Source organism: Ralstonia sp. Ralssp135 (genome assembly GCF_047304345.1).
Lineage (GTDB): Bacteria > Pseudomonadota > Gammaproteobacteria > Burkholderiales > Burkholderiaceae > Ralstonia > Ralstonia chuxiongensis.
On record NZ_JBGLYZ010000039.1, the window covers coordinates 1 to 48639 of the forward strand.

The 48639-nt window shown below is 63.0% G+C and carries 44 protein-coding genes and 2 pseudogenes; 24 read left to right on the plus strand and 22 right to left on the minus strand.

Going from position 1 to position 48639, the window contains the following annotated elements; translation table 11 throughout:
- The first annotated feature begins 316 nt into the window (after positions 1-316).
- Complete coding sequence (locus ACCD03_RS21065; RefSeq protein WP_045205441.1) at positions 317-826, plus strand: DUF1697 domain-containing protein; 510 nt, start codon at positions 317-319, stop codon at positions 824-826.
- Between the two features lie 6 nt (positions 827-832).
- On the opposite strand, the gene ACCD03_RS21070 is transcribed toward ACCD03_RS21065, so the two are convergent.
- Together ACCD03_RS21070 and ACCD03_RS21075 are read right to left on the minus strand one after the other, a co-directional pair.
- Positions 833-1693 (minus strand): c-type cytochrome, encoded by an 861-nt coding sequence (locus ACCD03_RS21070; RefSeq protein WP_413412773.1) that lies wholly within the window; start codon positions 1691-1693, stop codon positions 833-835.
- A gap of 79 nt (positions 1694-1772) precedes the next feature.
- A complete protein-coding gene (locus tag ACCD03_RS21075) occupies positions 1773-3110 on the minus strand; it encodes a PLP-dependent aminotransferase family protein (RefSeq protein WP_413412774.1) in 1338 nt (445 codons plus the stop codon).
- Between the two features lie 85 nt (positions 3111-3195).
- Here ACCD03_RS21075 and ACCD03_RS21080 point away from each other — a divergent pair, with 85 nt between their 5' ends.
- Both ACCD03_RS21080 and ACCD03_RS21085 read left to right on the plus strand, forming a co-directional pair.
- Positions 3196-3798 carry a DJ-1/PfpI family protein gene (locus tag ACCD03_RS21080; protein ID WP_413412775.1) on the plus strand — a complete coding sequence of 201 codons (603 nt, stop codon included), beginning with the start codon at positions 3196-3198 and terminating at the stop codon, positions 3796-3798.
- 75 nt (positions 3799-3873) lie between these two features.
- Positions 3874-4329 carry a lysozyme inhibitor LprI family protein gene (locus tag ACCD03_RS21085; protein ID WP_413412776.1) on the plus strand — a complete coding sequence of 152 codons (456 nt, stop codon included), beginning with the start codon at positions 3874-3876 and terminating at the stop codon, positions 4327-4329.
- Positions 4330-4334: 5 nt separating this feature from the next.
- Here the strand turns inward: ACCD03_RS21085 and ACCD03_RS21090 are convergent, their stop codons facing one another.
- Both ACCD03_RS21090 and ACCD03_RS21095 read right to left on the minus strand, forming a co-directional pair.
- A complete protein-coding gene (locus tag ACCD03_RS21090) occupies positions 4335-5126 on the minus strand; it encodes a 5'-methylthioadenosine/adenosylhomocysteine nucleosidase (RefSeq protein ID WP_045205446.1) in 792 nt (263 codons plus the stop codon).
- A gap of 82 nt (positions 5127-5208) precedes the next feature.
- A complete protein-coding gene (locus ACCD03_RS21095) occupies positions 5209-5895 on the minus strand; it encodes a DJ-1/PfpI family protein (protein ID WP_045205447.1) in 687 nt (228 codons plus the stop codon).
- Positions 5896-5995: 100 nt separating this feature from the next.
- Here ACCD03_RS21095 and ACCD03_RS21100 point away from each other — a divergent pair, with 100 nt between their 5' ends.
- Together ACCD03_RS21100 and ACCD03_RS21105 are read left to right on the plus strand one after the other, a co-directional pair.
- Positions 5996-6931, plus strand: a complete 936-nt coding sequence (locus ACCD03_RS21100) for a GlxA family transcriptional regulator (RefSeq protein ID WP_413412777.1) — start codon at positions 5996-5998, stop codon at positions 6929-6931.
- 142 nt (positions 6932-7073) lie between these two features.
- A complete protein-coding gene (locus ACCD03_RS21105; protein WP_413412778.1) occupies positions 7074-7232 on the plus strand; it encodes a hypothetical protein in 159 nt (52 codons plus the stop codon).
- A gap of 69 nt (positions 7233-7301) precedes the next feature.
- On the opposite strand, the gene ACCD03_RS21110 is transcribed toward ACCD03_RS21105, so the two are convergent.
- On the minus strand, positions 7302-7787 hold the full coding sequence (locus ACCD03_RS21110) for a winged helix-turn-helix transcriptional regulator (protein ID WP_413412779.1): 486 nt from the start codon (positions 7785-7787) through the stop codon (positions 7302-7304).
- A gap of 116 nt (positions 7788-7903) precedes the next feature.
- Here ACCD03_RS21110 and ACCD03_RS21115 point away from each other — a divergent pair, with 116 nt between their 5' ends.
- Entirely contained in the window at positions 7904-8818 is a 915-nt protein-coding gene (locus ACCD03_RS21115) for an alpha/beta fold hydrolase (RefSeq protein WP_413412780.1), read from the plus strand.
- Between the two features lie 83 nt (positions 8819-8901).
- Here ACCD03_RS21115 and ACCD03_RS21120 read toward each other — a convergent pair whose 3' ends face one another.
- Both ACCD03_RS21120 and ACCD03_RS21125 read right to left on the minus strand, forming a co-directional pair.
- Positions 8902-10248, minus strand: coding sequence for a sensor histidine kinase (locus tag ACCD03_RS21120; RefSeq protein WP_413412781.1), 1347 nt, complete (start codon positions 10246-10248; stop codon positions 8902-8904).
- Positions 10245-10988, minus strand: coding sequence for a response regulator (locus ACCD03_RS21125; protein WP_045205459.1), 744 nt, complete (start codon positions 10986-10988; stop codon positions 10245-10247). Before ACCD03_RS21125 ends, ACCD03_RS21120 begins: the two co-directional genes overlap by 4 nt.
- A 207-nt stretch (positions 10989-11195) precedes the next feature.
- On the opposite strand from ACCD03_RS21125, the pseudogene ACCD03_RS21130 reads away from it, so the two are divergent.
- From ACCD03_RS21130 to ACCD03_RS21140, 3 genes and pseudogenes are all read left to right on the plus strand, one after another.
- Positions 11196-12942 (plus strand): annotated as a pseudogene (locus tag ACCD03_RS21130) (cytochrome c biogenesis protein DipZ).
- A gap of 225 nt (positions 12943-13167) precedes the next feature.
- Entirely contained in the window at positions 13168-13584 is a 417-nt protein-coding gene (locus ACCD03_RS21135; protein WP_325655171.1) for an organic hydroperoxide resistance protein, read from the plus strand.
- A gap of 74 nt (positions 13585-13658) precedes the next feature.
- A complete protein-coding gene (locus ACCD03_RS21140; protein ID WP_413412782.1) occupies positions 13659-14213 on the plus strand; it encodes a thioredoxin family protein in 555 nt (184 codons plus the stop codon).
- Positions 14214-14247: 34 nt separating this feature from the next.
- Here ACCD03_RS21140 and ACCD03_RS21145 read toward each other — a convergent pair whose 3' ends face one another.
- Positions 14248-15051 carry an enoyl-CoA hydratase gene (locus tag ACCD03_RS21145; RefSeq protein ID WP_413412783.1) on the minus strand — a complete coding sequence of 268 codons (804 nt, stop codon included), beginning with the start codon at positions 15049-15051 and terminating at the stop codon, positions 14248-14250.
- 339 nt (positions 15052-15390) lie between these two features.
- Here ACCD03_RS21145 and ACCD03_RS21150 point away from each other — a divergent pair, with 339 nt between their 5' ends.
- Complete coding sequence (locus ACCD03_RS21150; RefSeq protein WP_413412784.1) at positions 15391-16299, plus strand: MASE4 domain-containing protein; 909 nt, start codon at positions 15391-15393, stop codon at positions 16297-16299.
- A 47-nt stretch (positions 16300-16346) separates the two neighbouring features.
- Here ACCD03_RS21150 and ACCD03_RS21155 read toward each other — a convergent pair whose 3' ends face one another.
- The 3 genes from ACCD03_RS21155 to ACCD03_RS21165 all read right to left on the minus strand — a co-directional run bounded on the left by ACCD03_RS21155 (position 16347) and on the right by ACCD03_RS21165 (position 19482).
- Positions 16347-17264 carry a DMT family transporter gene (locus ACCD03_RS21155; protein ID WP_413412785.1) on the minus strand — a complete coding sequence of 306 codons (918 nt, stop codon included), beginning with the start codon at positions 17262-17264 and terminating at the stop codon, positions 16347-16349.
- Positions 17265-17406: 142 nt separating this feature from the next.
- On the minus strand, positions 17407-18168 hold the full coding sequence (locus ACCD03_RS21160) for a hypothetical protein (RefSeq protein WP_413412786.1): 762 nt from the start codon (positions 18166-18168) through the stop codon (positions 17407-17409).
- 63 nt (positions 18169-18231) lie between these two features.
- Positions 18232-19482 (minus strand): glycosyl hydrolase family 28 protein, encoded by a 1251-nt coding sequence (locus ACCD03_RS21165; RefSeq protein ID WP_413412787.1) that lies wholly within the window; start codon positions 19480-19482, stop codon positions 18232-18234.
- A gap of 360 nt (positions 19483-19842) precedes the next feature.
- On the opposite strand from ACCD03_RS21165, the gene ACCD03_RS21170 reads away from it, so the two are divergent.
- The 8 genes and pseudogenes from ACCD03_RS21170 (at position 19843) to ACCD03_RS21205 (ending at position 26307) form a co-directional block, all read left to right on the plus strand.
- Positions 19843-20406 (plus strand): hypothetical protein, encoded by a 564-nt coding sequence (locus ACCD03_RS21170; protein ID WP_413412788.1) that lies wholly within the window; start codon positions 19843-19845, stop codon positions 20404-20406.
- A 156-nt stretch (positions 20407-20562) separates the two neighbouring features.
- Positions 20563-21372, plus strand: a complete 810-nt coding sequence (locus ACCD03_RS21175) for a hypothetical protein (RefSeq protein ID WP_413412789.1) — start codon at positions 20563-20565, stop codon at positions 21370-21372.
- A 133-nt stretch (positions 21373-21505) separates the two neighbouring features.
- Positions 21506-22657 carry an ABC transporter substrate-binding protein gene (locus ACCD03_RS21180; RefSeq protein ID WP_413412790.1) on the plus strand — a complete coding sequence of 384 codons (1152 nt, stop codon included), beginning with the start codon at positions 21506-21508 and terminating at the stop codon, positions 22655-22657.
- Positions 22658-22852: 195 nt separating this feature from the next.
- The gene (locus ACCD03_RS21185) at positions 22853-23317 is read left to right on the plus strand and encodes an N-acetyltransferase family protein (protein WP_413412791.1); all 465 of its coding nucleotides are present in this window, start codon (positions 22853-22855) and stop codon (positions 23315-23317) included.
- A gap of 55 nt (positions 23318-23372) precedes the next feature.
- Positions 23373-23833, plus strand: a pseudogene (locus ACCD03_RS21190) (MEKHLA domain-containing protein).
- 136 nt (positions 23834-23969) lie between these two features.
- Positions 23970-24797 carry a hypothetical protein gene (locus ACCD03_RS21195; protein ID WP_413412792.1) on the plus strand — a complete coding sequence of 276 codons (828 nt, stop codon included), beginning with the start codon at positions 23970-23972 and terminating at the stop codon, positions 24795-24797.
- A 195-nt stretch (positions 24798-24992) separates the two neighbouring features.
- Complete coding sequence (locus tag ACCD03_RS21200) at positions 24993-25556, plus strand: hypothetical protein (RefSeq protein WP_413412793.1); 564 nt, start codon at positions 24993-24995, stop codon at positions 25554-25556.
- Positions 25557-25707: 151 nt separating this feature from the next.
- Positions 25708-26307: a hypothetical protein gene (locus tag ACCD03_RS21205; protein WP_413412794.1), complete on the plus strand. Its 600-nt coding sequence runs from the start codon at positions 25708-25710 to the stop codon at positions 26305-26307.
- A 19-nt stretch (positions 26308-26326) separates the two neighbouring features.
- Here the strand turns inward: ACCD03_RS21205 and ACCD03_RS21210 are convergent, their stop codons facing one another.
- A complete protein-coding gene (locus tag ACCD03_RS21210) occupies positions 26327-28498 on the minus strand; it encodes a PTS sugar transporter subunit IIC/EAL domain-containing protein (protein WP_413412795.1) in 2172 nt (723 codons plus the stop codon).
- A 288-nt stretch (positions 28499-28786) separates the two neighbouring features.
- Between ACCD03_RS21210 and ACCD03_RS21215 the strand changes: the two genes are divergently transcribed.
- Both ACCD03_RS21215 and ACCD03_RS21220 read left to right on the plus strand, forming a co-directional pair.
- Entirely contained in the window at positions 28787-29857 is a 1071-nt protein-coding gene (locus ACCD03_RS21215) for an FUSC family protein (protein WP_413412796.1), read from the plus strand.
- Between the two features lie 268 nt (positions 29858-30125).
- A complete protein-coding gene (locus ACCD03_RS21220) occupies positions 30126-31904 on the plus strand; it encodes a rhamnogalacturonan lyase B N-terminal domain-containing protein (protein ID WP_413412797.1) in 1779 nt (592 codons plus the stop codon).
- Between the two features lie 34 nt (positions 31905-31938).
- Here ACCD03_RS21220 and ACCD03_RS21225 read toward each other — a convergent pair whose 3' ends face one another.
- A complete protein-coding gene (locus ACCD03_RS21225; RefSeq protein WP_413412798.1) occupies positions 31939-32679 on the minus strand; it encodes a response regulator transcription factor in 741 nt (246 codons plus the stop codon).
- A gap of 192 nt (positions 32680-32871) precedes the next feature.
- Positions 32872-33918 carry a zinc-dependent alcohol dehydrogenase family protein gene (locus tag ACCD03_RS21230; protein WP_413412799.1) on the minus strand — a complete coding sequence of 349 codons (1047 nt, stop codon included), beginning with the start codon at positions 33916-33918 and terminating at the stop codon, positions 32872-32874.
- Between the two features lie 133 nt (positions 33919-34051).
- Between ACCD03_RS21230 and ACCD03_RS21235 the strand changes: the two genes are divergently transcribed.
- Positions 34052-34516, plus strand: coding sequence for an Lrp/AsnC family transcriptional regulator (locus ACCD03_RS21235; protein ID WP_024978208.1), 465 nt, complete (start codon positions 34052-34054; stop codon positions 34514-34516).
- A gap of 158 nt (positions 34517-34674) precedes the next feature.
- Here the strand turns inward: ACCD03_RS21235 and ACCD03_RS21240 are convergent, their stop codons facing one another.
- Positions 34675-36513 (minus strand): HrpF/NolX family T3SS translocon protein, encoded by a 1839-nt coding sequence (locus tag ACCD03_RS21240; RefSeq protein WP_413412800.1) that lies wholly within the window; start codon positions 36511-36513, stop codon positions 34675-34677.
- Positions 36514-37014: 501 nt separating this feature from the next.
- The gene (locus tag ACCD03_RS21245) at positions 37015-38040 is read right to left on the minus strand and encodes a response regulator transcription factor (RefSeq protein ID WP_413412801.1); all 1026 of its coding nucleotides are present in this window, start codon (positions 38038-38040) and stop codon (positions 37015-37017) included.
- 317 nt (positions 38041-38357) lie between these two features.
- Here ACCD03_RS21245 and ACCD03_RS21250 point away from each other — a divergent pair, with 317 nt between their 5' ends.
- The gene (locus ACCD03_RS21250; protein ID WP_082076130.1) at positions 38358-38822 is read left to right on the plus strand and encodes a response regulator transcription factor; all 465 of its coding nucleotides are present in this window, start codon (positions 38358-38360) and stop codon (positions 38820-38822) included.
- A 267-nt stretch (positions 38823-39089) separates the two neighbouring features.
- Here ACCD03_RS21250 and ACCD03_RS21255 read toward each other — a convergent pair whose 3' ends face one another.
- Positions 39090-41108, minus strand: a complete 2019-nt coding sequence (locus ACCD03_RS21255) for a LamG-like jellyroll fold domain-containing protein (RefSeq protein WP_413412802.1) — start codon at positions 41106-41108, stop codon at positions 39090-39092.
- 366 nt (positions 41109-41474) lie between these two features.
- Here ACCD03_RS21255 and ACCD03_RS21260 point away from each other — a divergent pair, with 366 nt between their 5' ends.
- Positions 41475-41642: a response regulator transcription factor gene (locus ACCD03_RS21260; RefSeq protein WP_413412803.1), complete on the plus strand. Its 168-nt coding sequence runs from the start codon at positions 41475-41477 to the stop codon at positions 41640-41642.
- A gap of 86 nt (positions 41643-41728) precedes the next feature.
- Here ACCD03_RS21260 and ACCD03_RS21265 read toward each other — a convergent pair whose 3' ends face one another.
- Complete coding sequence (locus tag ACCD03_RS21265) at positions 41729-42592, minus strand: class I SAM-dependent methyltransferase (protein WP_413412804.1); 864 nt, start codon at positions 42590-42592, stop codon at positions 41729-41731.
- Between the two features lie 96 nt (positions 42593-42688).
- A complete protein-coding gene (locus tag ACCD03_RS21270) occupies positions 42689-43582 on the minus strand; it encodes an NAD(P)/FAD-dependent oxidoreductase (RefSeq protein ID WP_413412805.1) in 894 nt (297 codons plus the stop codon).
- Between the two features lie 147 nt (positions 43583-43729).
- Here ACCD03_RS21270 and ACCD03_RS21275 point away from each other — a divergent pair, with 147 nt between their 5' ends.
- A complete protein-coding gene (locus ACCD03_RS21275) occupies positions 43730-44362 on the plus strand; it encodes a TetR/AcrR family transcriptional regulator (protein ID WP_413412806.1) in 633 nt (210 codons plus the stop codon).
- Between the two features lie 760 nt (positions 44363-45122).
- Here the strand turns inward: ACCD03_RS21275 and ACCD03_RS21280 are convergent.
- From ACCD03_RS21280 to ACCD03_RS21290, 3 genes are all read right to left on the minus strand, one after another.
- Positions 45123-45401 (minus strand): hypothetical protein, encoded by a 279-nt coding sequence (locus ACCD03_RS21280; RefSeq protein ID WP_253535479.1) that lies wholly within the window; start codon positions 45399-45401, stop codon positions 45123-45125.
- A gap of 401 nt (positions 45402-45802) precedes the next feature.
- Positions 45803-47878 (minus strand): CHAT domain-containing protein, encoded by a 2076-nt coding sequence (locus ACCD03_RS21285; protein ID WP_413412807.1) that lies wholly within the window; start codon positions 47876-47878, stop codon positions 45803-45805.
- A 168-nt stretch (positions 47879-48046) separates the two neighbouring features.
- Positions 48047-48639, minus strand: a 593-nt coding sequence (locus ACCD03_RS21290) for a restriction endonuclease (protein WP_413412808.1), incomplete at its 5' end; no start/stop codon positions are given.

Genomic DNA, 48639 nt, shown 5'->3' on the forward strand with positions numbered 1-48639 from the left:
GCCCGCGCCACCCAGCGCGCCGCCCAGCGCATTGCGCAAGTCGTCCGCCGCTGCGGGCAAAGCCGTCAGGCCGGCAAACGTTGCCACAATCAGGGCCGGTGCAATTTTCTTCAACATGGTGTTCTCCTTATGCGCAAATGCAGGATGCGGCACTCAAATCAGCACTGAGGGCCGATCCGGGCTCGATGAGTTCGGGGCGAAGAATACAAGTCGCGCAACAGGGCGGGTTAAACACATTCGTCAATCTCGTAACAGAATGTTGCCAGTCCAAGCATGCCCCTAAGCCATTGATAAGCCAGACCGAACGGGAGAACCCATGCCCAGCTACATCGCCTTCCTGCGCGCCGTAAACGTCGGCGGCACCGGCAAACTGCCCATGGCCGAACTGCGCGCGATGTGCGAATCGATCGGCTTGACCGGCGTACGCACCTACATTGCGAGCGGCAATGTCGTCTTTCAGAGCCGGCTGGCGGAAGCGACCGTCAAGGCAAAGCTGGAACGCTGCCTGGAGAATTACGCCGGCAAACCCGTGGGCGTGCTCGTGCGCACGGGCGCGGAGCTGGCAGCGGTGCTGGAAGGCAATCCATTCAAGACGGCTGCGCCCAACCGGACGGTCGCGATTTTCCTGGATACGCCGCCGCCCGCCGACGCATTGGCCGCCGCCACCGGCCACCGGACGGAAGAGGTGGCCCTGGGCACGCGCGAGATCTACGTGCACTACGGCGACGGTATGGCCAATTCCAAACTGAAGATCCCCGCCGCCAAAACGGGGACGGCCCGCAACATGAACACCATCGCTACGCTGGTCGACTGGGCAGCCGACTAGCGCCGGTCATTGCGCTGCCGATTTGCGCTTGGCCATGTGGTGCAAATACGCCAGCAGATCGTTGAGTTGCGCATCGGACAGCGTTTTCTCGTCGATGGCCGACATGCGGGCGTTGGGCCACCAGCGCAGCGATTGCGGATCGCGGATCAGGTGGCGCAGCTTCTCGTCGCCCAGGTATTCGACCGGGCTGTACGGCACGTTCAGGTCGGGGCCAAGGTTGGCATCGCCGGCGCGGTTGAGCGTGTGGCACGAGAAGCAGACGCGCTGGAACGTGGCGAAACCGCGCATGACAGGGCCATCTGCAGGCAGCCCAGCCGCAGGGCGGATGGCCGCAAAGCGCTCGCCGGGCAGCGCGGCAATGTCGATGCGCACGATGCTGTAAGTCCACAGGCTTTCATTCACAACCGATGCCTTGGAGGGCGGCGCCGTCCAGATCAGTCGGAACGGGCCGATGTCCTGACCCTTGAGCGTGGGCCACGGTGCGGCCGGGTCTTCCACGGCCAGCCAGGCGCGGGGCCCGTCGGCGCGGTCGCCCAGCAGCAGGCGCATCGGCAAGTGTGATACGTAGCCGTCGCTGGCGGCGGTGGTGGCGCTGGCATCCGGGCTGACAGTCTGCCCACGGAACAGCTCCGTCACTGGGATCGCCTTGAAGGTCAGGCGGCGCTTCAGGTTCTGGTCTTCCACCGTCACGCTGGTCAGGTGCGGATCGTGCAGCAATGCATCGCGCGACACCGTGCGGTGCTGCGTGCCGATGTTGACGGTCAGCGCCGCGCCGTCATCCGGGGTGTCAGCCGCATGGGCGCCGCCGCCGAACGCTGCGCATGCGCAGAGCGCCCATCCGGCCATCGTTGCAAGCCAGTTCTTCATGAGGTCTCCTGTGGGCAAATTGGGCCATTTCGTTGCGACAAGAGTGTAGGCAAGCGCACGAGGTTTGGCACGGTTTTCGTTATCGATACAACTGTGCTTCCACGCGCTGCCTGACGGTCTGCAACGCGGCATCGAGCCGGTCGAGCGCGACGGAACCCAACGCCAGCCGCAGCGCATGCGGCACCTGCTTTGACGTCGCAAACGGCTCTGCGGTGGACACGGAGATGCCATCCTCCTGCAGCGCCACGGCCACGCGGTCGGCACGCACCTCGGGCGGCAGCGCGAGCCAGACAAAATACGACGCAGGATGCGTGACCAGCGTCAGCCCAGCCAGCGCTTTGCGGGCAATCGCCTGGCGTGCTGCGGCATCGCGCCGCTTTTCGGCTTCCAGGCGATCAACCGTGCCGTCGTCTAGCCATGCGCATGCAAGGCTGGTGACGATGGCCGGCGTGTTCCAGGTCGTGGCGCGAATGGCGCGTTCCAGTTGCGGCACCCACGCAGCCGGCGCGGCAACGAAGCCGAAACGCAGGCCGGTGGCAACGCTTTTCGACAGGCCCGAGACGTAGACCGTCGATTCCGGCGCCAGCGCGGCCAGCGGCACGGGCGGATTGTCTTCGAGAAAGGCGTAGGCCGCGTCTTCCATGGCGATGAGGCCGTGGCGGCGCACGATGGCCGCCAGTTGGCGCCGCCAGCCAATGCCACTTACCCAGCCAAGCGGGTTGTGCAGCGTCGGCATGACGTAGACGGCGCGCACACTGCGCCGTGCGCAAAGCCGCTCCAGTGCATCGAGGTCCAAACCCTGCCCGGCTGCAGGCAGTGGCGCCAGCTCCAGATGCAGCATCTCGGCAACGACCTTGAAACCGGGATACGTCAGTGCGTCCACCGCAACCACATCGCCGGGCTTGAGCAACGCCATGGCGGTCACGGCCAGACCGTGCTGCGCGCCGTCGACTACGAGCACGTTGTCCGGCGCGACGGGCAAGCCGCGCTGTGCCAGGTGGCGCGCCACGCAGGCGCGTTCATGGGCGCGGCCTCCATGCGGCGCGTAGCGCAACAGCGCATCCAGATCGCCCCCGGCGGCCAGCTTGCGCAACGCGCGGCTCAGCAGCCGGGCTTGTCCGGGCAGCGACGGATAGTTGAAGTTCAAATCCACCACACCGGCGGCCACGGCCTGCTGGTCGATACCGAGGCCGCGCGGCAGCGTGTTCTCGCGCACGAAGGTGCCGCGCCCCACTTCGCCGCTCACCAGGCCTATTGCTTCAAGCTCGGCATACACGCGCGTGGCCGTGACCAGCGCAACGCCGTGGCGCTGCGCCAGTTGCCGGTGCGTGGGCAGGCGTGTGCCGGGCGGCAGACGGCCGGTGCGGATCTGCGCGGCCAGTTCGTCAACGAGCGGCTGGTAGCGAGTCTGGGTCATGTCTGGGTGTACTAAGGACAATTTTTTGATTGTATTGCCCCATGCCCCTAGCATGCGATCTATCCCAACGCGACAGCACACGATCATGCACATCGCCATCCTCACCTTCGATGGGTTCAATGAACTGGATTCGCTCATCGCCTTTGGCGTGCTTCATCGCATCAAGAAACCGGACTGGCGGGTGAGCCTGTGTTGCCCGCACACCGAAGTCACATCGATGAACGGCGTGACGATGCATGCGCAATCGATGCTGGAAGACGCACGCACCGCAGATGCCGTGCTTGTCGGCAGCGGCATCCGCACGCGCGACGTGGTGGCCGATCCGGCTTTGATGGCGCGGCTGGCGCTCGATCCGTCACGTCAGTTGATTGGAGCGCAGTGCTCGGGCACGTTGGTATTGGCCAAGCTGGGGCTGCTCGGCAACGTGCCCGCCTGCACAGACCTGACCACCAAGCCCTGGGTGCAGGATGCCGGCGTGGAAGTGCTGAACCAGCCGTTCTACGCCAACGGCAATGTGGCCACGGCGGGCGGGTGCTTTGCTTCGCCGTACCTGGCGGCATGGGTGATTGCGCGCACGGAAGGCGTGGAAGCCGCCGCAGAGGCGCTGCACTACGTCGCCCCCGTCGGCGAGAAAGAAGCCTATGTGGAAAACGCCCTGCGCAACCTGCGGCCTCACCTGCCTGGCTGATCGCGGGTGCGTTGGCCAGCCGATAGACTGGACGGCCCCTTCACGCATCGCAGACACGCGATCAGGAGTCACTTCTTGAACACGCTGACGACACTGAAGACGCTGGCCCTTCCCGTTGCCGTTGCGCTGCTGGCACACAGCACCGGGGCGTTTGCAGCCGAAAGCCTGGCCAATGGCGTCAAGCGCCGTGCACCGCAGGGCATTTCCACCAAGCTCTATGCCTGCGTCGACAAGGCACCGGACAATCCGGACGCAATCGGCGCATGTCTCTCCGCAGAAAAGACCGCGCAGGACGAGCGCCTGGACCACTCGTACAAAACGCTCTTGAGCAAATTGAATGGCAAGGCGAAAGACGCACTGGTGAGTTCAGAGCAGGCGTGGCAGGACTTTCACACCAGAACGGCAGCCCTTGAGACCGCCATCTACGGCAAGGACAAGCTCGACGATCTGCAGCGCCTGGAGAACGAAGTCTTCCGCCTGAGCGAACGGGCCAACGCGCTCGACAAGTATCTGGCCGCGAAGGGGCAATAAGCCGTTCAGGCCGCAGCGGTCGTCGACAGCCAGTTGCGCAGAATGGCCACGCTGTAGCGTGAATCCACCTGTGCGATGAACTGCGCAAAGTCCACGCTGGCCGCGTCATCGGCACGGTCGGAAATCGTGCGGATGGCGGCAAACGGCACACCCCATTCGTGGCACACCTGCGCCACGGCGGCGCCCTCCATCTCGACGGCCAAGGCGTCCGGCAATGCCGTGCGCAACACGGCGCTCTCGGCCGAAGTGCAGACAAAGCGGTCCCCGCTGACGATGAGCCCACGATGCACCTGCGGCGCCGCAATCCCGAAGGCCCGCATGACATCCGGACCCAGCAGCGCGTGCGGGTCAGCCAGCACAGCGCCTGCGCTTTCCAGCAGCCCGCTGGCGAGCGACACGTCGGCAGGAAAACGCGCCATGCCAGTCAGCGGAATTTCCCAGCGCGGAAACAGCGGCGAGGCATCGACATCGTGCTGCAGCAGTTCTTCCGACACCACGACATCGCCCACGGCCACGCCCGGTGCCAATGCGCCGGCCACGCCAGCAAACACCACGGCGCGTACGTTGAACTGCGTGATCAGCACGGCGGTGGTGGACGCCGCCGCCACCTTGCCCACGCGCGACAGCACCACAACGACCGCATGGCCGTCCAACTCTCCCGTCCAAAAATCGCGGCTGCCGATGTGGACGCACTGCGCGCCGGACAGCCACGTCAGCAGTTCATTGATCTCTTCATGCAGGGCAGCGACGATGCCGATCGGGCCGCGGGCGTTGGGCTGGGAAGACGGAGTGTTCATGCAGGATGCGGCGCCGGCTGGGGCGTAAAGACGTCGAAGGACGCCATTGTCGCCGCAATCCGGCGCCCGCTGGCGCCATCGCTCAGAGGCGCTGCGCCGCCCGCTGCACGGCGTCGTGGCGATCCGCACGCAAACGATCGAGCCGCGACGTCACCGCTTCGAGAATCTCCGGTGCCGCGCGCTCGGGGCGGCCGCAATCGAACGGCGGCGCGGGGGCGTATTCGATACCGAGCTGCACGGCCTGCGCATGTTCGACACCGGCAATGTCCGCCATGACCGTCAGCGCCATGTCGATGCCGGCCGTCACGCCACCGCCGGTGATGAGGTTGCCGTCACGCACCACGCGGGCTTCGTCCACCGTGGCACCAAACGCGGGCAGCAGATTGCGCCACGCCCAGTGGCAGCCCGCGCGCTTGCCCTGGAGCAACCCTGCCGCGCCCAACACCAGAGAACCAGTGCAGACTGAAGTGACATAGCGCGCGCCGTCGGCCAGGCGCCGGACTTCGCGCACGAACTCGGCGTCTTCCATGGCTTCAATCACGCCAAAACCGCCGGGCACGCAGATCAGGTCAGCATGCGGAATATCCGCCAGCCGCTGCACGTTCGAGATGGTGAGGCCGCCATCGGCATGGATCTCTCCGCCGCCCGCAGAGGCAACAACGCATTGCGCGCCGGGCAGCCGCCAGAACACTTCGTGCGGGCCGGTGAAATCGAGCTGGGTGACGCGGTTATACAGCGCAAAGACAACGATGAACGGGGAAGTCGTCATGGTTCGGCTCTCCTGAGAGTGATGCGGTGGTGGGTTGACGCTTCACAGGATCGCGCTCTATCGTGTTGGCAGCAATGACCAGTCTCCCACTTTTTCTGCCATGACCCACCGCATCGCTGTGCTGATCTTTCCGGACTTTCAACTGCTCGACGCTGCCGGGCCGGTGGCGGCATTTGAAGTGGCCAGCCGATATCGGGACGATCACTACGCGCTGCGCACAATTGCCGCGCAGGCCGGCCTCGTCCGCAGTTCTTCCGGTGCCCGCTGGGATGCCGACGCCCTGCCCCCCGCCAACCAGGTCGACACGCTGCTCATTGCCGGCGGCGACGGCGTGGACGCCGCCATGGCCGATGCGCGAACGCGCCGCTTTGTGCAGCGCTGCTCGGCCCGCGGCGCGCGTGTGGCCAGCGTCTGTTCGGGCAGCCTGCTGCTGGCCGCCACGGGCCTGTTGAACGGCCGGCGCGCCACCACGCACTGGAGCCGCAGCGAGCAGTTCGCACGCACGTTCCCGCAGGTGCAGCTCGAGCCCGACCACATCTACGTAAACGATGGCCCGATCTGGACCAGCGCCGGCATCAGCGCCGGCATCGACCTGGCGCTTGCGCTCATCGCCGAAGACCTGGGCGAGCGCCTGGCACGGGCCGTGGCGCGTCAGCTTGTCGTGTACTACCGGCGGCCGGGCGGGCAGTCGCAGTTTTCAGCGCTGAATGAGATGGATTCGGCACGCGGCCGCTTCAAGCCGCTGCTGGATCATGTGCGGCGCAACCTGAGCGCACCGCATCGCGTTGGCGATCTGGCCGAGCACGCCTGCATGAGCCCCCGCCATTTCGCACGCGCGTTCCAGGTTGAAACGGGCCTCACCCCTGCAAAGGCCGTGGAAAAATTGCGCGTGGAGGCTGCGCGCGCCGCGCTGGAAAGCGGTGCCGTCTCCATGCAGCGCGTGGCTACCGAATGCGGTTTTGGCGATACCGAACGCATGCGGCGCAGTTTTCAGCGCCTGCTGGGTGTGCCTCCGTCTTCATTGCGCGCACGCTAACTTCACTTAAACCCGCGCCACTGCGCCATTCGCCTTCCTCAGGCCCAAACTTTGCGTCCGAGCTCCGGCGCCGCCCAGCCTCGACAAGAAGCGGCGAGCAAAACGGACTCAGGGAACGCAACGAGCGAAGGAGGAGACGCGTATGAACACTCGGGAAATGCTGGCTATCGTGGGGGTTACGCTGGCCGTGATCACAGCCTATTCGCTTGCCCGCGATCTGACTGACGAGCCGTTGGGCCTGCTGGCGCCGCAAAGCGGTCTGGTACACGTGCAAGCGCAGGTGAATGCGCCGCATCAGTAACGCGCATGGCGCGCAAACGCCACCGCACCTCCCTCACCGAATGGCCGCCGCGCCTGAGCACCAGCGCGTTCAACCCGCTTTCGCCCACTGGCGCTTCGTCTCCTTGACGGCCGTGGGGTGGACGACTGTCGTATCTTCCGGAGCCAGCGCGTGCCCGTCCTGCGCACGGAGTTCAAGCCGCGGCACCGGCTTACCCGTTGCCTTCTCAACGAGCACAACGTGCGCCTCATCCGGCCCGAAGCAGAAGGCTTCGCCCCACTGCCGCAGCGCCACCAACAGCGGAAACAGCGCGCGCCCTTTCTCGGTCAGCACGTAGTCCTGATACGCACTGCCGTCAGCCGCCGGCACCGTTTCGAGAATGTCGTGCGCCACGAGGTTGCGCAGGCGCGCTGCCAGGATGTTCTTCGACAGCCCGAGACTGCGCTGAAACTCGCCAAAGCGGCGCAGGCCGTCAAACGCATCGCGCACGATCAGTAGCGACCACCAATCGCCAATGGCGTCCAGCGGCCTGGCGACGCCGCAAAGAGAATCCGCGTGGCTCGTACGTTTGACCATCTGTATTGCGCGTACCGTGCGCGCCCTCACATTCAATGTGGTTGCAATGTAAAACCTCGACTGCTATAACGCAACGGTTTCATATTAAAACCACCTGGATGAGGAGGTAGCACGGCATGCACCTTGACGCGTTCCTTGGGATGTACCCCTATACCGCTCGCTTTACCAATGCACCGGGCTTTCAGATGCATTACGTGGACGAAGGCCCCGCCGATGGCGAAGTCGTGCTGTGCCTGCATGGCGAGCCAACGTGGGGCTTCCTCTTCCGGCACCTGATTGCGGCGCTGCGCGGCACCCACCGCGTGGTGGCACCCGACCACATGGGCTTCGGCAAGAGCGAAACGCCGCCGTCACGCAGCTACTGGCTGCAAGACCATATCGACAACCTCGAGAGCTTGGTGCTTGCGCTGGACCTGCGCGACATCACGCTCGTCATGCACGACTTTGGTGGGCCGGTTGGCATGGGGCTCGCGTCACGGTATCCGGATCGCGTGCGGCGCATCATCAGCGTCAACGGACCGACGCCGTTCGGGCAGGCGACGTTGGGTGAACGCCTGACAGCCAATGCAGCGGTGTCGCCGTGGTTTCAGTGGATCGTGCGGGCGGAATCGGAGGGGCGCCTTGAAGCGGTACTGGGCGAACTTGGCTTCAACATCCTCAGCACGTTGAAGCTCAACGGCTTTGAAGATCACCGGCTCATCAACGATGCGTGGTTGCAAGCGTACGGCGCGCGCTTTGCCACGCCCGCTGACTGCGCGGGCGCCATCGGCTGGGCCAAAGGCTTTGCTATCGGCGCGCACCGTTTTGAAACGCCGGACAGTGCGGCGCGCCGTGCCATCGGCACCAAGCCCGCCATGGCGATCTGGGGCATGGCAGACCGCACACTGCAGGCGGAGCATTTCCTGCCGCTGTTCAGCGAGCTGTTTCCGGATGCACCGGTGCACCGGTTGCCTGGCGTTGGGCATTACAGCTTGGAAGATGCGCCCGATGCGATTGCCAATCGTATCGCGACGTTTCTCGCGCAAACGTGAGGGCATAGCATCCGCCGACTACGACGCCGCATACATGCAAAAACGCAGCGGACGCGACTGCGTAGTCTGTGCCCAAGGGCAGGCTACGCTTGCTCGCGCTGCCCTGACACAGCCGCCTGACCAAGCCTGACTTCCGCCACCAGACCACCACCTTCTCGATTGCGCAACGTAAGCCCGCCGCCTGCGGCCACCGCCAGTTGCTGCGCAATCGCCAAGCCCAGCCCCGTGCCGCCCGTCTCGCGGCTGCGCGAATTTTCCAGCCGCACAAACGGCTGCAACACGGCATCGAGTTTGTCTTCGGGAATACCGGGCCCGCGGTCGCGCACTTCGATCACCACGGCTTCGCCGTCGCGGCGCACACCGACTTCCGCCGCGCCGCCAAACTTGATGGCGTTGTCGGCGAGGTTGGTCAGCACGCGGCGCAGCGCGTGGGGGCGCGTGACGATGGCGCCGGTGGCGTGCTGCTCCAGCGTGACGGGCTTGCCGGTGTCCTGGTAGTCGTACACGAGGCTTTCGACAAACGACCCGACGTCGATGCGCGAGGGCTTTTCACCATCGCCATGCGCGCTGCGCGCATAGGCCAGCCCCTCTCGCACGAGCGTTTCGATCTCGGCCAGATCGCTCAACAGCTTGCGCTTCTCTTCAGAGTCTTCCGCCATTTCAGCGCGCAGCTTCATGCGCGTGATGGGTGTCTGCAGGTCGTGCGAAATGGCGGCCAGAATCTGCACGCGCTCTTCAACAAAGCGGGCAATGCGCTGGCGCATGGCGTTGAAGGCGTGTGCGGCGCGCGCCAGTTCGGTGGGGCCTGTCTCGTCCAGCGGCGGCGTCTGTGCGTTGGGGTTGAGTGCGTCGGCGGCGGCGGCCAATGCCACCAGCGGGCGAATCGACAATCGCACCGCAAACCAGCAGCACACGATCAGCAGCAGCAATTGCACCACCAGCACATACGGCAGCCACTGCGCGATGGGCGTCATGCGCGGGTGCACATCAATGGTGAGCGTGCTGCCGTCGCTCAGCGTGAGGTGCGCCTGCAGTTGCTTGCCGTCGCCCGGTATCGACTCGACCGTCACGGGAAAGCGGCCGCCGCTGGCCTCGCTGATGCGCGCGGCGATGTCCTTGCCGCGCTGGGTCATCTCCGGCACGCCAGGCACGCCGGGCCCGAGGATGTACTGATAGTTGCCGCGGTTCAGGCGCGACAGCCACTGCGGGCGCTCATCCGCAGGCAGACGATCGAGGATGGCGATGGCTGTGGACACATCCGTTTCCAGCGTGCCCAGCATGACTTCGCGCGCGCTCATGTAGCGCTCGGAAAACAGCACGGCAAACGACAGCGCATACGCCACCACCAGCCCCGCCAGCAGGATCGCGAACAGGCGCGAGCCCAGCGTGCGCGGCCACGCCCAGGCACGTGTGCTCGTTGCTGTGCTCATTGGCGCGCCTCCTTGATCTCCACCGGTTTGGCAAAGACATAGCCCTCGCTGCGCACGGTCTTGATGTACGCCGGATCGCGCGCATCGTCATTCAGGCGCTGGCGCAGACGGCTGACCAGCAGATCGACGGATCGCTCGAACATCTCGGCCTCGCGGCCCTGCGTGAGGTTGAGCAGTTGATCCCGGTTGAAGACGCGCATCGGATGGTCGACAAACACACGCAGCAGGCGGTATTCCGCGCCGCTCAGGGCGACGATGGTGCCTTCAGCATCGATCAGGTGGCGCGCGGTGGTATCGAGGTGCCACTCGCCAAAGGCCAGCATCTGGCCCGCTTCGGAAATCTGGAGGTTGGGCGGCAGCATGCGCGTGCGGCGCAGCACGGCCTTGATGCGGGCGAGCAGTTCGCGCGCGGCAAACGGCTTGGCCACGTAATCGTCGGCGCCCATTTCCAGGCCGATGATGCGGTCGGTCTCGTCGTCGCGCGCGGTGAGCATCAAAACGGGCGTCGCCTTGTGCTTGCCGGCGCGCAGTTCACGGCAGAGCACCAGGCCGTCGTCGCCGGGCAGCATCAGGTCGAGCACGATCAGGTCGACGGTGTTGGCTTCCAGAAACGCACGCATGTGGCGCCCGTCGGGCGAGGCCGTCACACGCAGCCCGTTCTTGGTGAGATAGGTCGAAACGAGTTCGCGGATCTCGCGGTCATCATCGACGATCAGGATGTGGTCGACGTGGGCGTCCATGGGGTGACCTCGGCACGATGGAAGGTGGAAGGAAGGCGCCATTTTGCGCCTCTCGGTGTGACGTCGCGAGCCCGTGTTGTATCGGAATGCATCTGGCGGACGCGTTTGTACAGTCCGATACAAAGTCGCCCCCGCGGCGATACATGCCAGCTACGCGCGCGGCGTCTGATGGAGGCAATCCCGATCCCTTGCCGAGGAATGTCGATCATGAGCCTGCTGATACTCGCCTACCTGGGCGGCGCGCTGACCATCCTGAGTCCGTGCATCCTGCCCGTCCTGCCGTTTGTATTGAGCCGCACCGGCCAGCCCTTTGTGCGCGGCAAGTTGCCGATGCTCGCCGGCATGGCGCTCACCTTTGCCGGCTTTGCCACGCTGCTTTCGGCCGGCGGTGCATGGGCGGTGCGCGCGAACGAGGTGGGCAGGTTTGCGGCGCTCGCGCTGCTGGCGGTGTTCGGGCTGTCGCTGCTGTGGCCCAGGCTGGCCGATCTGATGACGCGGCCGGCGGTGGCATTGGGCAACCGGCTGGCTGGGCAAGCGGCTACGGGCGGAGCATCGGCGGAACCTTCGGTGGCGGGCTCGCTGCTGCTGGGCGTGGCCACAGGGATGCTGTGGGCGCCATGCGCGGGGCCGATCCTCGGTTTGGTGCTGACCGGCGTGGCGCTCAATGGCGCCAGCGTGTCCAGCGCGTTGGCCCTGACGGCCTACGCCGCAGGCGCGGCCACATCGTTGGCGGCAGCGCTGGGGCTGGGCGGGCGTGTGTTCGCCGCCATGAAGCGCTCCATGGGCCTGGGCGAATGGGCGCGTCGCATCATGGGCGCAGGCGTGCTGGGCGGCGTAGCGCTCATCGGGCTGGGCGCAGATACCGGCCTGCTGGCGCGCCTGTCTTCCGGCGGCACCACGCAGCTTGAGCAGGCGCTGGTGAACGGGCTGGGCGGGCCTTAACCTGGTTTCCCAAGCCGACGCCGCGCCCGTGGCGAAATCCAGCGGCTTGCCCGTGGAGGGCCGCGTGGCCTCGTTCGACGGCGCGGTGCAGTGGCTCAATTCCGCACCGCTCACAGGCGACCAACTGCGCGGCAAGGTCACGCTGGTCTATTTCTGGACGTACTCGTGCATCAACTGCATCCGCACGCTGCCCTACCTGCGCGCGTGGGCCGACAAGTACAAGGACCAGGGCCTGACCGTGGTGGGCGTGCACACGCCGGAATTCGCCTTCGAAAAATCGCCCGAGAACGTCGCCCGCGCCGTCAGCGGCTTTCGCGTCAACTTTCCGGTGGCCATCGACAGCAACTACCGCATCTGGAACGCCTTCCACAACAACTACTGGCCGGCCGCGTACTTTGTCGATGCCCAGGGCAACATCCGGCACCACCAGTTTGGCGAGGGCGATTACGCCGCCTCCGAACACGTCATCCAGGCCTTGCTGGCCGAGGCAGGCAACAGGCAGGTGGCTGGCGGCGTGGTCGCGCCCGATGCCCCCGGGGCGCAGGCCGCACCCGACCTGGACAACGTCCGCTCGCCGGAAACGTACGTCGGCTACGCGCAAGCCGACCGCTTTGCATCGCCGGGCGGCGCGCAGATTGGCACGTCGCACGCATACAGCGTCAGCAAGCTCGGCCTGAACGACTGGGGCTTGTCAGGCCAATGGACGATCGATGCCGAGCAAGCCACGCTCGACCGCGCTGGCGGCAGCATCGTCTACCGATTCCACGCGCGTGACCTGCACCTCGTGCTCGGCCCCGCCGCAGATGGCCGCGCCGTGCGCTTCACCGTCAAGATCGACGGCAAGGCCCCCGGCGACAGCCACGGCGCCGATACCGATGCCCACGGCAACGGCGCCATCACGCAAACGCGCCTCTACCAGCTCGTTCGCCAGGCCGGCACGGTGGGCGAGCACACGTTCGAGATCCGCTTTCTTGATGCGGGGGCGCATGCCTATGCCTTCACCTTCGGCTGATGCCGTTGCCGGCACCGCTACTGCACGCGGCTTTTTGTACGCGTTTGTATCCAGCCGCCACAGAGATACACGCCCAGACAGAAAGGCCCTTCCGCACTACTTCAGGGATACGTCGGCCCTCTTTAATACGTCTCGTGGCCTCGGCAACAAGCGCACACCAAGCCGCTGGCGCGGGGACGCAAACCCAACCCCCAGTCTTCCCGCTTCATCAAAAAGGAGATCACCATGACCCGCATCGAAAACGTTCTGTACACCGCCAAAGTCAACGTCACCGGCGGCCGCGATGGCCAGGCCCACAGCGATGACGACCGCCTGAACCTGAAGCTGTCGCCTCCGGGCAGCAGCGGCCGCGGCACGAACCCCGAGCAACTGTTTGCCGCGGGCTGGTCGGCCTGCTTTATCGGCGCAATGGGCCGCGCGGCCAGTCAGATGAAGATCAAACTGCCGGCCGATCTGTCCTTGAATACCGAAGTGGACCTGGGCACCACCGACGACGCGTTCTTCCTGCAAGCACGCCTGAACGTCAGCCTGCCCGGCATGGACCGCGAAGTGGCGCAAGCCGTGGTGGAAGCGGCCCACCAGATCTGCCCGTATTCGAAGGCCACGCGCGGCAACATTCACGTCGAGCTGAACGTGATCTGACGCATCGCATGGCCCGCCGCACGCTGCCAGCGGCTGGCGGGCCTTCGCTATCAACTTTTCAGGAAACCCACATCATGCGCACGACCCTCCGCGCCGCCCTTGCGGCACTCGCCATCGGCGCCGTCTACTTTGTCGGGACTGGCGTGCCCGCCTTCAGCCAGACCGCCTCGACCGGCGCGGCGGCACCCGAGTTCACAGGCATCAACCAGTGGCTGAATTCACAACCGCTGTCGATGAAGGACCTGCGCGGCAAGGTCGTGCTGGTGGATTTCTGGACGTACTCGTGCATCAACTGCCTCAACACGCTGCCGCACGTGAAGCAGTGGTACGACAAATACAAGGATCAGGGCCTGGTCGTGGTGGGCGTGCACACGCCGGAATACGCGTTCGAAAAATCGACCGCCAACGTGCAGGAAGCGCTCAAGCGGCTGGACGTGCGCTACCCGGTCGCGCAGGACAACAGCTACGCAACGTGGTCGGCCTTCCACAACCAGTTCTGGCCGGCGCTGTACCTGATCGATACCGACGGACGCATCGTCTATCAGCACTTTGGCGAAGGCCGCTATGCCGAGACGGAAGCCGCCATCCAGAAGCTGCTGGCAGACCGAAAGCCGCAGAAGCCTGCGTGATGACGCTGCGTGAGAAGTCCCGCCCCGACGGCGCTTATGAACGCCAGCGGGCGGGGCGTTTTTCCAGGAAGGCATCGATGCCCTCGCCGGCGTCTTCTTCCATCATGTTGCGGGCCATGACGTCGCCCGCGTAGGCATAGGCATCGGCAAGCGGCATCTGCCGTTGTCGATAGAACATCGCCTTGCCGTAGCGGATGGCGGCGGGGCTCTTCGACACGATGTCCGCCACCTTGCGAGCCACGGCGGCATCCAGCGCCTCAGCCGGCACGGCCTCGTTAATGAGGCCCCAGTCAGCGGCCGTAGCCGCGTCGATAAAGCGGCCCGTCACGAGCATGTCAAACGCGCGCTTCGCGAGCACGTTGCGCGACAACGCCACCGCAGGCGTCGAGCAGAACAGGCCGACGTTGATGCCTGACACTGCAAACCGCGCCGTATCTGAAGCAATGGCCAGGTCACAACTGCCAACCAACTGGCAACCCGCAGCGGTCGCCACGCCATGCACGCGCGCGATGACCGGCACCGGGAGCGCCTGAATCGCCTGCATCACCACGCTGCACCGCGCAAATAGCGCCTGGTAATACGCAAGCTCAGGCGTGCCACGCATTTCCCGCAGGTCGTGGCCGGCGCAGAACGCCTTGCCCTCGGCGCCGAGCACCACGCAGCGCACCGCTGGATCTCGCGCAATGTCGTCCAAAACGCGCTGCAGCGCATCAAGCATGGCTTCTGACAGCGCGTTGAACTGCAAAGGCCGATTCAGTCGCAGCGTGACGACGCCATCGCGGTCATCGCGCAGGACGGGCGCGTCAGCGGCGGTATTGGTGGTGGGGTGAGGTTGCATGTGCACTCCTTTGCAGGCTGGTGCCCTGGGGTGGGCATCAGTCTATCTCCGCCGGGCGGCCACCGCACTCCGGCGTTGCCAGTAGGTGCCGGCTGGCCGTCAGCGGCACCAGACCTGAAAGGCCTACCCCTTCGCCGCTTTGACATTGGGCGGGCGCCTGACTATCACGCGTCTATAAGAGGTCGGGCGCCGGCCCCCACAAAATGCGCGGGGGCACACCATTGAAGAGGGCAGCCTGGCAACACAATCACATCGCACTCGCACCGGAAGTCACACCACAAGCGAACTAGGTGACACAGTCACCGCAAGGGGGCCAACGTGATGTCGGAAACGCTGGACATGCAGCGAGGCTTGTTGCTGGGCCTCTCGCCAGGACGCCGGACGTACTGGATGGCGCAGGCCGTGGCTTTGCTGTCGCTCGTGGTACTGGTGTCGGCCGTGCCGTTCGCCAAGGTGCAGTTGGCGAAACTTCCATCGTTCGTGCCGCTTTACGAGTCGGCCCTCATCCTCAATGACTTGATTACCGCGGCGCTGCTCTTCGGGCAGTTCGCCATCACGCGCTCGCGCGCGATGCTGGCGCTCGCCAGCGGCTACCTGTTCACGGCCGCCACGGCAGTGGGGCATCTGTTGTCATTTCCGGGGCTGTTTGCCTCCGGCGGCCTGCTGGAAGCCGGGCCGCAAAGCACAGCCTGGATCTACATGTTCTGGCACGCGGGCTTTCCGCTGTTTGTCATCGCTTACGCCGTGCTCAAGGGGCGCGAAGAGCGCGAGCCGGACCGCTTTCCAATCCACACGCTGACGCGAAAAACAGCGCTGGGCACCGTGGCGGCCGTGCTGGGCGCAGCGGCCGCGTGCGTGGCGCTTGCCACCGTCGGCGCACATCTCCTGCCCGCCATCATGGCGGCCAACCGCTACACGCCTACGATGGGGATCGTGGCGGGCGGCACGTGGTGCTTTTGCGTGGTCGCGCTGGTCGTGCTCTGGCGCAGCCGCCCGCACCTGACGCTCGACATCTGGTTGATGGTGGTGCTGTGCGTGTGGATCTGCGATGTCGCGCTCAGCGCCGTCTTCAATGGCGGGCGATATGACCTCGGCTTCTATGCCGGCCGCGTGTTCGGGCTGTTGGGGGCGAGCTTTGTGCTGCTGCTGTTGCTGATCGAAAACACCGTGCTGCGTTCCAGGTTGGCAGCGGCGCGCGCGGAACTCGGGCGGCTGGCGGCGAGCAATGCGGGGGATCGGGAGCGGTGACGCGGTGACGCGGTGACGCGGTGATGCGGTGATGCGGTTACGTCCCGCTACGCCCGCCGCACTTGCGTGGCCCGGCCCGGCATCGACATCGCCGCCACCCCCACCACCACGCACGCCAGCCCGATCCACGCCGAAGACGGCAACGACTCCCCCAGAAACACCACGCCGATCGCCACGCCAATCGGCACACGCAAATACGCCTGCGCGGTGGTGCCGATCGCACCCAGCGTCTGGATGAGCCGGAAGTAGATGGCAAAGGCCAGCGCCGTGGAGAACGCCGCCAGCGCCATCAACGCCATCAACGAACGTGCAGAAGGCTGAAGCGCCCAAGGGTGGTCAACAAGCAAGCTCGCGGGCGTGAGCACCAATGCCCCCACCAGCAATGAGCCGGTAGCCGGCGCCGCAGGATGCAGCCCCTTGAAAGACCTGCCGTAGATGGCCGCACCTGCATAGCAGGCCGTCGCCGCCACGATGGCCAGTTGCGGAACAAGCTGCCCGCCCAGCCCATCGAGCGCGCTCGGTCCAATCACCAGACACGTGCCGACAAACCCGGCAACCACGCCGATCAGCTTACGCAACGACACCGGCTCGTGCCGCGTGATGAGCACCGTCGCCACAAACACCATCACGGGCGACGTCGAATTCAGGATGGTCGCCAGACTCGCGCCCACCGAGCGCTCGGCCCACGCGATGAGCGTGAACGGCACAACGCTGTTGAGCAACGCCTGCACGCCGAAGCGCATCCAGACTCGCCTGTCGCGCGGCATGCGAACGTTGCGACTGCGCATCCACAGCAACAGCAGCGTCGCTGCGATCAACGTTCTGGCGGCAATGAAAGTGAGCGGTGGAATGGTCTCCACGCCCATGCGGATGAAGGTGTACGACGCACCCCACAGGGTCGACAGCGTGAGCAGCAGGGCCAGATCGGTGGCGTGGCTGGATGGGGGCGTGTCGGTGTGCGGCACGGAGTGCCCTCCTGTTTGGCGGCTGCGGCCGCAATTTCGTACCGGAGGATCGTAGCGGGGATGGGCTTTGGTTGCGCGGAAAACGGTTTGGTGTGGAGCGAAGTGTGGGCGAACGCGTGGATAGCGCATTGGCACGTCAGTCCTACCTCATCCGTTGCTCCGCATACCCCCTAACCACCCCGCGCAACACCCCCACCATGTACTCCCGGTGCCTCTCCTCCTGCGCCGGATCATTCCAATGCGGCACCGGATACCGCTCGCCCTGCAGGGTCACGCCCTGTGCATCCGCCACCCGCTGTCGCCATTCCTGCAGCACCTGATCGAGCTGTGCATCGTCGTTCTGATACCAGGCCTGCACCACGCGATCGCCTAGCACGCGTTGCCGCAGGCGGTCGCGCTGTTCGCGCCAGATGGCGATGCGATCGATATCGACGGTGGCGGCCTGTATGTTGCCGTTCAAGTGCTGGGCAGCCAGCAGCTCGTCATGCGCCTGCATGTATGCCTGATACCGCTCGGCCAGTTGTACGGCTTCTGCCAGCGCGGTGGGTGGGAGTTTGCTTTTGAGATAGGCCGCCAACTGTTCAGCGCGGTCACCGTCGGGCTTGAGCAAGAAGGTGTTGAACACATTGAGCAACGCGGTATCCACAACCAGCGTTTGCTGCTCTGTAATGGCGAGCGCAGGAGCGGTGCCCACGCGGGACGATGTTGTGCCCGGCGCGCTTGCGGGCTGGGCCGATAAGACGGCGGCGCTTGATGTGTGCGGCTCATTGGCAGCGGCGTTTTCCGATTCATGCAGCTGCGTCGAAAGCACGCCAATCGACAAACCGATGACGGCCGCAAAGGCCGCCGCCGCACACAAGTACAGGCCTTGCCCGTCGCGCAGGGTTTCAGTTCGGATTCGCATTGACGGTGCCCGCGCCATGCAGGGCCGTGCGGCGCCGCTGCATGGCGAGGTACGTGCAGCCGATTAGAACGAACAGCTCGGCACGCTGCCCGACATCGTAAAGCTCGACGTGGTCACGCCGGTGCCCGACGGCACATCATTCGACTTGTACAGGCCGACATTGGCGTACTGGTCACCGCTTTGCGCCGTGGCATCCAGGCTGACGTTGGCCAGGTACGCATTGACCGGGAAGCTCGCGTTGCGGCCGTCGATCTTCGTGTATGCGCCCGACACCGATTGCGTGGAATACGCACCGTTGACCACGATGTTCGACAGCGACGGGCTGCCACCCGTGGTGCACGCGTTGTAGTTGGTGTCCATGACGATCAGGTGCTTCACGCCGGTCATGCAGGTATTGACGTAGCTCACCTGTTTGACCGTTAGCGAGCATGGGCCCGTCTTCACGTTGATGCCGTTGTTGTTGGTGGACTGCGTGCCGCTCAGGTCATTCCCGTACACGTAGTTGTTCGTGAACAGGATGTTCGACACGGTGTTCTGGTCGATGCTGCCCACGGACAGACCATGCGTGCCGTGCAGCCGCGTGTTCGACACCGTCACGTTGGAGATGTCGCCCGAGTTGGTCTTGACGGCAATGCCGTCGTCGCCGGCCTCGATATCGGATTGCGTGACGGTGGCGTTGGTCAGGCTGTCGATGTCGATGCCGTCTGCGTTCTTGCGCGTGGCAGGCGTGCGGATGGACACACCCCAGGCGGTAAAGCCGTTGCCACCTTCCACATACAGGTTCGGGTGCGCGGCCTGCGCCAGCGTGACGTTGTAGACGATGAAGTTGCTGATGTTGCTCGCCTGCACCAGGCGCGGCGTGCCGGAGATGATGTCGCCACGGCCATCCACCTTGCCCGGGCCCATGAGCGATGCATTGGTGCCCGTGAATGACAGCAGGTTGGCGTTGCCGCTGTAGCTGTCGTTGCCGAACAGCGTCACGCCCGAATTGATGACCAGCCCCGCCCCGCTGATGGACAGGCTGCCCGTGTAGAACGCGTCATTCGAGCCGGATGCGGCCAGCACCACGCTCTTGCCGGTGCCCTTGCAGTCGGTCAGGGCCTGCTGAATGACACTGGTGTCGTCGGACGAAGACGACGGCGGCGACGCGCGCTGCGAGCTTGAATACCGCGCGTTGATCGTCTTGCAGACGCCCGGATACGCCGGCTGCGTGACGGTGCGGCTATCGCCCGTGGCCAGCGTCTGCGCCCCGGCGGAGCCAGCGGCCAGCAAGGATGCGGTCAGGATCAACCCGACCTTGGTTTGCATGTTCATCGATGTCTCACTCCTGTCTTGGTGTTCGGCACCGCAACGACAGCGTGTCGGTGCCACCTGGGCAGACCGCACCCTCGCCCAAGATATATCAGGTCATATTCATTGGTATATCAGTGAGGAAAATTGAGGATTCAACCGGAACCCGGGTCGATGGGCGTTTCGCTGCCGAAGACCTGTTCGCAAATGCGAATGCTCACCGCCGTATCGCCCGGCTGAAGGGTGACGCCACGGCGCCAGTTACCTAAGATGCCGCGCTCCCGACGGGTTGCTACAAGCGGCCAAGCCGGGGCCGACGGTCATGCGCAACACCGCGTGCATGACCGTCAACCTCTGGCCACCACTCAGTGCAACCCACTCCCGATGTCGAAGATCAGCAGCGCGAACGGTATCCCGCCGCGGCATGACAGCCCGCCTGACGGCCCGCACGCAGGGCGCCCGACCCGCGTTGCACCACCCGCCTGCGCACCCCGGGCGCCCAGTCCCGGCCTGACGCAACTGCCCAAATCCACCGCTGCACGCCAGCCCGCCGCGCCAACCCGGGTCAAAGCCTTGCGGACGCTCGAAACGCGGCAGCGCCTGCACCGCTTGCGCAAAGAACTCGCCAAGATCGACCCGCCACCCGCCAGCGCCCAAGACGCCCATGCCGACATCCTCGCGGCCATGGCACGCGCTGGCTTGAGTGGCTGGAAGTTACCGGCACTCTCCGACCCCGCCAATGCGCGCCATGCAGATGGGTCGGTGGTGGTGTCGCTGGTGTCTCACGCCATCGCCTTCAATGCGGGGGGCGCGTTCCGGATCATCGATCTGCTGCCCCCCAGCAGCGTGTACTTCGAGTTGGCCGGGCACGACGGCGCAGCGTTTGTGCTGCCGTGCGGCTGCGCCCCTCTCGCCGCCGGTCAGCCCCGGTACCCAGTGGAGGCATGAGCGCCCACCGCCGGATCTGGACTGCGCCCAAGTCGGTTACTGCTCCAACATTTCGCAATCCACCTCCGGGGCGCCATCCAGAATGCGTACGCTTGTGACGGTGCGCCATCCGAGGCCACAGGCCCCTTCATTAGCACTTGATTTGAATGGTCAGACGTGAATCCAGTTAACCGCAAAGGTCCAACGCCCGCATCTACGCCGCTCGACCGAGAGATCGCCGCCGAACGCCCCCTCGCCGCGGCCCGTCAAACTGCGGGCGCATCCACGCATGTCCAAACCACCGGCGAGGGCCCGCTGGCTTCGTTGCCTCGATATGCCAGCAGACGGCGCAGCGCAACGCCATCCGACAACGCTGTGCCGGAGGCCGATCAGTTGGCCGAAGCCTTTGCGGCCTCGTTGCATTGGCAAACCGTGGGAATCGCCTCTTTTGCGCAAGAGAGCGTCGGCCCGCTGATCGGCGCGGGCAGCCAAAAGGACGTCTACCGAATCCAGGGAGACCCGACCACCTGCCTGGCGGTGATCCGGCCCGACGCAATCGGCAGGTTTGACACGCCAACCGCCCACGCACTGCGTGAGGTGAACGCTTTGGCAGAGCTGCGGAATCGCGGCTTTCGGACCGTGCAGATACGAGACCTCGTTCGGGTGGGGGACAGAATCGGCATCAAGCAAAACTACCTGGCCGATGCGCTCGGTTCTTCAGACATCGTTGCTTCTTGTGGACGCTCGGTACCGGAGGGCAAATACCTCACGCAAAAGATGGTCGAGGATTGCAGTTCCACAATCGAAACTCTTCGCAGAACCAGCACGGTGGTCGACGATCTGCAGTTTCTGGTCGAGCCGTCGGGGGACACGCATATCAGCGATCCGCGCGGTGTTGCGTGCGGCAATCCAGAGAAAAACATCGGAACAGTGAAAGAGCTGCGCGGCATTGCATTGGCGACGTTGCTGTCATCAGACGAAGAGTGAGCCGTCCCCCCTTCAGAAGTCTCGTCTCCGTGTCAGAAAAAACCGCATCTCAGGGTTATCCGCCATTTCGGCCGGCGCTCACCTTTTCGACACTCCTGCCACACCACCAATAAAACAAGGGGCGGAGACAGGTATGGACCGGAGGCAATTCGTACGGAGTTCGGTAGCACTGGGCGGCGCAATGATGCTGTCGCCCATGGCACGCGCGGCGGAAGCCGGCGTGTTTGCAGACAAGATCGTCTTTGGGCAGACGGTCGGGTTCGACAGCGTGTGGGGCGGGCTGTACAAGAACTACACCAATGGCCTGCTGGCCGGCTTTGAGCAAGTCAACGCCCAGGGCGGCGTGGCCGGGCGCAAGCTGGTCGTCAAGCGGCTGGAAGACAACTACCTGCCAGAGAAGGCCGTGGCCAACGTCAAGACGCTCATGGAGGAAGGCGTGTTCGGGCTGGTGTGCATGGGCGGCACCGGCAACACCATCGCCGCATTGCCGCTGCTGGAGCAATACCGCCTGCCGATGGTGGGCGCCATGACCGGCGCCACCGCCGCGCGCAAAGCCAGCGCACCGCTGTTCCACACGCGCGCCAGCTACGCCGACGAAGTCACGAAGATGGTGCAGCACGCCACCACCATCGGGCTCAAGCGCGTGGCCGTGGTCTACCAGGACAACCCCTTCGGTTCCGGCAATGCCGACGCCGCCAAGGCTGCCGCAAGCAAGTTCGGCGCGCAGATCGTCGCGCTCATCCCGCACAACGCCAAGGGCGACGACATCGACATGGTGGTCGACAAGATTGCCGCGGCCAACCCGCAGACCACGCTGCTGTTTACGTCGCCCACCTCCGTGGCCGACATGCTGATGCGCTATCAGGCCAAGCACGGCCCCGTGCCGTTGCCGCAGCCGTGGATCCTGTCCGTCACCACGCCCAAGACCGTGTTCGAGAAAGCCGGCACGCTGGCCCATGGCGTGGCTGTCACGCAGGTCATGCCCGGCCCCAACGTGCGGACCCAGCCGCTGGTGCGCGCATTTCGCGAGGCCAACGACAAGTTTGGCGACCACAACAACCAGACCTACGAAGCGGTGGAGGGCTTTCTCACCGCCCGCGTCATCGTGGAGGGCCTGAAGGCCTGCGGCAGCAACCCCACGCGCGACGCCTTCATCCAGGCGCTCGAAGGCTTCGGCACGCGCGACTTTGGCGGCGTGCGCGTCCATTACGACCGCAACAACCACGCCGGGCTCGACTATGTCGACGTAACCATGATCGGCAGCAACGGCCACCTGGTCGGTTAAGCCATGCGCAACTTGTGCCCCAACGCACACCGGTGGCAACATGGCGCCATGCAACGCGCGCCCGCCACCACCCTGCAGATGATTCGCACCGCCCCGCCAACGGGACGGTAGTGCGTGGCGCCAAGCCCGCTGAACCCGCCTCCCGAGGCGGGTTTTTTGTTTCTGCCTGCCCATCACTAGAAGGACGTGAACCCGATGATCGAGATCCGCCCCGCGCAGTTTCCTGCCGACATGGCCGCCGTGCAGGCCATCTTTCGTGAATACGTGGCCAGCCCCAGCGTCAGCCTGGATTTCCAGGACTACGAAGCCGAGTTTGCTGCCCTGCCCGGCAACTACGCCGCGCCGCGCGGGCAATTGCTGCTGGCCTGGAAAGCCGATGCCGTGGTCGGCTGCGCCGCGTTTCGTGAGGTGGATGCAACCACGTGCGAGATGAAACGCGTCTACGTCCGCCCCGCCGCACGCGGCGAGCAGCTCGGCCGCCGCCTTGTCGAGCGCCTGCTGCAAGACGCCAAGGCCGCCGGCTATGCCCGCATGTGTCTGGACGTACTGGCCGAGTTCAAAGCCGCGCAGCAGCTCTACCTGTCGCTGGGCTTCACGCCCGCACCGGCGGTCACGTTCAACCCGGTGCCGGGCACGCTGTTCCTGGGTCGGACGCTGTAGCGCGCGGTTGCTAGAATCCCGAGCCGCCCTTCCCGAAGACGACCGATACAACGCGATGACGGTATCCCTAAGCCTGGACCCGCAGTTCTTCAACCTGCTGGCCGACAGCCACCAGCGGCTCGTTGGCACGCCGCTGATCGACAACGGTATCGCGCCCGCCGATGCGGCCCGGTGGCTTTATGAAGACGCGCCCTTCTGCGTGCTGGCGCACAACACCGACACCGATCCGTGCTTCATCTATGCGAACCGGGCCGCGCAGCGCTGCTTTGAATACGATTGGAATGGCATCACGGCGTTACGGTCGCGTTTTTCGGCAGAGCAACCGAACCGTGAAGAACGCGCGCAATTGCTCGAATCGGTACGCACGCGCGGTTCGCCACGGGCTATCGGGGCGTGCGCATCTCGCGCTCCGGAAGGCGATTCTGGATTGAAGGCGGCACCGTTTGGAATCTGATCGACAGCGATGGCGTGTACCACGGGCAAGCCGCGACCTTCCACCACTGGCATGACGTGTGATTTGCGGGGCTAGTGCGCGTGCGCAGGCACGCCGCTGAACTTCGCACGCACAGCTCTCGCTTCGCACAGGCGCATTTGCGCTACGCGCACCCCACGCAACACTGTCGGCTTCGTTGAATTCCCCTTGGAGACCAACATGGGGCTTTGCATTTCGAAGCCGGCCGGCACCTCGATCAACCGCGCGCGCGACACCCAGCCAGCGACGGCGCCATCAACTCAGCACACCGGTCGTGCGCAAGCGCGCAACGCCCGCCAGGCTGGTGGGCAACTGAGCCAACTGGGCAACATGAGCCGCAACCGGGCGGCCACGTCGGGCGCCGGCACGTCGTCACTGCAAACGCGGCGCACCGCGGTCCTTCCGTCGGCGCAGCATGACGGCCCATCGCAGACGCAAACGGCTGTCGCAGCCGTGCTGACCCACGTGCGCGAGACCTACTACAAGCCCAATCTGAAGTCGGGCAACAAGGTGAGGGGCGATACCGAGGCAGAACGCCTTCGGCAGCAGCGCGCGACCGATGAAGTCAACCGGATACGCAGCCAGCCCAACGCGTTGCTCGCTGTGCAGAAAGGCAAGGCGCACCAGTGCCAGGAGCTGGCGCTGTTGGCAGTGCATCATCTTTGGCAGGACCACGCGCTGCCCGCAGAGATTCTGGAGCTCGGCGGCGATGACGACGACGTTGCCCACTGCGTTGCCGTCGTTGGCCTGGCACCCCATCAGCTTCATAGCAACATGAAGCTATGGAATCCGGACACCTTGATCTGTGATCCATGGTGCAACATTGCCTGCCGGGCAAAGGACTACCCCAAGCAGTTCATCGACAAGATGAAGAAGTGGGAAAGCCAAGACAAGCTGGTCGGTTATCGGCGCATGGGCTTTGTACAGCCAACCGAACCGGCGTGGATCAGAGACGTGCTGCGGGGCGATAGGACCGTATCGAACCCGTTCGAAAGCCAATCGCCTTGACCCGACGTGTTTGGATGCCCGCCGAGCCAGCAGAACCCGCCTCTAGGGCGGGTTTTTTGTTGGCCATGATCGACATCCGCCCAGCGCAGTTTCCGGTGGTCTCCGGCTCGGGCCCGACGTTTTGGGCCCAGGAACCTCGCGTTTGGTGTTGCGGGCCCGGCGTAGAATCCGTTCGCCAAGGAACCCGCCACGACCATGCTCGCTCGCACCATCGCAACGCTCTGCGCCATCGCGCCTCTCGCGGGTTGCGTCAGCTATCAAGACCCGCGCACGCCCGAACAGCAGAAGCTCGCCCTGCAGCGGGCCGCCAATGAACTGGTTGGCAGCTACACCATCACAGACAGCCGCAACGACGATGGCCGCGGCTATACGCAAGCCATCGTCAGCAAGCAAGACGGCTCAGACCAACTCAGCCTGCAGATGATGGGCCCGACCACCGGCGCAATAACGCTGGCCGGGTCCGACTGCCGAGGGTGGTATGTCGAAAACCACCGCTACACCGCCATGCAATGCGATGCGTTGACCGGCGAGGTCAACTTCTTCTCTCTGATGCGGCAGGCCAACCCAGACCCGGTGAACTCCGGCACCATGCCACCGTCGTTCGCGACGATGGTGGTTTCACAAGGCAGCTATCTCTTCGACATTGCAGACCGCAGCGGGCGGCATCACTATTACGTGTTGACGAAGACACCACTGCAGCAGATGCCCGAAACGCCCGGCGCAATGCGGCGATGGCCGGCACCGCGCTCGACGCAATAGACACCGCCGGCTGGCTCCGTCATCTCGCCGGCTTAGCATTTACAACACAACAACGTACGTTCAGAAGGGGTAGGAGTTGTCGAAAAAGATCATCTCGCTGGTCTTGGCCTGCGCTTGCAGCATGAGCCAAGCGGCCTTCGGACAAATCTCAATGGCAGCGCCCCTGACGGACGCGCCGCAAAACGAAGCGCTCCAGACGGAAGTCATTCAAGCGGGCACACCTCAAGCGGAAGCGCCCATGCCTGAAGCCCCGCAAGCCGAAGCGCCTGCCCCCGAGCCCACCCCAAAAGCGGAGCCCGTCGTCAAGGTCGAACAAAGCTACTGGGAAGCCGAAGGCCTGAGCGCGCGGATGCGCAAGGCGCGTGCGATCACGTTGTATTTGATGGACCCCGCCGTGGCATCGCTCAAGGCCGTGGACGAAGCGCAACTGAAAGACGCCGGTTGCGAATACAGCACCGAAGACGCCGCGCTCATCGCCAACTTTGCTGATTCCATCGAGCGCACCGGCGTGCGCAGCAACTCGTTCGTACTGCAGTTCGAGCCTCGCGAGGCCGTCTACCTGGCGCTTGGCGGCGGTAGCGAGATGAAGCTGCTGTTTGAGAAGCCCTACCAGAATCAATCGGAAGTGTTGGGGCAGATCAATGGTCAACCGGTCACGGTCAGCAAGAGCCTGATGGAAGGCCTGTACCGATGGGCCGCGAAGGTTGATCGGGTCCGTCGTTGCGAAAACTTTGTAGGCAAGTACCGGTAAGCCCAGCGCGCCCCCGCCTTCAAAGCGCGTGTGCCAACGGCCGCAGGTTGGCATCCAGCACAAACTGCTGACATACGCTCGGCGCCAGCGGGCGGCTGAAGAAATACCCCTGAAAACGGTCGCACCCCAGGGCCGACAGGCGCTTGAGCTGCTGTTCGGTTTCCACACCTTCGACCACCGTCGACAGGTTCAGCGTCCGGCTCAGGCTCGCGATGCTGCGCACGATGTGTTCGTTGATGCTGCCCGCGCTCACATCTGCCAGAGAGCGGTCGATCTTCACGGTGTCCAGCGGCAGCTCGCGCAGGTAGTGCAGCGACGTATGCCCCATCCCGAAATCATCGAGCGCGACTTTCACGCCAGCCTCCCGCAACTGTTTCAGGTTGCCGATGGCGTTGATGTCCGGCAGCAGCATCGTGGTTTCGGTGATCTCCAGTTCGAGCTGCGTTGGTGACAACCCTTCGCGGTGCAGGATGTCGAGCACGTTGCGGTGGAACGCATAGTCCAGCAACTGCCGTGGCGACAGATTGACGGCGACCACGAAATCGTCCGGCAAGACATCGCGCCACGCAGCGCGCTGCTGACACGCCAGCGACAGGATGCGTAGGCCCAACTGGTCGATCTGGTCAATGTCATCGGCCAGCGCCACAACAATCGGCGGCGCCACGCGCCCCAGCACCGGGTGCTGCCAGCGCAGCAACGCCTCGGCGCCAAACACGCGCCCGGTTGTGCAATCCACCTGCGGCTGAAACTCCAGAAAGATCTGGCCGTCTTTCTTGATGGCGCCTTCCAGGTCGCTGGCCAGCGCCACCGCCATGCGGCCCTCGTCGCCGGGCAGGTCCAGACACCGCCGGCCCTTGACGCTCACCTCGGGCGACTCGGCAATCTGCAGCAGAGAAGCCAGTACGTCCTGACTGCGCCGTGCGGACAAGACATCCGCCATGCGCACAAACGGAAGGTAGATTGCCGCGCCCGCCGCCAGGGCAATGAGCTGGACCACCGCGCCTGATACCGAGCCCGTGGCCGCGTAGCCGCTGAACAGCGCCGGGGTGGTCCACGCCACGCTGTAGCCGGTCTTGGGCATCAGGTCGGCAACGGTGGCCGCATAGGCAATCAGAATCTGCACCAGCGGTGTGAGCAGGAACGGAATCGCATAGACCGGGTTCAACACCACCGGCAGCCCGAAGAGCAATGGCTCGTTCACGTTGAACAGCGCCGGCAGCATGACGACTAACGCCATCTTGCGCCCCCGCAGCGTGCGCCTGGACATGAGCAGCGCCAGGATCAGGCTGAGCGTGCCGCCCGAGCCACCCATGCGCGCGAACACCGCAAAGAAGTGGTCAGTGAACATGAACGGCGGATAGCCACCGCTGGCAACTGCCGCCGCATTGGCCTGCGCGGCGGGCTCCAGTATGTGTTGGTGGACGGCAAACAGCGCGTTCGGCCCATGGATGCCAAACAGCCAGAGCACCTGCGCCGCGGTTTCGTAGGCAAGCCCAAACAGCAGGCTGTTGGAGACCTCCGAATACGGCGCCTCCAGGTGCGTGCCAAATGCCGCCATGAGCTGCGGCCAACCCGCCCAGGCCATGGCGACCTTGAGCACCGCAAACGTCAAGATCGTCAGCATGCCGGCCGGCATGACCGACAGCACATCGCCCACCAGCAGATCGTTACTCAAGTGGTGGGACGGAATGCGCAAACGGCGGATGCCGCACAGCTTCAGAAACAGGCTGCCGCCCAGCGACGCGACCAGCAAAGCGCCAAACAGCCCTTGCCCCAGCGAGAGCGACGCCATCAAAGACGCATTCGCATCTGGCGCGATGAGCGTAAAGAAACACGACACCACCACCACCGCCGCCACGGTCGGGTTGACCACGCGATGCCCGGCGCGCTGGTTGTGCAGCTTCGCCAGCACTTCGGCAAACCCAAAGAGGGCGACCAGCGCGCCGATGCCGATCGTTCCGGCCAACACGCTGTCGCAAAAGACATCCAGCCGCGTGCCAAAGGCATTCAACAGCGCGTGGCGCATGCCGGCGGTGGGCGGGTTGCGCAAGAGCAGCGCCAGCGCGCCCACCATGATGAGCGGCAAAGAGAGCGCCAGCCCGCGCCGAACGGCAATGAAATACGGCCCGCGGTCGAAGCGCTCGGCGGCGCTCAATAACCTTAGCCAGGGCGATAGCGCCTGCGTCGTCATAAGACTGGATCTTGTTCGAGGTGGATCGGCAACATCCCGGGCAGCCCGGAGCGTTGCCTATCGGGCTATGCCTCGTAATCGACACAATCCCGCGCGCTCTGAAGCGCCGGCCTTTACGCAATACACAAAAAAGCTCACTAGCCCATGGCAAGCTTTGTGCAATACCTAGGGGAAACCCGAAGCCCTGACGCGCCACTTGCACCCGGCGCGCACCATATCAAGGCATCGGCACCAACGTAGCGCCTGTCCTATGTACGTCGCGCCCCAGAATCTGCAACGATCTTGCTTATGTCGATTTCCATTCGTGCGCCCCGCACCGTGAAACTACCTGCACCCTTTCTGTCCCTGCTCCGCCTCGTGCGAGACCCGCATCGGCGCTATCAGCATGCGCGGTACATCCATGCCACGCGCGTCGGCCTGGGCGTGCTGCTCTCCATTGCCGTCACGTCCGGCTTCGGCTGGCCGCATGGCGAGTGGGCCACCATCTCGCTGCTGATCGTCATTGCCGGCCTGCAGCACCACGGCAACATCCGCAAACGCGCGGCCGAACGCGCCTGGGGCACCCTCATCGGCGCGGTGGCGGGCCTGTTGATCATCGTTCAGCAGACGTGGCTTGGGCACCTGCCGCTCACGTATGCGCTCACGGCCATTGCCTGCGGCATCTGCGCGTATCACGCCATCGGCAAGGGCGGCTATATCGCGCTGCTGGCCGCCATCACACTGGTCATCGTGGTGGGGCATGGCGACAACAACCTGCTCGACGGCGCATGGCGCACGCTCAACGTGCTGGTAGGGATTGCCATTGCGCTGCTGTTCTCATTTGCGCTGCCGCTGTATGCCACCTACTCGTGGCGCTACCGGCTGGCCGATGCGCTGCGGGAATGCGCCCGCGCGTATGCCGGCCTCGGCCGCGCCGGCGATGCCCCTGGCGAGCGCAGCAAGCACCTCGGCAAGCTCAATACGCTGCTGGTGCAGTTGCGCTCGCTCATGCCGTCCGTGTCCAAAGAGATTGACGTGCCCGTGGAGCGGCTGGAGAACATCCAGCGCAGCCTGCGCATCTGCATCAGCACGCTGGAACTGCTCAATGCAACGCATGGGGCATTGGCTGCACCGAGTGCCGACGCCCTGCCCGGCTTGGGCGCCCGGCGCATCCGCGATACGCTGATCGGCATGTCGCGGGCATTGCGGTTCGGCACCGTGGCGCGCCTGGCACGGCCGCGCGCGGCGGACCCATCAGAGATGAAGCACGCGCCCGCCACACCCACGGTAGAAAGCGCGCTGGCCGAGGGCTTTGCCAACGAGATCGAGAACCTCCGGCGGCAATTGCTGGCGATTGCGCCGCAGTGGAATATTGGGTGAAGCCGGGGCGCTGAGTATGCCGAGGGCGGCGCACGCATTGCTCAATTATTCTCACCAACGCTGCTGGCGTGAGGTCACGTGGGTAGACTGGCGCGTAGCCATAGTTCACGAGCCTTCGTGAAAAGATGGTCGGGGAGCCCCGGGATTGACCACCTCGGGGCTTTTTTTCGCCGGTGCGGAGCACCTTTCCATCGACCGGCCCGAGGAGCGTTGTTGCACGCGGGCGATTCGCCGTGGCCACTATCCGGTCGCCGGTTAGGAGCCAGACATGTTCACACCTCACTGGACCAAACGCCTCAGCTTCAGCCTGAGACTGCTCAGCGCTGTCACCCTTGCGCTCTCACCGGTCTGCGCGCAGCTTGCGAACGCCGAACCGCTATACAACCGCGCAGTACCCTGCCGAATCGGCAATGACGCAGCCATCGAGGCGGACCACGGTGTCCCGACTGGCTCGCACCCGTCGCAGATTGGTCAATTTGGCATCAGCGCGGATGCCAACGCCTACACCGTCGATACCGGCGCCGGATTGGTATTCAAGATCCGAACGCGAGGAGCCAACGGCGGTGATCGCGGCAAGGGCGACATCGTCTCCTTGCTCTGGCACGGCGTGCAGTATCAAGACCCGCGTAAGGGCAGTCAGGTGAACTCCGGTTTTTCGGGCCTGTATGACGGGGATAATCGCGTCAATGTGGACGCGGCACGCGTGGGCAACGACGCCATCAAGATCACCGTCAGCGCCGGGGCGTTGACTCATGTGTACATGGCGCGCCGCGGGCAGCCCAACCTCTACATGGCAACGTATTTCACGGCGGAGCCCAAGCCAAACCTCGTGCGCTTTGTCGTGCGGGTGCCGCATGCACGTCTGCCCGACGGGCCGCAATGCGCGGATATCACCACCGCCGTGCGCGGTGTAGAAGCGCACGATGTTTTTGGGTTGGCCAACGGCGAAACCCGTTCCAAGCATTACTCCAACATGCGCCTGAAGGATTGGCAGTACTTTGGCGCGACCGGCCCGGGCGTGGGCATGTGGATGGTGCGCGACAACAACGAGGGCGGGTCGGGCGGCCCGTTCTATCGCAGCCTGCTAGACCAGGGCGCTGAAGATCAGGAACTGACCTATATCGTCAACTACGGTGAGAACCAGACCGAGCCCTACCGCATGGGCGTGCTCAACAGCTACGTTCTCGCTTTTACCGACGGCGAACCGCCCCGTGACGTAAGCACCCACTGGTTCAAAGACATGGACCTGCCCGGCTACGTGCCGGAAAACCAGCGCGGCTCACTCGAAGGCCATTTCACTGGCCTGATGGAAGACGCCCCGTACACCTTGGCCCTTAGTAACGCGCACGCGCAGTACTGGGGTGATGTCTCTACGAAAGACGGTCACTTTCACCTGCGCGGCATGCTGCCCGGCCAGTATCAGGCCACGCTCTACCGAAACGAGCTGCAGGTAAAACGCTTCAACGTGGACATCCAGGCCGATCGCCCAACGCCTTGCGCGTGCGGCGGCATCGATCACGATCCACAACACGATGCCGCGCTATGGCGCATTGGCACGTGGGACGGCAGCCCGCGCGAGTTCCGCAACGGCAATCAAGTCACGGTGATGCATCCATCCGATGTTCGGATGCAGCCGTGGGGCGTGCCGGAATACATCATCGGGCGATCGACACCCGCCAGCGATTTCCCCGCGTATCAGTGGAAAGCCATCAACGGCACGCTGGTTGTGCGCTTCCGGCTTGGGGCCCGCGACATAGCCGATCACCGGCTGCGCATCGGCATTACCACGGCCTTCGCCCATGCTCGCCCGAGCATCACGGTCAACCAGTGGAGCGCACCCGCGCCGCAACCTGCAGTTGAGCCGGCCACCCGTAGCCTCACGGCGGGCTCCTACCGCGGCAACAACGCCACCTTTGCCTTCGACATTCCGGCATCGGCCTTCGTGGTGGGTGAAAACGAGCTGAAGATCAACGTCGTCAGCGGTAACGCCGGAGAAGGCTTTCTCAGCCCCGGCTATGCCTTCGACGCCATCGATCTGCTGAAGTAACGGGCACCGTGACCAGCGTGCCGGCGTGCACGCGTCAGGCTGCCAGCTTCACGTTCGGGGCAATGCCCTCCGGCTGCTCGCCTGCCGGCTGGACGGTCAACTGATAGCCGCGCGAGTAGACCGTCTTGAGCTCAACGCCGGTCGCCGGGCCGAAGCCCAGCTTCTTGCGCAGCTTGTAGATGTGCTGTTCGATCGAGCGCTCTGCAACGCTGGCTTCTGTACCCCATACCGCAGAGGCGATCTGCTGGCGTGACAGAAACGCCCCAGACGACGAGAACAACAGCCAAGCCGTGGCGAATTCGCGTGCGGTCAGCCGAATCGGTACGCCGTCCAACGTCGCGGTGCGGGTCAGCCGACATAGACGGTAGGGCCCGGCCACCACCTGCGTATCGAGGGAGACCTGCGTCGACTTGCCGGCCCCGCGCAGGATGCGGCGAACACGCGCACACAGCTCCTCGGCGGTGAAGTGGCCGGAAATGATGTCGTCGATGCCGGCATCGAAAACGCCAAGCATTTCGTGGCGGCTGGCAAAGTGGCCAAACACCAACGTTGGCCGGCACATGTTGGCGTTGCGCTCGCGCCCCGTGAGCAACAGCCGGGCGGCCGTGCTGAACTGCTGCGCATCAATCATCAGCAACGTGAAGACCTCGGTATGCCCGGAGCGCATCAGCGCCAATGCGTCGTCGAATCGCACGCACGTCACGCCCTGCGCTGACAGGCAAGCCGCTACATAAGCAAAGCTCGCTGGGTTGGCGGTGAGTACGGCAAATTTCATGGCAAAGCACCCCGACGGCGCGGGGTCGATCAATACGTCCACCCCACTTGTTATGTTTCGCAACAGCATAACGTTCACAGTGTGTTCATCCATCGCTATGATTAGCGATGCGGCGCCGGGGGGCGACCGACCGCGCACAATCAGCGGCGGCACGTGGCGCGATCGACGCGCAGGGTCGGCCCGAGACTTCGTTCAGGACGCGAAATCCGTGATCACCGTCACGCCGGCGCCCTCAAACCTGTTCATGTTGGTCAATGCCTCTATCGAGGCGCTGAGGCTGATCTCCCTGCGGACCATTCGCCCAGGCTGCAGCTTGCCCGTGCGGATCATGTCGAGCATGGGGCCATAGCGATGCGCCTGCATGCCGTGGCTGCCCAGAATTTCCAACTCATGCGCGATCACCTTGCTCATGGGGACGGCGGGCGTCGTGTGATCGCCCAGCATCAGGCCGACCTGCACATGCTTGCCGCGCCGGCGCAGATTGCTGATGGAGTTGAAGCACGTGGTGGGATGGCCCAGCGCATCGAGCGACACATGCGCGCCCCCTTGCGTGATGGCCTTCACCGCCTCAACCACATCAGACTTACGCGATGCGTTGACCGTGGCAACAGCCCCCACCGAACGCGCCAGCTCCAGCGCGCTGTCTGAAATGTCGATGGCCACGACATTCGCGCCGATGGCGTTGGCAATCATGATGGCCGACAGGCCCACGCCGCCGCATCCGTGCACTGCAACCCATTGGCCGGCAGTGGTCTTGCCCTGGTCGACCACGGCACGAAACGCCGTCACAAAGCGGCAACCGAGGCTGGCCGCCGTGGTGAGGTCCAGGTCGTCGGGCAGGCGCACGAGGTTCAGGTCGGCATAGCCAATGCCGACGTATTCAGCAAACGAGCCCCAGTGCGTAAAGCCAGGCTGGAACTGTTGTTCGCACACCTGTTGATGCCCCGCATGGCATTCAGGGCAGTGCCCACAGCCGGCCACGAACGGCACCGTCACACGGTCACCCACCTTCCAGCGCGTCACATCCGCGCCCACCGCCGCAACCACGCCGGCCAGCTCGTGACCGGGCACGTGCGGAAGCTCGATATCCGCATCGTGGCCCATCCAACCGTGCCAGTCGCTGCGGCACACGCCGCTGGCCATCACCTGCACGACCACGCCATCCGTTGCCGGAGTCGGGTCAGGAACGTTCATGTGCTTCGGCACGGCGCCGAAGGCTTCGTAGACTATGGCTTTCATGATTTCAACGCAGAGCGGATGAGCGTTGCAATATAAGCCGCAGTCGCCGAAAGTATCTTTCTAATTTGAGGGCGTTTCTGGAGTCTTACGAAGCGCTCTTTCTGATTCCGACACGCCGTGGAAAGGAGATTTCATGGAAGCACTGGACACCATCGATCTGGGCCTTTTGGATCAACTCCAGCAGGACGGACGCGTCTCAAACGCCAAGCTGGCGGAGCGCTTTTCCTTGAGTGAAGCGTCATGCTGGCGGCGGCTCAAACGCCTGGATGATGCCGGCCTCATCGAGGGCTATCACGCCGCGCTCGACCGTCGCAAGCTCGGGCTCGGCGTGATGGTCTACGTGCAGATCATGTGCACCCAACACACCGAAGAGGTCACGGCGGAGTTCGAACGGCTCATCCTCGCCAGCCCCAACATCCTGGCCTGCGACAACACCACGGGCGAAGCCGACTACCTGCTCCAGGTGGTCGCCAATGATCTGGACGACTACAGCCGCTTCGTTGAAAAAGTCCTGAGAAAGCTGCCCGGTGTGTTTGGCATTCGCTCGAACATCTCGCTTCGTCAGGTGAAGTCGACCAAGCGATTGCCGATTGTTTGAGGCGGCCCAGACGGCCACACATCGCCGAACAACCGCGCGCCTCATCCCTGGCAATGCCTACATCGTCGACCCCGGCGCCGGATCGGTATTCAAGATCCGAACGCCAGGGGCCAACGGCGATGATCACGGCGCGGAGCAACGCGGCATACAGAACAGCATCACACCACGGTGTCCTCTTCGGTCTCGTCATTGGACGGCGCCGGCACTTGCGCAACCGGCGGTTCCGCCATCGCGCTGTCCTCACCCACCTGCTGCGAATCATCTTGCCCAGCAGGCGACTGCGACGGGTCTTCCAGGCGCGCCTTCAGGCCGGCCAGGTAGTTCTCGGCATGGTCCTGTGCCTCTGACACCCCCAGGTTGATACCGGCGTTGATCGCCTTCTCGGCAACGATTTTGGTAATGCCTTCTTTCATTGCCAGCCGAACCTCCGGGCCACCAATGTTGCCGACGGCGGCAGCGGCCAGGTTCAGGCCCGCCTCTTCCAGCGCCTTCTTCACGTTGCCGCCGCTGACCATGGCATGCAGGATGTTGCAGCCTTGGGATTCGGCCTCCAGCGCCGTGGATGCCGCGTCCGCAAGTTCGCCAATGCCGGGAATGAAGCTCAGCGCCCCGACCGCCATGGACGCCCAATCCAGCAGCTTGCCTTCCACCTTGAGTGCGGCATCGATGGCGTGCATCAGGAAGCCGCCGTTGTGCTTGGGCGACTTGATCTCGGGCTGGTCGGCCGTGCCCATCAGCATGCTCGCGACGGCCATCTTGTCGGCGTCGGTCTTGGGCGTGTGGGTCTGCGGCTTCTGAACGGTCTGGTTTGCCTGCGACAGGTTGCCGTAGAACTTCTGGAAATCGCGGCCCGCGATATTGCCGGAATCCACCGTATGGCCACCGCCAAAATCAAAGAAGCCGTGGTGTGTTTTGTAGCCCGTGATGGCGTTGTTCATCAGGCTGAACAACACCGGGTCTTGCAGCAGATGTGTCGCGGCCTGGCGAACGTTCGGATCGAGCTGCTTGTTGTTGGCCATGCTCGACAGCTTGTCTCGCGTGAGATCGCCATCGCCAAAGAACGCTGCCTGGTTGCCGTTCATCGTCTTGAGCGTATTCAGCTCGGTCTGCGTCAGGCTCATCGATGACGACGCGGCCTGCAGAAAGTCTGCCTTGTTGACCTCGCCCCCGCCGGTCACCCGGTTCCAGGCGTCCTTGTGGTCGAGAAAGTACTGCGCCGCTGCAATGACCTGTGGCGGCGTCTTGCCGGTCTTGGCGTCGCCATCAACGATCTGCTTGAACTCGTCTTCGCCCAGGTTCTTCGTGAGGTTGTCGGAATACTTGTAAAGCTCGCGCAGCGCGTCGCTTTCCGACATGACAGAAGGCTGACCATTTGCGTTGCCGTCAGACGGGACGTAGTTCTGCTCAAAGCTCTTGGCCTGCTGCTCGTTGAACGCACTGACCTGCGCGTGCTCCGCAGTAAACGCATCCAGGTCATTGGCCTTGATCTTGCCGCCGCAACGGCCGTCACCTTGCGAACCGATGGCGGTGAACAGTTGCTGGTCTTGTGCCAGGCCCTGCAGCGCCGCTTTCAAATCGGGCGGCGTGGAAGGGTCGTTGATCTTGTCTTGAAGGCCATCCCAGCTGATCGGGCATTGGTCCTTATGCCGATCCAGCACCGACACGATCTGCACTTCCGATTGGCTGAGCGTGCCGCCGTTCCACGTTACGGTGGATTGCGGCGACTGGGCCTGCTGCGACGATGCCGCGTTGGACTGCTGGGGTGCCGCGTTGGGCTGCGCCGCCGCAGGGCGGTTGCCATTGTTTTGGGTGACGTCGTCGTCATCGTCATCATCGTCGTCGTTGTTTTCCGACGCGAGCGACGCAGCCAGCTTGGCGCTGATACCTTGGTAAAGGCTCAACTGCGTTTCGTCTGTTGGGCCTTGCTGACCTTGCTGGCCTGGCAAACCACCCATGCCTGCGATGGTCGTTGCGGTATCCACGGCCGCGTCGGCCATATCGCCCCGGCTTGTGTGCTTCGCCTCGCGGCTCGCAGTGTTAGATGAAGACATGTGAACGGACATACCTGCTCCACTTGAATGTGTCGTTGCGATCTGTGGCAGGGCCGATGTTTCGTGATCACGCGCGGATCCCGTGTGCCGTCAGCCATGTACGGATTGCGTTTCCCTTCAACCGCCCACCAACTCAACGCAGCAACGCACCAGCGCTGGCCAAGTGGGCACGAATGGCCCGTGCATTGCGCGCGGATGCCTGAAAGGCCAGCGTAAGAGTGCGAAACGACAGGAACGGCTGCCCGCCCGAAAACACGGCGCGGCATCCGAAGTGGTGAACCGTCGATTGCGGCTGAGAAGGGAACGTCAACGTGCTTGCAGATACACCCGCCGGCGCGGGGCTGCATCACCGCATCAACCGCGATGGCAGAAGGTGTTTTGAGGATGTTTGAATTTCCGGCAACCAAACCGTTGCCGGCGCGGCACAGATGGCCACGCGTGCGTGCATTACTTGAGCGATCCGCCAGCTTCAAGGGCGGCAAGCCCGATTGCACTGCGTGACTCCACGCCAATCTTTTTCATGATGTGCCCCACGTGGGTGCGCACCGTCCAGTAACTCATGTTCAGGGCCAGGGCGATCTGCTTGTCTGACATGCCCTTGAGCATGAGGTGGCAGACCTCGCCTTCGCGCACGGTCACGCCAAACTGCTGCTGGAACCAGGCGGATGACCCCACGCCCCGTGCGATGAGGTGAATCCGGCAACCGAGCGCAGGGCCATCGGGGGCGGCCAGTCGCTCCACGCAAAACCCGAAGCCTTTCCACTGCCCGTGGCGTGATCCGTTGGCCGCCTCTGTCAATTGCTGATAGAGCGCGTCACGCTCTTCAACGCAAAGTCCAATCATGATGGCGCGCGCCTTTGCGTTGGGCAGGGGCGGTGGCTTGCCGTCGAGCATGAATGTCGGCACGTGCGCACCGGCATCAGCAGCAGCGCCGACTTCCCCCACTTCCTGGATGACGCGAAGTTGATGCGCATTCAGCAGATGCGGCTTCAAAAGGCTCAACAGCAATGTCTCGCGATCGCCAAAACGCTTGTTTGGATCGCTGGTGCTGAACCGATAGTCCAGCAGCATCCCGTTGGCATCTGGCAGGCGCAGGCTGATGCCCGGATACGCCCTATGCCGACACAAAAAATCTGTGAAGTATTCAGACTTGCCCCAGTCAGAGCGGCTGATCTTCCGCTCGATCACGACAGGTTCAAAGCTGCCCGTCAGGCACTGCGCAATCGAGTCGACCCCATGGAAGTACTGCTGATACTCACCGCGCATGGCCTGGTCTCGGCCCCACAGCGCGCTTGGTCGTGTCTGGTGGATGCCGTCACGCCCCCACTGGATATGCGCCGCAAGATCGAAATGCAGGAGTGACCCCAGCTTCTCTGCCACTTCCGGGCGGTCGAGAACGCTGCAGCTCGATGCCTCATGCAAATGCCCGGTGATATCGAGCAGTGCTCGCAGTTCAGCTGTCGAGAGGTCCATCGATCGCTTGGGCGGCTCGCCACTGGTGTTGAGTCTGAATAGTCATCGTGGGGCTCCAGGCGCGCCAATCAATACAAATACAAACAGGTATATCGGCACAACGGCCGAGGCCTATAGCCGGTGTACTTCAGATCCCGCCCGAACGCCTAGCGCACGTGCACCGCGCTGGCGATCGCTATCCATAGCGATGGTTGCAGGCCGCTCGATTTTGCGATAGTGCGCCTGACAAAGGCAGGTTGCCACGGCTGCGAGCCGTCATCACCGGCCTCTGCCTGCCTTCAGTCAGGTTGCACCGTGCTTTTCGAAGAGGAACCCGCATGCCAGCGCGAACACCACCGTCGACCCGTCCGCCAGACTTATGCCGTCCTGGCCTTCCATCGACCGCCATAGTTGCGCGCTGGGATGCTGCTGCCACGTCGCTGGCCGTCATCTTTCTGGACACATCGCTGCTCAACGATTCCACCTGGCTGCCTTCACAGCCCACGCTGCAGCCCATGGCGCTGGAAGACGTGCAGCAGATGCTAAGCGGCGCTTTGAAATCGCTTGAGCCGGCCAGCGGCATCGAGCCCAGCCCATCGCCCACCACGCTGGAGCCCAAGCCGCTCACCCCGCGCCAGTGCGACATCCTGAAAGAGGTAGCCTGCGGCCGGTCGAACTCAGAGATTGCCGAACGGCTGCACATCAGCGTCGAGACCGTCAAAACGCACGTGCGCCAACTGCTCGTGCGCATGGGTGCACGCAACCGCACAGAGCTGGCCACGATCTATCAACGCACGCGCTAAGGCGCGCCACGCGCCACTTGTATGGCGCGACGTTTTGCGTGCGATACGTTTTGATGTGGAGCACAGCGCGGCCGCTTACGCTTAGTCCGGCCTGCTGGCATGGGTCATCACATGGCCGATTGCCGCATGTGACTCCATTGGGCGCTGCCCGAGCACCCCAACGCGCGCCGATTCAACCAACGCCGCCTGCACTGCGAGTGCGCGCAACATGCGCGCACCCTTCAGGCCGTGACGCGTGGTTCGGCAACCTTGCGATGTGGCGCTACCTCAGCGCGCCAGCGTCGCAACCTCCGCGGCACTCAATGCACCCGCCTGAACGCGGAAGCCCTGAATGCGCCCGTTGAACGATGGATGCGCCCAATTGCGGCCCAGGAAGGTGACCTGATCGCCAACCTGGCGCGGCGACAGCAGCATGTCTTCGTTCTTCCCCACCTCCGTGCCGTCTACATAAAGGCGGCAGGTGTTGCCCTGCAGCGTGACCGCCACATGGACCCAGCGGCGAATCGGCATGGCCCACGGCGCTTCCACAACCTGCGCATCATTGAACGTTGCGCCAAAGATCATGAAACGCAGCACGCCCGTGCCGGACTGCGGCGCAATGGCCATGGCTGCATTCGCGTCCTGCCCTGCGTAGAACATGCAGCTATCCCAATGCAGCCCATTCGCGTAGGCCCAGAAAGAAATGCTGAAGTCGTCCAGGTCAGCAAACAGCCCAGACGGCAACTGCAGGCCTGCCTTCTGGCCGTCGAACGCGATGGCCTTGTCGTTGACGCGCCCGTCACCCCAGGTTGCGCCATCCAGCAGCGTGCCCTGCACCAACGTCCGGGTGCCGGCGGCGGTCAGCACCGCGCCGACCGTGCCGGTGCTGTTCGGGTCGTTCAGCGGCAATGACAGACGCAACTCACCCGGCACAGCAATGCGCGCCACGTTGGAGCCCGTGTTCGGGGCACCGTTGCCCTGCGCGGTGATCTGATAGAACCAGATGCCGTTGGGCGGGGTATCGCTATAGGTGAGCAGCTCGCTGGCCGAGACCGTGCCCAGCAGGCTGAAGGGGCCGTTGGCCTGGCTGGCGCGCTTGACCGCATACGACGTCGCGCCCACGCTGCCCCACCACGACAACACAACGCGGTTGCCGCGCAAATGCGCTGTGAGCCCAGACGGCGGCTTCATCGGCCCGGCATAGGGCGAGAGACGCTGCGTGAGCGTGGGGTACATCACGTCGTCGCTGCTGCCGCCGTAGTTCGGCTCGCACCACGTCACCATGCGCGCAACGTTGGGCGCGGCCACCCCCATGCGATTGACGTAGTGGTTGTAGATGGGCTCCCACGCGTTGCGGCGGTGCTGGAACGACTGGTTCACCTCCGTCCACGGTGCCGGGTGCGGGGCGGTGGGGTTCTGCTCGCGTGCATAGGGCATCGCGTAGGGCTTGCCGTTCTCGTCCAGCAGGTTCGATCGCGCCACGTACTCGGCGGCTGAGAGGAAGCGGTTGTTATAGAGCCCGTAGAGATCGTCGCCCTGGTTCCAGGCCATCTCCATCAAGTCCCCACCCAGCGACATGCCGAGCGTGGAGTGGCCCTGGTCGCGGCCGCTTTCTTCCCACTGGCCAAAATGGCCCGGGTGCATGTAGTACACGCCGTGCACGATCGAGCCGTTGCCGAAATTGCGCAGCTTGCCCCGGTTGTTGCCCGCGTAGCAGTCGTAGGCCAGGCGGTACAGATCCGGCTTGTCGCAGAACACGCCGATGGCCATGGCGCCCGCCATCGAGGCCATGTCCCAGTTGGCATGCGAGCCGATGCGCCCGTCGCTGAGGAAGTTCGAACAGATGGGCGCGAAGACGTTGAGCAGCATGTCCTGAAAGCGCTTCAGGCTCGCGGGTGCCCAGCCGGAGTACGTGCGCAGGACTTCGCCAATCTGCGCCAACTGGTGGCCTTGAATGCCGGCCAGGATGATGAAGGTGTGGTCGTCATGGGCGGTCGAGCCCGGCGGCACCGTTCCGATCACCTTCAGGGTGCTGGCCCAAGCGTCCAGGAACTCCACCGCCTTATCGGCATAGCGGTTGTCTTGCGGGTCAGACAACTTCCAGTGCAGCACCAGAGACCACGCGCGCCAGATGTCCACGTACAGGTTGTTCTTGCTGCCATCGGCCCGGTAGACGGCGGGCAGCGGGAAGGGCTTGGTGTCCAGGGCGCCGAAGTGGTCGACGCCAAGCGTGTTCCACCAGTTCGTCCACGGCTGATCACCAGCCTTGATATGTGCACGGATGCGGGTGAAGGCATCTTCAGTCACCAGCAGCCCCGGATGGTGGAAGACGCCACTCTCATAAGCCGACGCAGCCGTGGCAGGTGCTGGAGTGGCCGGGGCGGTCGGGACGGTCGGAGCCGCACCGCCTGTTTTCCCCTCCGGCTGGCCTAGCCCCGCTGCGGAAGCGTCTTCGCCCCCTCCGCCGCACCCCGGCAAAAACGGCAACAAGGGGAAGAGCCCCAGACCCAATGACAGCGCTCGACGCACAGGATTAGGCACCGCGCCGACGCTGGCGCGTTCCACGGATTTTTTCATCATGTATTGACCCGACCATCTTTTTTTAATGGCGCAACCGTATGGCAGCGTGCGAAGCCGCGTCAACGCAAATGGCCAAACGGTGAGGATTTTTGAGTGTTTGGGTGTTCGGGTGTTCGGGCGTGCGGCCGGTCGAACTCCGAGATTGCGGAACGGCTGCACATCAACGTGGAAACCGTTAAAAGCCACATGCGCCAACTGCTCGGGCGCATGGGAGCGCGAAACCGCACTGAGTTAGCGACGATTTACCAACGCAGTCGGTAGGGGTGGTGTTTAGAACTCGCTTGGCTGCACTGAGCCCGACCACAGACGCTTCGCTCCACCGAGCGCGTCTTCCCTCTTCATCCCTGTCAGCTTGCCGGATTGCGTGCCATGACGACCCACGCGGCGCCGTTGATCATCACCGACCGCTCACCGGGAAGGCCCGCAAAGGCGGCACGAACGGCGGCCGAGGCGCGGGCGCGGATGTCGTCGGGCTGATCAGCGAGCACCCGCGACAGCGGGCCGACTTCGAGCGTCATCTTCACTGCGTCGTCGATTGCGGCGTCCCGCGTTTCGCCCTCGCCGAATGGGACGGCCGCGTCAAATGGCGAGATAGCGATATCGGCAAAGCCAGCCGCCGTCAGGATGCGTGCCACGCGTTCCCTGTCACCGAACGAAAACGGGCCGGGCGCTTCGGGATTGGGCAGCGCGCTCGGCGGGAGGATGTCCTTGAGCGCGCCCACTGGCAGGCGCATCCAATCGTTCTCGGCCGCACCGCGCCAGCAAACGAAAGCGACCCGGCCGCCCGGCCGGAGCGCACGTCGCATATGCGCGAACGCCGCTGTCGGATCGTCGAAGAACATCACGCCGAAACGCGAGAACAGGATGTCGAACGCGCCTTCGGGCAGCGCTGCGCTACTGGCGTCGGCCACCTGAAACAGCGCCGGCGAATCCTTTGGCGCAAGCGCGCGCGCTCGGTCGATCAGCGGTTCGGATATGTCCACGCCCAGCACTTGCCCCTCCGCGCCAACGCGGGCTGCTAGAGCCAGACTCGACGCGCCCGCGCCGCAGCCGATGTCCAGCACGCGCTCGCCCGCTGCGGGCGCGGCGGCTTCTATCGCGGCCTGGCCGAACACCGCTACCAGAGCGTCCAGCCGGGCCTGGTTGGCGACCCAGCGCTCACCGCTTTGACCATTCCAGTCACCGACCTGATCAGCACTTTGCTTTGCCATGTCATCTCCTTGACTTGACGATCCGCCTTTCACCGCGTCGGTCTACGCCAACCTTTTCGAAGGCGACGACGCAACGAGAACAGGGAATCTCTGCACTCAAACAACCATCGACTGCTGGGCGAAGATGCCCGCCATCGCACCCTGCGAGGACGCCTGGGTAACGGAGGGCAAGAACGGCGTGGCGAGGTCGCCGGCGGCGTAGATGCCGGGCATGCTGGTTTGGCGTCGGTCGTCGACGTTGAGGACCACGCCGGTGGGCGTATCGAGCGTGGCGAGGCCCAGGGATTCATGCAGGCTTGCGGACGGCTTGTTGCGCGGATTGGCGAACAGGATGTCGACCGCGACATTGCGGCCGGTATCGAGATTGACGGTGGTGATATGGCCCTTCTCGTGGGCGATCTCGACGATCCGGCCATCGACGAGAGGGATGTTGCGGCGCGCCAGATCGGCCTGAATATCGGGCGCAATGTCGCGACCATCGGCGAAGACAGTCAACTTGTCAGTCCAATCGCGGAACAGCTTGGCAGACTGATACGACTGCGGGCTGGACCAGACGAGGCCCCAATGCTGGCCGGCGACTTCAAAGCCGTCGCAATACGGGCACGGGACGATGGACGTGCCCCAGCTTTCGGCAAAGCCCGGCACATCAGGCATCTGGTCGGCGACGCCATAGCTCAGGATCACGCGGCGCGCCCTCAGGGTTTCGTGATCGTCAGTGATGACGCAGAAATCGTCGATGGCGCCAGACACGCTCTCGGCCCGGGCGTGGACGAGGCTGACTGTTGGATAGCGCGCAAGCTGCTGCCGCGCCTCGGCCAGGATGTCCAACGGCGGCTTGTGATCGTGGCCGAGCAGGCCATGCGAGTGGCCGGCAAAGCGGTTGCGTGGCCGGCCGGTATCGAGAACGGTGACCTTGCGGCGGGCACGGCCAAGCTGCAGGGCGGCGGCGAGGCCGGCAAAGCTGCCGCCGATGATGATGACGTCATTCATGGTGATGGGGCTCCGTGTTGTGGATGAGGGGTGGGCCGGGGAAACCTGATCTGCACAACCGGTTGAAACCTGCCCTTGTCTTGCACATTGCGATACTGAGTGGTATCGTATTAACCAATTTCAATACTGTCAAGTACCGTAATTGCCGTGACCGAAAACAACCAAAGCCGGCGCGGCCGGCCCGCCAACGAAGCGCTTCGCCAAACGATCGTCGACGCCGCCTGCGAACTCTTTGTGGAATTGGGTTTTCAAGCGACGACGATGGACAAGGTCGCGCAGCGGGCGAAGATATCCAAGCTGAGCATCTATCGGCACTTCGAGAACAAGGAGGCGCTGTTCAGCGCAGCCATGGTGGCCCGCTGCGATCAATTTGCACCGCAGGCCCTTTCTGAAGGCGTCGACGGTTCGGCCGAAGATCAGCTCATGGCGGTGGGGTCATCCCTGCTGCGCACGCTGCTGAGCCCGGACGTCCGCAGTGTCGAAGCCATGGTTTTGGCCGACAAGACGAATCAAAAGGCGTTAAGCAAGCTCCATTACGAAGCCGGGCCGGCCAATGTCGTCGCCCACATCGAGGCCGTATTGCGTCAGTTGCACGCGAAGGGGATGCTGAACGTGCCCGATACGCACCTGTCCGCCCGTTTGTTTGGCGCGCTTTTCAAAGGATCCGATCTGCTGCTGATCGCGCGCTTCGATGAAGCCACAGCAGAGGATGACAACGAAATCGAATCCTATTGCCGGGCGGCCGTCACCATGTTCATCGCCGCGCACGGTGGCACCTAACGGTGCGCTTTCACGGCCGATGAAGAACACGGAAATTCTGACGGGCCCGGAAATCCCGACAGGCCCGGCCTGCCGGCTGCCCCCCTTGGCCCCGCGCTCCGAGTTCTGAACTCGACGTTCGAAGCTCCAAGCTCGGCATGTGGAGTTCGGAACCCCTCGCTTGGAGTTCTGAAGCCCATCTTTGGACCTCTGAGCCCCACGGTTGGAGCTCCGAACCCCATGGTTGGACCTCTGAGCCCCATCTTTGGAGTTCTGAACCCCATGGTTGGGCCTCTGAGCTCCATCTTTGGAGTTCCGAACTCCATGGTTGGACCTCTGAGCTCCATCTTTGGACCTCTGACCCTCATCTTTGGGCCTCTGAGCCTCATCTTTGGGCCTCTGAGCCTCATCTTTGGGCCTCTGAGCCTCATCTTTGGGCCTCTGAGCCCCATGTTCCGAGTTCAGAGCCCCACGTTCGGCCCTCCGAGCTCCGATATATCGGACCTTTGACTGCGGCGAATGGACCTCTGACCCCGGCGTTTGACAGTTTTAGCTCGGCACGCGGGTCTCTGACCTCGGCGCGCGAGTGTTTGAGCTCGAAAATTTGAATGTCTGCGAGCGGCGCTTGGGTGTTGGCGCTCGGCGTTTGGGCCTCAGACCGTGGCGGTCGGGCCTTTGAGTGTCGTGCATGGCCCTTTGGGCTCGGCACGTAGAGGGCTGGGCGTTGTGCCCTGGCTTGGCGCCCCCGCCCGTCGCGGGTTCGCTTTTACTGCTGTTTTTATTATTTCAGCTTGTTCGCGCGCTGAAGCACGCTCAGAACTTCCCACCGGTACAAGTCCACTGTCACACCATCCAGCGACGTCAGCATGAAAGCGCCAATCGCATCCAGAAACCCGGCCTGATACTCAAGGGCCTTGTTCTGGACGCGAAGTTGGTATTCCAAGCGCAATGTCTCGGGGATGAACTGCCGCTGCATCTTCATGTTCATCTGGGTGCGCCGCAGATAATCCCGCCCGCTCAGAGCGCCTTGTGCATACAGGAGATTGTCTTCAATGCTCATCGGGCACCTCCGGACGGAGGACGTTGCGCGATGCAGGTGAAGTGACAGTTTGCGGGGCGATGCCCGCGTGGGATGGGTACAGCTTGGGTCGGTTGATCCATTGTCTTGCCTCTGGTTGAGTGAGGAGCCACCCACCGGTGAGGGTGGGCGGGCACACGACAAGGTCTGCAATACCGACGATCCATCAAGACGGCAGGGCCGAAGCCCTCCCTGCCGAGGCCCGCCCGTAGGGGCGAACGACAGCAGCGGTAGAAACTTGATGTTTCTTCCGGACGGATCGATCGAGATTGCAGTCTCGGCTGCGGTTGTTGCCGCAGCGAGGGGGAGTTTAATCGGCACTTCCACAAAAAAGCAAGACCAATACTAAAAAGCTACTCTCTATAGAAAGAAATAGATACGCATTATTCCAAGGAAATTCCAATTCTTTCGGGAAGACCAATTTGGCAGTACCTCATCGTCTCGAGCAACGGATTTTCATTCTTAATTTTTTCGACCACACGATCTTCTCCGCAACCGATCTTCTCTGACAACTTACTGATCACGACATCAAACCAATCATCCCGGAGTGAATTTATCCTTAAATTTGCCTCCAAATGAATTTCGTGGAAATGCAACGGATCAAGAAGCCCAATTTCAATAAAGTAACGCAGAACATCTGTCACATATGACATTCTTAAAAATCCGGATATAAAAGTTCTCCAAGTCACGAAATCAAACCCAAGTCCCTTTATGGCCGGCAAAAATGCATCAATTCTATATATTATTCGCGCCATGAATGCCGCACTACTTAGTCCGTCAACAGGCAAAAATGTCCCCACAACGCTGTAAGCCCCAGAACGGAGGAAACCATTTGCCACAGAGGCATGAGACCCCCCGATGGGAGCAGTAGAACACGCACTGAGCAAAACTATAGGGGGGATTCTTGCAACGTGTGCAAATTCCCATGTATTACATCGCTCCTTCCCCAGCTGAAGCCAGCCGATTGAGTCCTCTCCGTCATGCCCTCCATGACAATCAAAAACCACAACATAGCCGTCAAATTCGTTTAACGCAGAAATTGCCTCTTCTTTACTAGCAACATCCACAAAATTTACTTTTATTCGCTCGCTAATATCAAAACCTTCCACCGTCCTTTGCAATACAGGTTTCAATGGATCGTTTTCTTCAAAAGAACGTACCACTAGAATTTTGTGCAATCCACTCTCACGAATTGCTATTGGATCCCCGCTGGCAGCGTACTGCAAGACAAAATTTCCTGGAGTCATCGGAGTTCTTGATATCTCGTGACTCATCATCAACGGAAGTTTATCTATATAAACCCACTCCAACGGTACATCACTACAAACTCTGCAAAAACGACTTCTTTTCTTCAAAAAATCTATCGTTAAATCACCAACATCTGATTTTAGTGACTTTATATAAGACGCAAATGCCCTCTGCACTTGTTTCTCATTGTTTTTTCCACCACGTTTTGACAGTATTTCTATATTTTTTAGCGCCGGAAGATTTAAGTTCACAGAGTTTGCTATCCGCAAACTAGGAGAGCTCCAAATATTGGACATAATTGCAACGGACAAACCCGTTGCAGCTATCTCAGATTGACGAATCTGTAAAATTGGCCCTAGGATTGGATCGTGGTACGGATTCATCTTTTTGACGTCATCCATCTCGATTTGAAATCCGGAGTACGATCTACCCCTAAATGTCAATTCAAGGAGCTTTCTTTTCCACTTTTCCTTGATTTTCCTAACGATTTGATTCCATGAATTACTCTTGAAATCATAGAAAGCCACGGCTACCGAGGGAGAGTAGACAATAACTTCAGCGTTCCTATTTTCCGACGTAACCAGCTGGCCCAAAGTAGCGACAGCGGCATCGACTATCAGCTTCTCTGCCTCGTGTTTGTCTGCAAGCACCTGACCTTGCGGCCCAGTCACCGAGTAACCTAAACTTTCCAAGAATAGTTGATTCGGATAGGTCACACCGTGCATGGCTGATATTTGAAGAGGTACGTCGTATTTTTCTCTCCTTTCGACTCCCGAATGTGCGTCAAGTCCGGCGATAGAATAAAGAACCTCGTCGAGACTATGACAATATGGCTTCTTAAAATCCGTCGCATCGATAACATCCTCATCAGAGACGGTAGAAACTATTAAAAAACTCCCGTCACCATCGGATTGCGTCTTCTTCACTTGTGCCACATCTCTCGGCAAGCACATAAATATCGTGATGCAATCCCTCTCTTTCAGAGAAAATTTGTCCAGCGTCTGCACCCCAACTGCCGCAATGTTTTTCGCTGCACCTCGACGCCGAATTTCCAGAAGCTCTTCTTGTTTAGCTGACAACTCATCTAGCATTGATGGGAGACAGCAGACAACTTCGAGCAAATATAGAAATTCCTTTTCAGTAACTGCACTATTCCAGCCTTGAAATGGAGTCACATCAAAATTTGAAACAGACTCGGGAACAACAATCACATATTTTATCCGCATGGACCAAGCATCCAATTTCGACTAATAACTTAAAAATCTGAAAAATCAGACACGAAGTAACTTGTATTACTTTAGCAAATCGATATGGCTAAAATATTCACCACTACAACCATTGGAGGATTTTTTCATTACTGGACTTTTTACCTCAACGAATTAAGCACTCCTCCCCATCTGCAACGTATACCGACACCCCATCCGGTAATTGCTGCACCCCCAAAACGCCCCACTCTTCCCATTCCGCGCCACCAACTTCACCCCGCAAGCCGGGCACGAAGGCGTGCGGTAATCCCCCTCAAACACCTTCGCCAGCAGCGCGGCCTGTTTGTCTTCGGCCAGCGCGCGGATGCGCTCAAGCACCGCCGGCCCGTCCAATAGCTGGATACCGGCAAGCTCTGAAAACTCCTGCACCGGGTTGCCGACATAACCCGACAAAGACCAGAACACGCCCCGCTTGACCATGTGCGCCAGCATGGAGCCGCCCAGCGCCCGCACCTGCTCCACCTTCACGGGCTTGGACCACGCCTTGCACTGGACCACCGCCACGGGCGCGTCCTGGCCGGCCTTGTACAGCGTGGCGTCAATGCCGCCGTCTGCGCCGTGCGGCACCGTCTTCACCGCAAACCCCATCTGTTCGTAGTACTGCACGCACAGCAGCTCAAACCGCTTCCACTCAAGCGACTGGATGGCCTCCAGCGTCCAGTTCTGGGGCGTGGCGGGTTCTGCCGGTGTGGGGGCTTGCGGGGGTG

Bases quoted from the DNA above. Each gene is read 5' to 3' on its own strand.
- ACCD03_RS21205 (WP_413412794.1), top strand. From the start codon at position 25,708: ATGGCAGCGCCCCTGACGGACGCGCCGCAAAACGAAGCGCTCCAGACG.
- ACCD03_RS21265 (WP_413412804.1), bottom strand. From the start codon at position 42,592: ATGGCAAAGCAAAGTGCTGATCAGGTCGGTGACTGGAATGGTCAAAGC.
- ACCD03_RS21215 (WP_413412796.1), top strand. From the start codon at position 28,787: ATGTCGATTTCCATTCGTGCGCCCCGCACCGTGAAACTACCTGCACCC.
- ACCD03_RS21185 (WP_413412791.1), top strand. From the start codon at position 22,853: ATGATCGAGATCCGCCCCGCGCAGTTTCCTGCCGACATGGCCGCCGTG.
- ACCD03_RS21095 (WP_045205447.1), bottom strand. From the start codon at position 5,895: ATGACGACTTCCCCGTTCATCGTTGTCTTTGCGCTGTATAACCGCGTC.
- ACCD03_RS21080 (WP_413412775.1), top strand. From the start codon at position 3,196: ATGCACATCGCCATCCTCACCTTCGATGGGTTCAATGAACTGGATTCG.
- ACCD03_RS21235 (WP_024978208.1), top strand. From the start codon at position 34,052: ATGGAAGCACTGGACACCATCGATCTGGGCCTTTTGGATCAACTCCAG.
- ACCD03_RS21180 (WP_413412790.1), top strand. From the start codon at position 21,506: ATGGACCGGAGGCAATTCGTACGGAGTTCGGTAGCACTGGGCGGCGCA.
- ACCD03_RS21280 (WP_253535479.1), bottom strand. From the start codon at position 45,401: ATGAGCATTGAAGACAATCTCCTGTATGCACAAGGCGCTCTGAGCGGG.
- ACCD03_RS21250 (WP_082076130.1), top strand. From the start codon at position 38,358: ATGCCAGCGCGAACACCACCGTCGACCCGTCCGCCAGACTTATGCCGT.
- ACCD03_RS21105 (WP_413412778.1), top strand. From the start codon at position 7,074: ATGAACACTCGGGAAATGCTGGCTATCGTGGGGGTTACGCTGGCCGTG.
- ACCD03_RS21070 (WP_413412773.1), bottom strand. From the start codon at position 1,693: ATGAAGAACTGGCTTGCAACGATGGCCGGATGGGCGCTCTGCGCATGC.
- ACCD03_RS21100 (WP_413412777.1), top strand. From the start codon at position 5,996: ATGACCCACCGCATCGCTGTGCTGATCTTTCCGGACTTTCAACTGCTC.
- ACCD03_RS21125 (WP_045205459.1), bottom strand. From the start codon at position 10,988: ATGGACGCCCACGTCGACCACATCCTGATCGTCGATGATGACCGCGAG.
- ACCD03_RS21165 (WP_413412787.1), bottom strand. From the start codon at position 19,482: ATGAACATGCAAACCAAGGTCGGGTTGATCCTGACCGCATCCTTGCTG.
- ACCD03_RS21135 (WP_325655171.1), top strand. From the start codon at position 13,168: ATGACCCGCATCGAAAACGTTCTGTACACCGCCAAAGTCAACGTCACC.
- ACCD03_RS21170 (WP_413412788.1), top strand. From the start codon at position 19,843: ATGTCGAAGATCAGCAGCGCGAACGGTATCCCGCCGCGGCATGACAGC.
- ACCD03_RS21145 (WP_413412783.1), bottom strand. From the start codon at position 15,051: ATGCAACCTCACCCCACCACCAATACCGCCGCTGACGCGCCCGTCCTG.
- ACCD03_RS21230 (WP_413412799.1), bottom strand. From the start codon at position 33,918: ATGAAAGCCATAGTCTACGAAGCCTTCGGCGCCGTGCCGAAGCACATG.
- ACCD03_RS21210 (WP_413412795.1), bottom strand. From the start codon at position 28,498: ATGACGACGCAGGCGCTATCGCCCTGGCTAAGGTTATTGAGCGCCGCC.
- ACCD03_RS21245 (WP_413412801.1), bottom strand. From the start codon at position 38,040: ATGGACCTCTCGACAGCTGAACTGCGAGCACTGCTCGATATCACCGGG.
- ACCD03_RS21115 (WP_413412780.1), top strand. From the start codon at position 7,904: ATGCACCTTGACGCGTTCCTTGGGATGTACCCCTATACCGCTCGCTTT.
- ACCD03_RS21120 (WP_413412781.1), bottom strand. From the start codon at position 10,248: ATGAGCACAGCAACGAGCACACGTGCCTGGGCGTGGCCGCGCACGCTG.
- ACCD03_RS21195 (WP_413412792.1), top strand. From the start codon at position 23,970: ATGGGGCTTTGCATTTCGAAGCCGGCCGGCACCTCGATCAACCGCGCG.
- ACCD03_RS21270 (WP_413412805.1), bottom strand. From the start codon at position 43,582: ATGAATGACGTCATCATCATCGGCGGCAGCTTTGCCGGCCTCGCCGCC.
- ACCD03_RS21110 (WP_413412779.1), bottom strand. From the start codon at position 7,787: ATGGTCAAACGTACGAGCCACGCGGATTCTCTTTGCGGCGTCGCCAGG.
- ACCD03_RS21090 (WP_045205446.1), bottom strand. From the start codon at position 5,126: ATGAACACTCCGTCTTCCCAGCCCAACGCCCGCGGCCCGATCGGCATC.
- ACCD03_RS21200 (WP_413412793.1), top strand. From the start codon at position 24,993: ATGCTCGCTCGCACCATCGCAACGCTCTGCGCCATCGCGCCTCTCGCG.
- ACCD03_RS21150 (WP_413412784.1), top strand. From the start codon at position 15,391: ATGCAGCGAGGCTTGTTGCTGGGCCTCTCGCCAGGACGCCGGACGTAC.
- ACCD03_RS21075 (WP_413412774.1), bottom strand. From the start codon at position 3,110: ATGACCCAGACTCGCTACCAGCCGCTCGTTGACGAACTGGCCGCGCAG.
- ACCD03_RS21220 (WP_413412797.1), top strand. From the start codon at position 30,126: ATGTTCACACCTCACTGGACCAAACGCCTCAGCTTCAGCCTGAGACTG.
- ACCD03_RS21160 (WP_413412786.1), bottom strand. From the start codon at position 18,168: ATGCGAATCCGAACTGAAACCCTGCGCGACGGGCAAGGCCTGTACTTG.
- ACCD03_RS21065 (WP_045205441.1), top strand. From the start codon at position 317: ATGCCCAGCTACATCGCCTTCCTGCGCGCCGTAAACGTCGGCGGCACC.
- ACCD03_RS21140 (WP_413412782.1), top strand. From the start codon at position 13,659: ATGCGCACGACCCTCCGCGCCGCCCTTGCGGCACTCGCCATCGGCGCC.
- ACCD03_RS21225 (WP_413412798.1), bottom strand. From the start codon at position 32,679: ATGAAATTTGCCGTACTCACCGCCAACCCAGCGAGCTTTGCTTATGTA.
- ACCD03_RS21240 (WP_413412800.1), bottom strand. From the start codon at position 36,513: ATGGCCGACGCGGCCGTGGATACCGCAACGACCATCGCAGGCATGGGT.